The following is a 55262-nucleotide window of genomic DNA, read 5'->3' as shown; positions in this document are numbered from 1 at the left end:
TGCCTTCCGCCATTTTTTCACCCTTTAGGGGCTCTTCGCGGGTGAACCCGCTCCTACACAGGAAACGCAATCGTCGTAGGCGCGGGTTTACCCGCGAAGAGGCCCTCAAGGGCGCTGATCAAGCCCGCTCGCCACACAAATCCAGGACAAACCAGCGGTCTGCTGCGTCAGCATCCAACCCTGCGCCCAGTAGCGCCACCATCTTGCCCAGGGCTGCTTCACGGGTCATGCCACCGCCACTGACCAGCCCGGCTCCGCGCAAGCGGTTGCCCGCTGCATAGGTGTCGAACACCACCGAGCCTTCCGGGCACTGGCTGATAGCCGCCAGCATCACGCCGCGCTGGCGCGCTGTGCTCAGCACATTCAGCAGCGCCTGGTCATCAGATGGCCCGGTCCCGCTGCCGTAGCACTCCAGCAGCAAACCCTGCACACCGCTGTCTATCAAGGCCTGCAAATGCCCGGCCTGAAGCCCCGGGAATACTGGCACAACCGCCAGGTTGACCGGCTTGCGCGGCTGCTTGTAGCCCAGTTCGGCAGGGATCGTATCGGCCCGCTCAGCGTCACGGTGGCGTGGCAGCGCAGCAAAGGCATCGAACGCTTCGCTGCGTAGCTTCGACGCCCGACAGCCATGCAGCAGCTGCCCGTGGAAGTACAGTTGCACGCCATCTTCCAGGCCGTGTTCAAACTGGCGCAATGCGCCGCACAGGTTGTCCCAGGCATCGCTGTCCGGGACACCTGCCGGCAGCATCGAGCCGGTCAGCACTACTGGTGCTGGCAGGTCCAACAACAGGAACGACAACGCAGCAGCGCTGTAGGCCATGCTGTCGGTACCGTGCAGCACCAACACGCCATCGTGGCCCGCGACATCCACCGCCGCGACGATGGCATCGCGCATCGCCAGCCAGTTGTGCTGTTGCATATTGGCGCTGTCGAGCAGCGGGTTCAGCTCGTGCAGTGTCCATTGCACCTGGGGTGCATTGGCCATCTGGGCAAAGTGTTCACGCATCCGTGCTTCAAAACCACCGGCCGGTGCCAGGCCTTCCGGGGTTTCGAGCATGCCGATGGTGCCACCGGTATAGAGAACGAGAAGATTCTTTACTGCGCGCATGGAAAGCATCCGTAGCGGTGAGCGGACAAAGAAAAGCCGCCCGCGGAAGGGGCGGCTGGGCAGGGGAGGATATCAGCGCTGCGTCTGAACTTGGCCGACTGCTTTGTCAGTGGCTGTTTCCACCTGCGGATTGGCAGGCCAGGCATTGCGGTCCAGGTCCAGGTCGGCAAACTTGGACGAGTCGAACACAGGCTGCTTTACACCGGCCTTGCGCTGGTCGTCGTAGTCGCGCATGACCCGCAGGCCGACCTTGAACAGCAGGGCCAGGGCCACCAGGTTGACGAAGGCCAGGCAGGTCATGGTGATGTCGGCGAAGGCGAACACGGTCGACAGGTCTTGCATCGAACCCCACACGACCAGTGCCAGCACCAGGCCACGGAACACCATCAACACTACGCGGTTACGGCTGAGGAATTGCAGGCTGTTCTCGCCGAGGTAGTAGTTGTAGAGGATGCAGGTGAAGACGAACAGCGACAGCGCCACGCTGACGAACACGCGCCCCCAGTCACCGACTACGGCGGCCAGCGAGTTCTGGGTCAGGACGATGCCGTCACCTTCGAAGCCCGGGGTGTAGAAGCCCGACAGCAAGATCAGCAAGGCGGTGCAGGTGCAGATCACGAAGGTGTCGAGGAACACGCTGAAGGCCTGGACCACGCCCTGTGCGCCCGGGTGTTTCACCGCGGCCACGGCGGCGACGTTCGGCGCGCTGCCCAGGCCTGCTTCGTTGGCGAACACGCCACGTTTCACGCCCATGACGATGGCGCTGCCGAGCAGGCCGGCAAACGCCGGGTCGAGGCCGAAGGCGCTCTTGAAGATGGTTTCCAGCATGGCTGGCACGTGTTCGATCTGGGTGCCGATCACGTACAGGGTCACGCCGATGTAGGCCAAGGTCTTGACGGGTACCAGCAGGTCCGACACCGCCGCGATGCGCTTGATGCCGCCGATGAAGGTGATGGCCAGCAGTACGGCCAGCACAATACCGGTGTGGCTTGGGTCGAAGGCAAAGGCATTCTGCAGCGAGTGGGTGACGGTGTACGACTGCAGGCCGATGAAGGCGAAGCCGTAGGTGACCAGCAGCAAGATCGAGAACACGATGGCCATGCTCTTGCGCTTCAGCCCGTGCTGGATGTAGTAGGCCGGGCCGCCACGGTACAGGCCGTCGCCATCAGCGCGCTTGTACACCTGGGCCAGGGTGCATTCGAAGAAGCTGCTGGACATGCCCACCAGTGCGGTGACCCACATCCAGAACACGGCACCTGGGCCGCCCAGGGTCACTGCGATACCGACACCGGCGATGTTGCCGGCGCCCACGCGGCCGGCCAGGCTCAGCATCAGGGCCTGGAAGGAGCTCAGCTGGCCTGCCTGGCCACGCAGCGATTCCTTGAACACGCTGAACATATGGGTGAAGTGGCGGAACTGGACGAACCGGGAGCGGATGGTGAAGTAGCTACCCAGCCCGACGATCAGCACGATGAGGAGTTTCCCCGAAAGGAAATCGTTGATTACTTCGAGCATTGGAAAATGACCTCGATTCTTATTCTTCGTGTGGAAAGACCAGCGGACGGCAGGCGCACCGCTATTCGTTGGGGCGCATGGTTGGCTATGACAAGAGTGGTTACAATTTCGCGGATTGCTCTGACTTGATGCTACTTGATGCTACAATGGCGTCATTCGCGTCACCTGGATTCCGCATATGAGCGATCACTTCGCTACAAACCTCAAACTTGCCTGCAGTCACTACCGCTCTATTTCCGAAGTTTGCCGCCAGCTGTCGATCAACCGCGCGCAGTTCAACAAGTACCTGAGCGGGCAAAGCCGTCCGACGGCTTTCAACCTGAAGCGTATCGGCGACTTCTTCGGTGTCGAGGATTACGAACTGAACCTGCCCGCCGAGCAGTTCGCCCGGCTGATCGGTGCGCGGATATCGCCCCAGGCCCAGCAACCCAGTGACCCGATCAGCGAGTTGTTCCGCCCGTTGCACGAACATGGCGGCAACCTTTCGCGCTATTGCGGTTACTACTTCGAGTACTCCAACTGCATGTCGGTGCCGGGCACGACCCTCGTGTCGCTGGTGCACCTGTGGGAAGAACGCGGCCGTTTTCTGTTCGAGCGCCAGGAACGGCAGGAGCGCTCCAGCGCCACAGATCAGCATGCCGAGGTACGCTGCCGCTACCTGGGGGCGGCGTTCCAGCTGCAGGACCGGATGTTCCTCATCGACTACGAGTCGCTGACGTTCAACGAAATGAGCCAGACCATCCTCATCCCCAGCTTCAAAAGCCGCATTACCCGGCTGAATGGCTTGAAGGCCGGCGTATCCAGCGGCGACCGGCGCAACCCAGCCTGTACCCGGGTGGTGTGGGAATACCTGGGCGAGGAGATCAATCGCATCAATGCGTATCGGCAGGTGAAACTGTACCGGCCGGATGATCCGCGCATAGATGACGATGTGCGTGAGCGATTGAGCGTGGCGCCCTTGCGCAATGGTCTGTTCGAGATCGAGTAATGCTAAATGCCTTAAGCATTGTCGAGGATGAACGTTGCGACCGTGTCGGCAACCTGGTCCGCTATTGCCGGAGTACTGCGCAAATGTGCCGCGATGCCATGGTCGCAGTCGGTAAGAAACAGGCATTGCAAACGCGACGCTGGAACTGCTCGCATCAAGGCGAGGTTAACTTCTTCCGGAATCGGGCTATAGCGTTCAGTGCCGGCTAGCCACAGGTTGCCAGCACTGGTGCCGGGGCCTTTGCCGAATCTCTGGGAGTTGAGCCCGTCGTACTCGCCGATCACCATCAATACTCTTCCACGAAACTGGTTGAGGAAGGTGTAGCTATCGCTCTCCAGAAAACCGAAAGGCTTGTTGATGGCGGCAGTGAATGCCGGGCCGAACGGCGCCTGGTGGGCATCGTCTGGATAAACTGCAGGGCAGATCAATACGATGCTGTCCACTTGTGGCAACTGTGCTGCAAGCTTGAGCGTAATGGCCGCGCCTAGGCTGTGGCCGATGAGCGTTCGGCATCGAGGCGCGATATGCGCGTGGAAACGCTGTGCTTCATCAAGGTTCGTCGCCAGTGACGGCGCCATTGCGCCTGGCTCGCTGGCGAGGCTATGACCTGACAGATTGCCAGTGAGTGAACCAATGCCTGCGGCTTGCAGGCGATAAAGCAGGGGGTTGAGCCGGGTAAAGTCGGAACGCGCGCCCCCCAAAACGAATGCGGGGGCTGCGCGCTCGATATCAGGTACCAGCAATCGCGCCTGTTGCTGGTAGTTTCCAAAGACTTCATTGATGAACAGCTCTTTGCCCGGGGCGGGCTCGTCAAACTGCCACTTCTCGCGCTGTGGGGAAGCCTTTTGAATGTGCATGGTGCTCTCTAGAAGAACTGGTTGAGCCATTCGCCGAGCGGGTTGCCGGTATCGAGCAGCAGTTTGAGTGCCATGATGCAGCAGACGCTGACCAGCAGCGGTTTTATGAGGCGAGAGCCGAAGCGAACTGCGCAGCGAGCCCCCAATTGTGCGCCCAGAAAGGCGGCGAGCGCCATTGCCAGCGCCAGCGGCCAGATGATCGCCCCGCTGAGAGAAAAAACTGACAACGCGCCCAGGTTACAGGCTGCGTTCAAAAGCTTGCTGGTGCATACGGCTTGAATGAGGTGCTGGCCCAAGAGGACCACGCAAGCCAGCATGAAGAACGAGCCGACTCCAGGGCCGAAGATGCCGTCATAAAAGCCAATGATGGGTGCAGCCGTCACGCAGAATAGGCTGGTCGATACCTTTGCCTTGCGCGCTTGTTCATTCGGCTTTGGACTGAAGGCAAAGTAGGCGGCGATCAGGATCAGCAGTGGTGTGACGCACGCCTGCAAAACGCTTTTGGGGACAAAGTTATCGACAAGGCCCCCAGCGCCCCACCGATAAACGCCATGACAGCCATGGGACTGCCTCGTCTCCAGTCGATCATGCCTTTGCGGGCGAAGGCGCACGTAGCCGAAACCGTAGCCGAAGCTGCCTGGAACTTGTTAGTGGCGATAGCTGCCAAGGGTTCTACACCGGCAATAAACAACACCGGGAGCGTGATAAGGCCACCGCCCCCGGCAATAGCATCAAAAAAGCCGGCCATCAGTGCAACCAGTGCGAGTAGCAGAACAAACGTCAAGTCGATTTCGATCATGGAGTATTTTCCTGTGCTCAACCACGTACCAGCAGCGGGTCTTCAGCGAGCACCTTTCTCGAGTTGATCGGCGAATATACGAGCCTGAAGTGCTACTCCTTTAGCCTCCGGTCCACCCAAATCAGCAAGGGTTTGGCTTGCAAAGGCTATGGCCTGGCTTTGCTTTGGGTAGAAATCCAGGTAGGCAGCTTCCGAATGAGGCATTGAACGTTCCTTGTCGTTTTTGTGTGAAACTCCCTGGCTGGCAAGTGGGGAGTCGACTATTCAATGCAGTTATGCCGTGACGTGGTAGTCAGCCCATTCCTCGTATGTCGTAGGAAATTTCTGTCTGTGGCGGTATTGAGCGGTGAAACTGTGGAATCACGCCCTGTGGCATCGAACGGGTCCGGTGTTGGACTTCCCGGGCAGGAAACCGCAAAATGACTCTTTTTTCTCATCAACCTCTCCGGATCTGCTGACTCTATGCGTATGCGCCTAATGCTGTTGGGTGGTGGCAATGCCCTCGGGCAAGCGCTGATTCGTCTTGGGGCCGAGGAGGACATCGCTTTCCTGGCACCGCGCCCGCCCGAGAACGGCTGGGCGCCCTCAAGCCTCACTCAGCTGCTCGATGACCATCGCCCCGACGCGCTGGTCAACCTGGCCTATTACTTCGACTGGTTCCAGGCCGAGTCGGTCAGCGAGCAGCGCCTGGCTCAACAGGAGCGGGCGGTGGAGCGGTTGGCAGAGCTGTGCCAGCACCATCAGATCACCTTGGTGCAGCCCTCCAGCTACCGTGTGTTCGATGGTTCGCGGGCCACGGCCTATAGCGAAAAGGACGAGCCAGTGCCGCTGGGCTTGCGTGGCCAGGCCCTATGGCGCATCGAGCAGAGCGTGCGTGCGGCCTGCCCGCAGCATGTGTTGCTGCGCTTTGGCTGGTTGCTGGACGAGAGCATCGATGGCGCATTGGGCCGCTTCCTGACCCGTGCCGAGCAACCACAGGAGCTGCTGCTGGCCGATGATCGACGTGGCAACCCGACGCCGGTCGATGATGCTGCCCGAGTGATCCTGTCGGTGCTCAAGCAACTGGATTGCAATGCGCCGCTGTGGGGCACCTACCATTACGCCGGCAATGAGGCGACCACGCCGCTGGCGCTGGGCCAGGCGATCCTCGCCGAGGCCGGCCAATACCGCCAGCTGGCCGTTCAGGCCCCCACGCCGCAGGCCCATGCCGCGCGCCCGGATGCCAGCGAAGAGCCACAGCACGCGGTACTGGCCTGCAAGAAAATCCTTCATACCTTCGGTATCAAGCCGCGTGCCTGGCGCGCTGGCTTGCCACCTCTACTGGACCGGTTCTACCGCCATGGCTGACGCCCCCATCCTGATCACCGGCGGTGCCGGCTTCATTGGCTCCCACCTGTGCGATGCGTTGTTGGACAAAGGCTACGCCGTACGCATTCTCGACGACTTCTCCACCGGCCGGCGAAGCAATCTGCAGGTCGATCACCCACGGCTGGAACTGATCGAAGGTGATGTTGCCGATGCAGGGCTGGTCACTCAGGCTGCGGCTGGCTGCCGTGCTGTGGTGCATCTGGCGGCGGTAGCGTCGGTTCAGGCCTCGGTCGAAGACCCGGTGCGTACCCACCAGAGTAACTTCATCGGTACCCTCAACGTTTGCGAAGCCATGCGCGTGCATGGCGTGCGCCGGGTGCTCTTCGCCTCCAGCGCAGCGGTGTACGGCAACAATGGTGAAGGGGAATCGATTTCCGAAGACACGCCCAAGGCGCCGTTGACCCCTTATGCCGTGGACAAGCTGGCCAGTGAGCAGTACCTGGACTTCTACCGTCGCCAGCATGGTCTGGAGCCGGTGGTGTTTCGCTTCTTCAACATCTTCGGGCCACGGCAGGACCCTTCCTCACCGTATTCCGGGGTGATCAGCATCTTCTGCGAGCGTGCTGTGCAGGGCTTGCCGATTACAGTGTTCGGTGACGGCGAACAGACCCGGGACTTCCTTTATGTGGGCGACCTGGTGCAGGTGATGGTGCAGGCACTGGAGCAGCCGCAAATCGAGGAGGGGGCGGTGAACATCGGGCTGAACCAGGCGACCTCACTGAACCAGTTGCTGGCCGCGCTGGAGAAGGTTGTGGGGAGCTTGCCAGCGATCAGCTATGTGGCGGCGCGATCGGGTGATATCCGCCATTCGCGAGCAGATAACCAGCGGCTGTTGGCGCGGTTCGAGTTTGCGCAGGTGACGCCGATGGTTGAAGGCCTGACAAAGCTTCTCGGTAAAGGCTGAGCCCCGCGGGGCTGCTCAGCAGCCCTGACATCACCCATGCCGCACCCTTCTGCGCTGGCAATCTTCGGGATGTAAGACCCGCCCATCCTGGCCACGGACCTGCAATATTTCAAGCGCCTGCCCCGTCACGCCGTCCACCAGTTCCGAACGCGCTTCTCCCGCCTCGAACAGAAACCGCTCCCCCCACTGCCTCAAACCAACCACCACTGGAAACACCGACCGCCCTTTATCGGTCAGCACATATTCTTTATAGGCACTGCCATCCGACGCCGGCTGTGTCATCAGCAACCCACTTTCCACCAACAGCTTTAGCCGCGAGGTGAGGATGTTCTTCGCCAACCCCAGGTTCTTCTGAAATTCACTGAAACGCCGTAGGCCGTCGAAGGCATCACGCAGGATCATCAGCGCCCAACGGTCACCCAGTACCTCCAGAGCCCGGGCTACGGGGCACTGCGCATTGTTTTCATCGAGCATGGGGCAAGCCTGTCTTGATTATCTGGTTGCAGATTAAAACCACATTTGCTAAATAGCCAGCGTGTGGTTTCAAATTGAAACCAGATTCCAGAGGTTTGCCCGATGACACCTTCGCTGACACGCTGGATAACCCTGTTGCTTGCCACCACCAGCGCAATGGCGGTGGCGACGGTGTACTTCGCTCAACCGCTGCTTGAGTCGATGGCTGCTGAGTTGGGAGTGGCGCAGCAGCAGATTGGCTGGGTAGTCGGCGCGACCCAGGCGGGCTACGCCCTGGGGCTGCTACTGATTGTGCCGCTCGGGGACTTGGTCGACCGTAAACGCTTGTTGCTTGGCCAGTTGCTGTTCGCGGCGCTTGCGCTGGTCGGCGTTGGCATGGCGCCGAACTGGGCAATATTGCTGCTGGCTCTGGCGATCACCGGGTTGATGGCAGTCATGGTGCAGGTGATGGTGGCTCATGCTGCGAGCCTGGCCTCACCTGGCCAGCAAGGGCAGGCGGTAGGCACCGTCACCAGTGGTGTGGTGCTGGGTATTCTGCTGGCACGGCTGGCTTCGGGCGGGCTGGCCGACCTGGCCGGTTGGCGGAGTGTGTACCTGGCTTCCGCAGGGCTGTTGATGTTGCTGGCGCTGGTGCTGTGGCGCAGTCTGCCCGGCGGGCAGCCGATGGGGATCCGGCCGAGTTACCGGGCGCTGATCGTGGCCCAGTTCAGCTTGTATCGGCACGACCGGTTGCTGCGCCAGCGCGGTGTGTTCGGTGTGTTGATCTTCGCCGCATTCAGCGTGCTGTGGAGTGCCATGGTCATGCCACTCAGCGCTGCGCCGCTGACACTGAGCCATACCGAGATCGGCCTGTTTGGCCTGGCAGGTGTGGCGGGCACGCTGGCGGCTTCGCATGCTGGTCGTCTGGCTGACCTTGGGCGCGGTGAGTGTACGACCGGAGTGTCGTTGGCCCTGCTGACGCTATCGTGGCTGCCAACAGCGTTCGTCGAACATTCTTTGCTGGCCTTCGTGCTGGGTGTGCTGATGCTGGACTTTGCCGTGCAGGCAGTGCATGTCACCAACCAGAGCCTGTTGCTGGCCGGACGTGGTGCGATGGCTAGCCGTTTGATCGGCGCCTACATGTGTTGCTATTCGCTGGGCAGCGGTTTGGGGGCGGTGTTGGCGAGCTGGGTGTTTGCACACTGGGGCTGGGTTGCGGTGTGTGGGCTTGGCATGGGCATCAGTGCCGCCGCACTGTGCTACTGGCTATGGCTGCAACGCGCGAGGGCGGCCGAGGCCGCCCTGCAATGTTCAGGTCAGAACTTGTAGCCAAGACCGACCATGTATACCCACGGGTCGACGTCGACGTCGACCTTGGTCTTGCTGTAGCCAAGGGCGGTCGGGCCGTTGACGCTGGCCTTGGTGTCGATGTCGACGTACCAGACCGAGGCGTTTACCAGCAGGTTGTCGGTCAGCATGTAGTCCATGCCCAGTTGGCCGGCGATACCTACCGAATCCTGCAGCTTGAGGTTGCTGAAGCCTTGTTCCTTGCGTGCGCTGCTCAAGTCTTCGTCAAAGAACAGGGTGTAGTTGATACCGACGCCAGCGTACGGCTGGAAGCGCGAATTTGGCTCCATTGGGTAGTACTGCAGCGACAGCGTTGGCGGCAGTTGCTTGATGTCCGCCAGCTTGCCGTCCAGCCCGCCGCCCAGACCTTTTACGCCGACGGTGTGCTTGAACGGGGTAGCTGCCAGCAGCTCCAGGCCGATGTGGTCGGTGAGCATGTAGGCAAAGGTCAGGCCCAACTGGGTATCGCTGTCCAGGGTCGCCTTGGTGCCCGACACCTTGTTGCCGTCGAACTTGAGGTCGCCGCTGCTCTCGTTCGGGGCGGTGGTGATGGCGCCTGCGCGCAGGATCATGTCCCCCGCCTGATAGGCGTGGGCGGCAGGGGCGGCGAGCGCAAGGGCCACAAGCGAGGCACCCAGCAAGGACTTGTTCATGGAAGCTCCCAAAGGACGTTATTAATCGAGTAGTCCAATGGTACGGAGCTGGTTAAACGGAAAGTTTGACCCAGCTCAACGAAGCGTCTTCACGAATTCGAAACAGTTCTCATCTCAGCTCATAAGCGTAGATTTTCTCGGCTTCCATCTGGTAGCCGGCGTCGGCCAGCTCGCTGCTGGAAGCTTTGACCTGCATCTTTCCCTCTATCCAGTAGGGCTGGTAGAGGTCTTCGACGCGCACGCCCATCTCGCTGAAAATATGCACGATCTGGTTCGGCGGTGGCGGCGGCACGTGGATGCACGCGCCATAGTAAGGGACCAGCAGGAATTCGGTGGTGCGGCCTTCTTCGCTGACCTCCAGTGGCACGATGTAGCCGGGAAGTTTGACCTGTTGGCCGTCGAGGCTTTTTACCACTGGCGCGTCGGGCGCCTGCTGGCGCGCGGGAGGTGCGGACTCGGCAGACAGCGCGTTGCTGAGCTGTGACATGTCGTGCAGCGGCGCCAGTTGTGGCGGGATGACCGGGGCACCTTCAGGGATCAGTGCGGGCCAGTCCAGCTCCTTGGGTTCGGCGGCCCATAGAGGCATCGCTACCAGCAACAGCAAGGCCAGCAGCATGTGCATTGCCGGCCTCTTCGCGGGCATGCCCGCTCCCACAGGTACTGCACAAGCTCCAAAGCCTGCGGGGCTCCCTGTGGGAGCGGGCGTGCCCGCGAAGCAGGCGGTGAGGTGTTTGATCATTACGCGCACTCAGAGGTGTATGGACAGGCCGTCAGCCAGCGATTGCCGGTAAGCCCGCCACGCCGGCACGCTGCCCATCAGCAACGCGGCCCCCAGGATGATAGCCAGCAAGGTCCATTCATGGGTACTCGGCAGAGCCAGTGGCAAGTACAAACCATAGTTGGCCTGCACATATCCCTGTGCCAGGGCGATACCCGCATATAGCAAGCCAAGCCCGGCCACGATCCCGACCGAGGCCAGTGACAGTGCTTCCAGTACCAGCAACCCCGCAATATGCCAAGGCCGGGCCCCGACCGAACGCAAGATCGCCATTTCCCGGCGGCGTTCGTTGAGGCTGGTGAGAATCGCCGTGAGCATGCCGATCAAACCGGTCAGCACCACGAATAGCGACACCACGAACAATGCCTGTTCCGCAGTGCCCATCAGGCTCCACAGTTCCTGCAGGGCGACCCCAGGTAGGATCGCCAGCAACGGCTCGCTGCGGTACTCGTTGATCTCTCGCTGCAAACTGAAGGTTGCGATCTTGCTGTTCAGGCCAAGCATGAACGCAGTGATGGCGGCAGGTTGCAGGTCCATGGTACGGGCCTGTTCGGCGCTGATGCGCCCGGCGCCACGGGCGGGTACGCCGTTGTGCCAGTCGATATGGATCGCCTCCATTCCGCCCAGGCTGATATGCAGGGTGCGGTCGACGGGGGTGCCGGTGCGCTTGAGTACGCCGACCACGGTAAACGGCTTGTCGTCGTGCTTGACCAGACTGATTGCGGCCACGCCGTGGGCCAGCACCAGCTTGTCACCCAGCTTGTAGTGCAATGCCTCGGCCACTTCAGCGCCGAGCACTACCTCGAACGGGTCGTTGGCAAACTCACGCCCCTGGCTCAGTTGCAGATGCTGGCGGCGGCCGTACTGATAATGGCTGAAGTAATCCGTGGTGGTGCCCATCACTCTGTAGCCGCGGTGCGAGTCGCCCAGCGAGATCGGGATTGCCCACTTCACCCGTGGGTCCTGTGCATAGTGCTGGAAGCTGTCCCAGCGGATGTTATTGGTCGCGTTGCCAATGCGGAACACCGAATACAGCAGCAGGTTCACCGAGCCGGAGCGTGCACCGACTATCAGGTCGGTGCCGCTGATGGTGCTGGCGAAGCTGGCACGGGCTTCGGTACGGACCCGCTCAACAGCCAGCAGCAGGCACACCGACAGGGCAATGGCAAAGGCGGTCAGAAACGCAGTGAATCGGCGGTTGGCCAGGCTGGCCAAGGCAAGGCGGAGCAGGTACATCAGGCCTCCCGGGGCTTGGCGGCGCGGTTCAGTTCGGCAAGCGACAGGTGGCGGTCGAACAGCGGCGCCAGGCTCTGGTCGTGGCTGACGAACAGCAGGCTGGCACCGGCGGCGCGGCACTCATCGAACAGCAGGCGGATGAATGCTTCGCGCGTGTCCGCATCCAGTGCCGAGGTCGGTTCGTCGGCGATCACCAGTTCAGGCTGGCCGATCAGTGCACGGGCGGCGGCGACCCGCTGCTGCTGGCCGATCGACAGGCTGTCGGCGCGGCGGGCGAGCATGGCAGGGTCGCCCAGGCCCAGGTGGGTCAGCAGCGTGCTGGCCGCCTGGTCAACACTGCCATGGCGCTGCTCGGCGCGTGCCTTGCGGCTGCGCGAGAAGCGGCAGGGCAGTTCGACGTTTTCACGTACCGAGAGGAACGGCAGCAGGTTGAACTGCTGGAAGATATACCCTGTGTGATCGACCCGAAAGCGGTCGCGGGCGCCCTGGCTCAGGCTGCCGAGGTCCTGACCGAGCAACTGGATGCGGCCCTGGACCGGCACGTTCACCCCGCCCAGCAGGCCCAGCAAGGTCGTCTTGCCACTGCCGCTGGGGCCCTTGAGGAACAGTGCTTCACCAGCGTCCAGGCGCAATGCCGGAATATCCAGCAGCGGCGGGTGACCTGGCCAGGCGAACACCAGGTCATGCAGATCGATCAACGGCTGGTTCATTCAGAAGGCGACCGCTGCCTTGGTTGGCGTGGTTTCCACGCCTTTCTGGCCATTGGGGCCGATCAGTTGCACGTTGATTTTCTGGGTGGCGGGGAAGGCCTTGAACAGCGGCGCCAGGTCCAGCTGTGTGAGTTTGTCGGGGTTGGCGCAAGTCAGCTGATAGTGGGCGCCGATGTCGCTGTGCTGATGGTCGTGTTCATGTTCGTGCTCGTCACCATCGTCGTCGGCCTTCGCTGCGTCACCGAACAGAGGGCTTTCCAGCGCCTGCTGCTCTTCCTTGCAGTCCGCGGCAGCAGAAAGGCCGAACAGCTTCAGGGGTTGTTCAAGCTGCTGGCGCACAGCGGCGACTTTGGCCTTGTCGGCATCGCTGCTGGCGGCATGCTCGAAGCCGACCAGGTTCATTGCCGGGCTGTCCAGCTCCAGTTCCAGGGTATTGCCATCGAGTACTGCGTTGAGCTTGGCTACGCCATGCTCGTGGGCGCCGAGGGAGCCGTGGGCGTGGTCATGATCATGGTCATCGTGAGCATGGGCCACGGCCAGTGGCAGCAAAGCGAAGGGCAGGGCGAGCAGCAGGCGACGCATGGACGACTCCGGAGCGGGCTGAAAGATCGGGTTATGTTATAACAAGATTTCGGCGCGCCGCCAGCCTGCGTGGCGCATCTTTCATGTTGCGGTAGCATGGCTGCATTGACGTGGGTTCAAGGAATGCATCATGAGAATTCGTGGACAGATTGGTGACTGGCCGGTGGACCTGACCATCGAGCTTACGCCTGAAGAGTGGGCGCAACTGGGGCGACAGACCGAGGTGCCGGTGGTAGCCCAGGCTGCGGCGACCGCTGCGGTGGCCGGGCCGCGCCAAAATGACGCTCAGTGGGCTGCGGCGCGTGATGTGTTGCGTCTGGCAGGACAGATGAGCGGGCCGGAATTGCTGGACCGCCTGGAAGGGCTGGCAGGGAGTACGGCGGCGGGCAAGCGGCTGCTGGTGCGCTTGCGGCACAGCAGTGAGGTCAAGGTGGAGAGTGGCGTGGATGCGCCCGTTTATCACTGGGTAGGGTGAGCGCTGTCTTGCTTGAAAATTGAAACGCCTGCGCGGTCACCCGTAGGAGCGGGTTTACCCGCGAACACCGGCAGAGCCGGTGCCATCCACTGTGTTGGTTCCTTCGCGGGCATGCCCGCTCCAACAGGTCCAGCGCAGGCTTCAAGGTCACTCAGAACATCGCCGCCGACAGCTTGCGACGATAAACACCAACCAGCGGGTGATCGCCACCCAGCAACTCGAACACCTGCAACAGCGCCTTCTGCGGCAGCCCGTTCTCGTAGCCACGGTTACGCTGGAACAGCTTCAGCAGACCTTCCAGCGCCGCCTCGTACTGCTGGCGAGCCAGTTGCTGAATGCTCAGCTGATAAGCCGCCTCGTCGTCTTGCGGGTTCTGCGCCAGACGGCTTTTAAGGTCAGCCACTTCCGGCAGGCTGGCAGCCTGGCGCAGGAAGGTCAGCTGGGCCTTGGCACCGGCCAGCGCAGCTTTGTGTTCGTCAGTCTTGACTGCATCCAGCACCACTTGCGCTTCGCCCAGCTCGCCACGCTCGGCCAGGCAGCGGGCATACAGGATCAGCGCCTCGGCATTGCTGTTGTCCTCACCCAGCAGCGCCTGTAGCAGCGTTTCGGTTTCGGCAAAACGGCTTTCGGCAAACAGTGCCTTTGCCTGCTCCAGTGGCGCGGCGGTGGGCGCGGCGGGCATTTGTACATGCGGCTCGAGCATGGCGCGGATCGCCGATTCCGGTTGTGCCCCGGCAAAACCGTCCACCGGCTGGCCGTCCTTGAACAGCACCACTGTCGGCAGGCTACGGATGCCGAACTGGGCAACCACCTGTTGCTCCACGTCGCAGTTGATCTTGGCCAGCAGCAGTTCGCCCTGGTAACCCTCGGCAATCTTTGCCAGCAAAGGCATCAGCGCCTTGCACGGCGCGCACCACTCGGCCCAGAAGTCCACCAGCACCGGCTTGTGGAAGGAGTTCTCGATCACCAGTTGCTGGAAGTTGGTATCGGTGGCGTCGAAAATGTAAGGCGTGTCTTGGGTCATCGCGACTCTCGCAAACTCGTGTATGGCTCCACTATAAGGTGTCGCGGCTGGCGTGGTACAGGCTGACCCGGCGGAATTCGTGTGGCTCGGCCAGGTCCGGCAGGGTCAGTGCTTCGAGCACGCCCAATTGCTGGTACAACGGGTGGCTAAAGTCGCGTACCCGCGAGTCGGCCACCAAGGCCTGCCGACCGCGGCTCAGGAAGGCATCCAGCAGCGGCAGGTTGGCGCGGTCGTACAGCACATCGGCAACCAGGATCAGGTCGAAACGGTCTTCCTCGGCAAAAAAATCGCTGCTGTAGCTTAGTGTCACCCCGTTCAGTGCTGCATTCGCACGGCAGGCAGCGAGGGCCAGCGGGTCGAGGTCGCAGGCCACCACTTCCCGTGCACCGGCGCGTGCAGCAGCAATGCCGGCGATACCAGAGCCGGCGCCAAAGTCCAGCACGCGCTTGCCTGCCACCCATTCCGGGCGTTCGGCCAGGTAGCGGGCCATTGCCAGCCCACTGGCCCAGCAGAAGCTCCAATAGGGAGGTTCTTCAAGAATGCGCTGGGTTTCTTCGCTGCTGAAGGCGCGATCCATGTTCTGATCGTCGATCAGCCATAGCTTCAGGTCACAGTCGGGCAGTTCGCTGACGATCAGGCGTGCTTCGCCGATCAGGCCGCTGAGGGCCTGTTGCAGGGCCAGCGGCATCACTTAAGGCGCCTTTTCGAAACGCAGCGGGCCGGTGGCCTGGGTTTGTGCCTGGGTAATGCGCACCGGGGGCAGGTGCATGATCAGCTGGCCGGAGTTGCTGGCGCGGCCACGCAGTTCGACCCGGGCACCGGGCGGGAAGGCTTCGGGGTTGAAACGCAGGTGGTAGGGCAGCGCCTGGCCGGTACCGGTCAGGTTGCTGCTGGCCAGCAGGCGCTGCGGGCGGTCGCGTTCGTCGATCACCAGCAAGGCCAGTTCCACCTCGGCACCCGCCGGGATTTCCAGCAAGGTGCCGCTCAGCTCGCGCTGGTAGGCCGGCAACGGGCCCGGTACTTCGGCCTTGGCCGAGGGGGCTGGCGCGGGCGCCGGGTTGTCGGTCTTTGGCCTGTCGCTGCCGCAGGCGGCAAGCAAAGCGGCGCAGCACAGCACGACGAGCGCTCGGTAGTGCATGGGGGAGTCCTTCACGGGCATATTTCCCATGGATGTTAACCCCTTTGGCTTGTCTTGCCAGTGCAATGCGCTACCATGGCCCTCCCTTTTTTTGTTGCCTGCCACCATGCACTGTCCCTTTTGCGGTGCCAACGACACCAAGGTCATCGACTCTCGCCTCGTCGCCGAGGGCGAGCAGGTGCGCCGCCGCCGTGAATGCGTGGCCTGCGGCGAGCGCTTCACCACCTTCGAAACCGCCGAGCTGGTGCTGCCCCGGCTGATCAAGCAGGACGGCACGCGCCAGCCCTTCGACGAAGAAAAGCTGCGCGCTGGCATGCAACGGGCCCTGGAAAAGCGTCCGGTCAGCGTCGAGCGCCTGGAAGCTGCGCTGGCGCACATCAAGAGCCGGCTGCGTGCCACGGGCGAGCGCGAAGTCAAATCGCTGGTGGTCGGTGAAATGGTCATGGCCGAGTTGCGCAAACTCGATGAAGTGGCCTATATCCGCTTTGCCTCGGTGTACCGGCGCTTCCAGGACCTCGACGAGTTCCGCGAAGAAATCGACCGCCTGGCCCGTGAGCCAGCTAAAGAGTGAACATGCCCAGCCAAGCCGCCATCCTTGACGCCCACTACATGGCCCGTGCGCTGGAGCTGGCGCGTAAAGGCCTGTACACCACCCACCCGAACCCGCGCGTAGGCTGCGTGATCGTGCGTGATGGCGAAGTGGTTGGCGAAGGCTGGCACGTGCGCGCCGGCGAGCCCCATGCCGAAGTGCATGCCCTGCGTCAGGCCGGTGAACTTGCCCGGGGTGCTTGTGCCTATGTCACCCTGGAACCATGCAGCCACCATGGCCGTACGCCGCCGTGTGCCGAAGCGCTGGTCAAGGCCGGTGTGGCGCGTGTAGTCGCAGCCATGCAGGACCCTAACCCGCAAGTGGCGGGACAGGGCCTGCGGCGCCTGGCCGAAGCCGGAATCGAAGTGGCCAGCGGGGTGCTCGAAGCCGAGGCCCGCGCCCTCAACCCAGGCTTCCTCAAGCGTATGGAGCACGGCCTGCCGTTCGTTCGCGCCAAGCTGGCCATGAGCCTGGACGGCCGCACCGCCATGGCCAGTGGTGAAAGCCAGTGGATCACCGGCCCGGCCGCCCGCTCAGCCGTGCAGCGCTTGCGCGCCCGCTCCAGCGTGGTGCTGACCAGCGCCGCCAGCGTGCTGGCAGACAACGCACGCATGACCGTGCGTGGTGCCGAGCTGGGCCTGGATGCCGAAACTACTGCCCTGGCTCTTAGCCGCACACCCTTGCGGGTGCTGGTCGATGGCCGTCTGCGCCTGCCCCTGGCGGCGCCGTTCTTCCAGGCCGGCCCGGCTCTGGTGGTGACTGCTGTCGCAGATGACCCGCGCTATGCCGCTGCCGGCCACGAATTGCTCAGCTTGCCGGGCGACAATGGCCAGGTCGACCTGGGGGCGCTGCTTCACGCCCTGGCCGCCCGCGGCGTCAACGAAATCCTGCTGGAAGCCGGTGCCGGCCTGGTCGGTGCCTTCGCACGGCAAGGCCTGGTCGACGAATACCAGCTGTTCGTCGCTGGCACCTTCCTCGGCTCCCAGGCCCGGCCGCTACTGGACTGGCCGATGGACAAGATGAGCGAAGCACCACGGCTGAAAATTACCGAAATGCGCGCAGTGGGCGATGACTGGCGGGTCACGGCCATCCCCCTGCCAGCGCCCGGCGTATAATGCCGGGCTTGCCCCGCGCAAACCGTTTTTGAGGAAGACCCCATGTTCACCGGCATCATCGAATCCATTGGCACCATCCGCAGCCTGACCCCCAAGGGTGGTGACGTGCGCGTCTACGTAGAAACCGGCAAGCTCGACCTGGGGGACGTCAAGCTCGGCGACAGCATCGCCGTCAACGGTGTATGCCTCACGGCCGTAGAACTGCCGGGCGACGGCTTCTGGGCCGATGTCAGCGTCGAAACCCTCAAGCGCACCGCCTTCATCGACCTCAAGAGCGGCAGCAAGGTCAACCTGGAAAAAGCCCTGACCCCCACTACCCGCCTGGGCGGGCACCTGGTCAGCGGCCACGTCGACGGGGTTGGCGAAATCATTTCGCGCAGCGATAACGCCCGCGCCATCCAGTTCCGCGTGCGTGCACCGAAGGAACTGGCCAAGTACATCGCCCACAAGGGTTCGATCACCGTCGACGGCACCAGCCTGACGGTCAATGAGGTCAATGGCGCCGAATTCGAGCTGACCATTGTCCCGCACACTCTGTCCGAAACCATCATGGCCGATTACCGTGCAGGGCGTCGGGTAAACCTTGAGGTCGACCTGCTGGCCCGTTACCTGGAGCGCTTGCTGCTGGGTGACAAGGCCGCCGAACCGAGCAAGGGCAGTGGCATTACCGAAAGCTTCCTGGCCGCCAATGGCTTCTTGAAATCCTGATTGAGAAGGGGGTGCCGCGTGGCGCTCAACAGCATCGAAGAACTGGTCGAAGACATCCGCCAGGGCAAAATGGTCATCCTGATGGATGACGAAGATCGCGAGAACGAAGGCGACATCATCATGGCGGCCGAATGCTGCCAGCCGGAGCACATCAACTTCATGGCCAAGCACGCCCGTGGCCTGATCTGCATGCCGATGACCCGCGAGCGTTGCGAAACGCTGAAGCTGCCGTTGATGGCGCCGCGCAACGGCTCGGGCTTCGGCACCAAGTTCACCGTGTCGATCGAGGCCGCCGAGGGCGTCACCACCGGTATTTCCGCCGCCGACCGCGCACGCACTGTGCAGGCTGCTGCTGCCAAGGACGCCAAGGCCGAAGACATTGTCAGCCCTGGTCACATCTTCCCGCTGATGGCCCAGCCAGGCGGTACGCTGGCGCGTGCCGGCCACACCGAAGCCGCCTGTGACCTGGCGCGCATGGCCGGTTTCGAGCCAAGCGGCGTGATCTGCGAAGTGATGAACGACGACGGCACCATGTCGCGCCGCGCCGAACTGGAAGTGTTCGCCGCCGAGCACGGCCTGAAGATCGGCACCATTGCCGACCTGATCCACTACCGCATGATCCACGAGCGCACCGTGCAGCGTGTTTCCGAGCAATCGGTGGAGAGCGAGCTGGGTGAGTTCAACCTGGTCACCTACCGTGATGCGGTCGAAGGCGACGTGCACATGGCCTTGACCCTGGGCAAGATCTGCGCGGAAGAACCGACCCTGGTGCGCGTGCACAACATGGACCCGCTGCGCGACCTGCTGCTGGTCAAGCAGCCAGGCCGCTGGAGCCTGCGCGCGGCCATGGCCGCAGTGGCCGAGGCCGGCAGTGGTGTGGTGTTGCTGCTGGGGCACCCGCTGGACGGCGACGTGCTGCTGGCGCACATCCGCGAAAGCGCGGGCGATGCGCCGGCCAAGGCACCGACCACCTACAGCACTGTGGGTGCCGGTTCGCAGATCCTGCGTGACCTCGGTGTGCGCAAGATGCGCCTGATGAGTTCGCCGATGAAGTTCAACGCGATATCCGGATTCGATCTGGAAGTTGTAGAATACGTGCCCTCCGAGTGACTTGAGGCGGCATTGACGCCCTCTGCTCGAGTCCAGACCCCTGTCGAGGCCGCTTGTATGCGGCCTCGCTCTTGAAGATGAGAATATCGGAATGACCCTGAAGACCATCGAAGGTACCTTCATCGCCCCCAAAGGTCGCTATGCTTTGGTGGTTGGCCGCTTCAACAGCTTCGTTGTCGAAAGCCTGGTAAGCGGTGCCGTTGATGCCCTGGTACGCCACGGTGTCAGCGAAAGCGACATCACCATCATCCGTGCCCCGGGTGCATTCGAGATCCCGCTGGTGGCACAGAAGGTCGCCCAGCAAGGCGCCTACGACGCGATCATCGCCCTGGGCGCCGTGATCCGTGGCGGTACCCCGCACTTCGAATACGTGGCGGGCGAGTGCACCAAGGGCCTGGCCCAGGTGTCCATGGAGTTCGGTGTTCCGGTGGCCTTCGGCGTACTGACCGTCGACTCCATCGAGCAAGCCATCGAGCGTTCTGGCACCAAAGCCGGTAACAAAGGTGCTGAAGCTGCCCTGTCCGCACTGGAAATGGTCAGCCTGCTGGCGCAGTTGGAGGCCAAGTGATTAGCGACGAAAGCGATCGTTTCAACCCGCGCGATCCAAAACCTGCGGATGCCGGCAAGCCCTCCAAGAGCGCCAAGCGCCGCGAAGCCCGCAAGCTCGCGACCCAGGCCCTCTACCAGTGGCACATGGCCCAGCATTCGCTGAACGAGATCGAAGCGCAATTCCGGGTGGATAACGATTTCACCGATGTCGACGGTGCCTATTTCCGCGAGATCCTGCATGGGGTCCCGGCAATCAAGGGCGAAATCGACAAAGCGCTGGTGCCTTGCATGACCATCGCACTGGAAGAGCTCGACCCAGTCGAGCTGGCTGTGCTGCGCCTGTCCACCTGGGAGCTGATCAAACGCGTCGACGTGCCTTACCGCGTCGTGATCAACGAAGGTGTGGAACTGGCCAAGGTCTTCGGCGCCACTGACGGCCACAAGTTCGTCAACGGCGTACTGGACAAGCTCGCACCTGCGCTGCGTGAAGCAGAAGTCAAGGCGAACAAGCGCTGATCCTGGCGCTGCCTGGCCATGGGTGAGTTCGAGCTGATCAACCATTACTTCGCCGCAGCGCCCTGTGCGCAGGGCGGCGAGGGCGTGGCGCTGGGTATCGGCGACGACTGCGCCCTGCTGGACCTTCCCCCCGGTGAGCAACTGGCGGTGTCGACCGACACCCTGGTCGCCGGGGTGCACTTTCCTGCTGTTTGCGATCCGTTGCTGCTTGGCCAGCGTTCGTTGGCTGTGGCGGCCAGTGACCTGGCAGCCATGGGCGCGACTGCAATCGGCTTCACCCTCGCACTGACCCTGCCTGACGTTGGCCCTGACTGGCTGGCGGCCTATGCCGACGGCCTTGGTCGCATGGCCCACCGTTGCCGCATGAGCCTGATCGGTGGTGACACCACGCGCGGCCCGTTGAGCATCACCGTGACCGTGTTCGGCCGCGTGCCGGCTGGCCAGGCCTTGCGCCGCAGCGGTGCAAGGCCGGGTGATCTGTTGTGTGTCGGTGGTTCGCTGGGCAAGGCCGCCGGTGCCTTGCCGCTGGTGCTGGGTGAGCGCGAGGCGCCTGCCGCGCAGGCCGAGCCGCTGCTGGCTCATTACTGGTCACCGATGCCGCAGCTCACCCTCGGGGCTCTGCTGCGTGGCAAGGCCACTGCGGCCCTGGACATTTCCGATGGCCTGCTCGCTGACTGCGGGCATATCGCCAAGGCCTCCGGCGTGGCGCTGGAGGTGAACCTGGCGCAGGTGCCAGTGTCTCCTGCCTTAGAGGCATTCCTCGGGCGCGAAGCGGCGTTGCAGGCAGCACTCACCGGTGGCGACGACTATGTACTGGCCTTCACCTTGCCGCCCGAAGCGCTGGCGCCCCTGGCTGGCCTCGGTTGCATCGAGGTACATATCATTGGTCGTGTGCTCGAAGGGCAGGGTGTGACCTTGCGCGACTCACAGGGCCAGGACATAACCCCCGTCCAGCGGGGCTATCAACACTTTAGGGAGAGACCGTGACCGATCACCCCAACCAGGTGCCTGCGGAGTTCGTTCCGCCTTCGGTCTGGCGCAATCCGTGGCACTTCATCGCCTTTGGCTTCGGTTCCGGCACTCTGCCCAAGGCCCCGGGTACCTGGGGCTCGCTGGTCGCCATACCGTTCATCCCCTTGTGGCAGCTGCTGCCCGACTGGGGCTACTGGTTGTTACTCGGCGTGAGCATGCTGTTTGGCTTCTGGTTGTGCGGCAAAGTTGCCAATGATTTGCGCGTACACGACCATGAAGGCATTGTCTGGGACGAGATTGTCGGCATGTGGATCACCCTCTGGCTGGTGCCGGAGGGCTGGCAGTGGCTGTTGGCAGGGTTCCTGATGTTCCGCTTCTTCGACATCCTCAAACCGTGGCCGATTCGCTGGATCGACCGCCATGTGCACGGGGGCGTCGGCATCATGCTCGACGATATCCTGGCCGGTGTGTTTGCCTGGCTGGGCATGCAGGTTCTGGTGTGGGCGGTTGCCTGAAACAGGGAGTGCGTGAATGGCCTTAAGGACTGTACTGCTGGCAATGCTGCTGAGTATTGCCCCGTGGGTGACGGCTGCCGAGGGCATGCCGAAACAGATCCATCTGGTTAGCGAGGAGTGGCTCGACTACACCAACGCCGACGGTACCGGGGTGGCCTGGGATGTGCTGCGCAAAGTGTTCGAGCCGGCCGGAGTCAAGGTGGTTACCCAGAGCGCGCCCTACAGCCGGGCGGTTGGCCTGGTCAAGCGCGGCGAGGCTGATGCCTGGGTTGGCTCGTACAAGGAAGAGAACGACGACAACCTGTACCCGCGCTGGCACTTCGACATGGACCATATCTATGCCCTGGGGCTGGCCAGCAAACCTGTGCCTACCCTAGAGACCATCGGCAAGTACCGGTTGGCCTGGGTGCGTGGTTACGATTACGGCAGCTACTTGCCCAATGTGCGCGAATTCCGCGAAATCCAGCGTCGCGAGGGCATTCTGCCGATGCTCGAACATGACCGGGTGGACTACTACATCGACGCACTGACCGAGGTCGACTACGTGCTCGGGCAAACCTCTCACCCGGAGCGTTTCCGCCGTACCCATGTGGCCGAGTTGCCGTTGTACCTGGCCTTTGCCCGTAACGACCAGGCCAAGGCTCTGTGCGAGCTGTTCGACAAGCGCATGAAGGAGCTGATACGTAGCGGCGAACTGAAGCCGATTTTCGAGCACTGGAAACAGCCCTATCCGTTCAGCGCGGACAGTCACCCACACTGAAGCCGAATACACCAAGGTATATCGCGGCCCTCTTGGGCTGCGGGCTTGGGGTTGAGCGATGGCTTTTAATAAGTATCGAACTTTTCGATCTTAAGCCACTGTATACAGCCAGCCCACATTCCCCAACCTGCTGATACAATCGGCCCACGAGAAATTTCCTACTTACTCCAGGAGCACAACGTGCCCGTCGTCTTTGTTGCCGCCTCAAAACTCCCGACGCCCTTCGCGACCTTCACCATGCATGGCTTTCTCGACGAAGCCACAGGCCGTGAGCATGTGGTGCTCAGCCTGGGTGATATCGCGGACGGCCAGCCGGTACTGGGGCGCCTGCATTCCGAGTGCCTGACCGGCGATGCACTGTTCAGCCAGCGCTGTGACTGCGGCTCGCAGTTGGAAGCCGCGCTGCAGGCCATCGCCCGCGAAGGCCGTGGGGTGTTGTTGTACCTGCGTCAGGAAGGCCGTGGCATCGGCCTGCTGAACAAGATCCGCGCCTACGAGCTGCAGGATGGCGGCGCCGACACCGTCGAAGCCAACGAGCGCCTGGGCTTCGCTGCCGACCAGCGTGACTACGCCATATGCCTGCCGATGCTCGAGCACCTGGGCGTCAAGTCGCTGCGCCTGATGACCAACAATCCGCGCAAGGTCAAAGCCCTGACCGACATGAACATCGTGGTTGCCGAGCGTGTGCCGCTGCACACCGGGCATAACCCGCACAACCGCTACTACCTGGCGACCAAGGCCGGCAAGTTGGGCCACATGCTGGGCAACGAACACCAGGGCGAGGTGCCCCAGGCGTGACCCGCGCCGAGGTCAAGCGGCGCCTGGCGCTGGCCTGGTGGCAGTACCTGGCGGTGGGCCTGATGCCGCTGCCAGTCATGGCTTGGGCCTTTGGGGGCGGTGATGAACTGATCCCGGTGTTGGCCATGCCACTGTTCATCGCCGGTGCGGCCACCATGTTCCTCAGCCTGCCGCGTTTCGGTGCCTACAAGCGCGCACTTATTGCCACCTCAAAGGTGCTCGGTACGGGCGAAGAAGCCACTGCCTGGATCGAACTGGCGCGGGTGCGGCGCATGGCCATGCTATATGCCTGCTTCCCGGCTTGGGTCGCCGCATTGTCGGTGCTGGTCGGCCTGGAGGCAGTGCCGCAGATCCTCCTCGCAGTGTCTACCGTTGTAGTGCTGTACCTCTATCGCATTCCGCGCCAGCTGGGTTGATGCGACTGCTACCTGGCCTGCTGGCGTTGTTCGCCTGCACCGTACTGGCTGCAGAACCGCTACGTGTCGTCAGTCTGGCCCCCTCGATGAGCGAGATCATGCTTGAGCTGCAGGCCGACGACCTGCTGGTGGGCGTGCTCGATGGCGGCGAACGGCCGGCTGCACTGCGCCACTTGCCTTCGGTCGGGCGCCAAGGGCAACTGGACATGGAGCGCCTGCTCAGCCTGCGCCCCGACCTGTTGCTGCTGTGGCCAGGCAGTGTGCCGCCGGCCCAGCGCGACCAACTCAAGCGCCTGGGTATCGCCACCTTCAGCGCCGAACCCCATGACATCAGCCAGCTGATCGAGCAGATCGAGGCCATTGCCGAGCGTGTCGGGCGTGCCAAGCAGGGTCATTCATACGCGCGAGCCCTGCGTGAGCGGCTGCAGCAGCTGCGCCAGCAGTATCGGCGTGACGAACCCTTGCAGGTGTTTTATCAAGTCTGGGATCGGCCGTTGTACACGCTCGGTGGCCGCCAGGTGGTGACCGACGCCCTGGCCGTGTGCGGGGCGCGCAATGTGTTCGCCGACCTTGGCCAGCCGGCGCCACAGGTGAATGTAGAGTCCGTGCTGCTGCGTAATCCGCAGGTCATCCTGGCCGCTGATGAGGCGCAACTGGCCAGCTGGAAGGCCTGGCCGCAGATTCGGGCGGTGGCTGATGGGCGTCTGCTGGTGGTGCCGGACAAAGGGCTGGAGCGCCCCAGCGGGCAGATGATCGAAGCCACCGCCCGCTTGTGTGCGTTGCTGGACGCTAAAGCGCCGGTGTCCAGGTGATGCTCAAGAGCACAGTGCGGCCCTCTTCGCGGTAAGGGTGATACGCACCCTCATAGCTGTAAAGGGCGCGGCTGTAGCTGCGGTCCAGCAGGTTATCGAGCTTGGCTTCGAGTTTCAGTTCGTCGCTAGCCGCCCAACTGCTGCGCAAACCCAGCAGACCATAGCCACCGATGCGGTTGCGGTTGGCCTCATCGTCATAACTGCTGCTGACCGCCTGCCAGCTGGCACCCACGCTGAAACGCCCGAACTCTCGGTCCAGGTCCAGGCTCAAGGTGCGGCGGGCGCGGCGGGCGAGAGTGTGGCCAGTGTCGCGGTCGCGTGGGTCGATCAGCGCCAGGCCAAGCTGGCTGTGCCAGGCGCCCCACTGCTGCGCCAGCGCCATTTCCACACCATTGATTCGTGCCGCGGCGACGTTACGGGGTATCGAGTCCTGGCCAAAGATGATCGCGTCGCGCAGGTCGGTGCGGTACAGCGAAGTCTCCAGCCGACTCTCTGCAGTCAGCTGGCTGCGCCATTGCAGCTCGTAGCTTCTGGAGTGCTCTGGGTCCAGGTTCGGGTTGCTGAACTGTGGGTAATACAGGTCGTTGAACGTTGGCGCGCGGAAGCCTTCGCTGTAGGACAGCAGCACATCGTTGTTCGCGTTCAGCGGTACGGTCAGGCTGCCGCTCCAGGTGGTCTGGCCACCAAACTGCTGGTTGCGGTCATGGCGCACCCCCAGCTCAGTGGAAAACTGCTCGCCCCGGTAGCGGTGCTGGGCGAACACGGCACGGTTCCAGCGGCTGTCCTCAGTGAAGTCGGTAGTGCCGTGTACGCGGTCTTCGTACCAGTCGCCACCGATCAGTACGGTGTTGCGTTCGCCGAGGGCCAGGTCGTTCTGCCAGGTAGCCTGATCGCGATAGGTGTTGAACACGAAGCGCTCAGCGCTGAGCTTGTCGCGTTTGTCGTCCCGGTTCTCGCTATGTGCCAGTTCAAGGCGTGAGTGCCAGTTTTCGGTGACCTGAACGTCAACGTAGCTGCCCAGGCTGCTGACGCTGAAGTCGGTGTAGGGTTGTTGACCGAAGCTCTCGAAGGTGACGGGGTCGAAGCCGCCGAACGGGTTGTCGTACTCGCTGCGACCACGGCTGTCGAGCAGGTTCAAGCCGGCCTCGAAGCGCTCACTGAAGGTGTGGCTCAGGCTTAGGTTCAACGCCTTGTTGCGGTAGGCGTCGTGGTCACCATCGCTGGCGAAGGATGGCCCGGTCGAGTCGATACCGGCAGTTTCATCCAGGCTGGCGCCAAGGTTGAAGCGGGTCGAGTCGTTGCCGCCAGAAAGCCCCAGGCTGCGTTGGAATGTCTGGTTGCTGCCGGCGGCCATGCGCAGGCGTGGCTGCAGGCCGGGGCCATTGCTGCGTCGGGTGAAGATCTGGATCACCCCGCCAATGGCATCGCTTCCGTATACCGCTGAGCGCGAGCCGCGCAGGACTTCGATGCGCTCGATCTGGTCGATGTCCAGAAACTGCAGGCCGCTGTCGCCCGAAGTGGCATTGGCGATGCGCACGCCATCGACCAGCACCAGGCTTTGCGCGGCTTTGGTGCCTCGGATAAAGATGCCCGGCAGGCTGCCACGGCCACCGGTAGGTGCCACTTGCACGCCCGGCACGCGGGAGAGCAAGTCGGTGACGCTGGAGGGTTGCAGGCGGTCGATGTCGGTGCGGGTGAAAACCGTGTTGGCTGCACTGGTGGCGGTACGCGATTCGACCTGGCGGCTGGCGCTGATCAGCACGTCGGGGAGTTTGAGGGCGTCGTCGCGCTCAGCGGCCAGAAGGAATGTAGGGGCACAGAGAATCGTGGTACAGGCTAATTTTTTCATGGGCAGTTCCAAAGGGTTTCCACAGCACTGTGCTGTCCCCGTAGGAGCGGGTTTACCCGCGAAAGGGCCGGGCCTGCTGGCCATTTCTCACCAGTCGTTCACCGTTGCCGCCGCTACCGTATTCGCGGGTAAACCCGCTCCTACAGTGGGCACACGTCGGTGATCGGGCGCAGGCCGTCGTAGGAGCGGGTTCACCCGCGAAAGGGCCGGGCCTGCTGGCCAATTTTCACCAGTCGCTCACCGTTGCCGCCGCTACCTTATTCGCGGGTAAACCCGCTCCTACAGTGGGCACACGTCGGTGATCGGGCGCAGGCCGTCGTAGGAGCGGGTTCACCCGCGAAAGGGCCCTAGAGCCCGAGCCTGGCCATGCGGGCCTTCACCGAAGCCTCGATCCCGGCCGCATCCAGCCCGCACTCAGCCAGCATTTGCGCAGGCTTGGCATGCTCGACATAGATATCCGGCAGCCCCAGGTGCAGAAGCGGCTTGAGCACTGCCTGGCTGGCAAGGAACTCACCCACCGCAGCGCCCGCGCCACCCATGATGGCGTTCTCTTCGATGGTTACCAGCAGCTCATGGCTGCCTGCCAGCTCTAGCACCAGCGCCTCGTCCAGCGGCTTGACGAAGCGCATGTCGACCACCGTGGCGTTGATCTGTTCGGCCACTTGCATGGCCTCGGCCAGTTGTACGCCGAACACCAGCAGGGCCACTTTTTCGCCCTGGCGGCGGACCACGCCCTTGCCGATCTCCAGTGGTTGCAGGTCTCCGCTGATCGGCGCATTCGGGCCGGTACCACGCGGGTACCGTACAGCGGCCGGGCCGTTGTACAGGTGGCCGGTGCTGAGCATCTTGCGCAGTTCGTTCTCGTCGCTGGGGGTCATCACCAGCATGCCCGGGATGCAGCGCAGGTACGACAGGTCGTAGCTGCCGGCGTGGGTCGGGCCGTCCTCGCCGACCAGGCCGGCGCGATCGATGGCGAACAGCACGTCGAGGTTCTGCACCGCCACGTCGTGGATCAGCTGGTCGTAGGCACGCTGCAGGAAGGTGGAGTAGATCGCCACCACCGGCTTGCTGCCCTCGCAGGCCATGCCGGCCGCCAAGGTCACGGCATGCTGCTCTGCGATCGCAACGTCAAAGTAGCGCTCAGGGTAGCGCTCGCTGAAGTCGACCAGGTCCGAGCCTTCCTTCATTGCCGGGGTAATGCCCACCAGGCGGTTGTCGGCGGCGGCCATGTCGCACAGCCACTGGCCGAACACCGCGGAGTATTTCGGGCCGCTGGCTTTCTTCGGCGCGGCGGGCTTGTCGGCCGGCTCCAGCTTGGTGATGGCGTGGTAGCCGATCGGGTCAATCTCGGCAGGGGCGAAGCCTTTGCCCTTCTTGGTCACCACATGCAGGAACTGCGGGCCTTTCAGGTCACGCATGTTGCGCAGGGTGGCGATCATGGTGGGCAGGTCGTGGCCGTCGATCGGGCCGATGTAGTTCCAGCCCAGCTCTTCGAACAGCGTGCCTGGCACCAGCATGCCCTTGGCGTATTCCTCGGTGCGACGGGCAATTTCCCAGGCGCCTGGCAACCGCGACAGCACTTTCTTGCTGCCTTCGCGCATGCTCGCGTAGGTGCGGCTGGAGAGGATCTTGGCCAGGTAGTTGGACAGGCCGCCGACATTGCGCGAAATCGACATGTCGTTGTCGTTGAGGATCACCAGCATGTCGGCATTGACTTCCTGGGCGTGGTTCAACGCCTCGAATGCCATGCCGGCGGTCAGCGCGCCATCACCGATCACCGCGATCGACTTGCGTGCGCTGTTCTGCAAGCGGGCAGCAATGGCCATGCCCAGCGCGGCGCTGATCGAGGTGCTGGAGTGGCCAACGCCAAAGGTGTCGTACTCGCTTTCGCTGCGGCGCGGGAAGGCCGCGATACCGTCCTTCTGGCGCAGGCTGAGCATGCGGTTACGGCGCCCGGTGAGGATCTTGTGCGGGTAGGCCTGGTGCCCCACGTCCCACACCAACCGGTCGTCCGGGGTGTCGAACACGTAGTGCAGGGCGATGGTCAGCTCGATGACGCCCAGACCGGCACCAAAATGCCCACCGGTCTGCCCAACGGTGTAGAGCAATTCCTGGCGCAGTTCGTCGGCCAGCGTTTCCAGGTCGGCTTCGGCCAACCGGCGCAGGCCGGCAGGCGTGTCAGCGCGGTCGAGCAACGGCGTGACCGGGCGTTCGCGGGGGATCTCTTGAAACGTCGTGGGCATCAGGCGAGTCGTTATAGGTGTGTGAAGACGCGGCAGTTTACCCCATTGTGGGAAAAGTGCCCATTCGACCACAGGTTACGCGGCCCCCTGTAGGATCGGGTTTACCCGCGAATGCGTCGGCAAATTCAAGATCGCATTCGCGGGTAAACCCGATCCTACAGGGATAGGTGAAGCTGTTTAGTTACGGCGTTCGACAATATAACGCGCCAAGGCCCGCAGCGGCTCGGCCTTTTCGCCGAACCCTTGCAGTGCGGCCAGCGCCTGGTCGCGCAGTTCGATTGCATAGGCTTTGGCGGCTTCCAGGCCCAGCAGGGCCGGGTAGGTCGGTTTGTCACGCGCTATGTCTGCACCTTGGCGTTTGCCCAAGGTAGCAGTGTCGCTTTCCACGTCGAGGATGTCGTCCTGCACCTGGAATGCCAGGCCAATGGCCTGTGCATAAGTTTGCAGGGCATCCAGCTGCACCGGTTCGGCACGGGCACTTGCCAGGGCGCCGAGGCGTACGCTGGCTTCGATCAGCGCGCCGGTCTTGTGCCGGTGCATGAACTCCAGCGCCTGCTGGTCCAGCTTCTGGCCCACCGAACCGAGATCGATGGCCTGGCCGCCAACCATGCCGGCCGGGCCGGCAGCTTTGGCCAGCACCTGAACCATGGCCAGGCGAATGCTGTCGATCTGAGGGCTCAGGCAAGGGTCGAGCAGGGCACTGAAAGCCAGGCTCTGCAAACCGTCGCCAGCAAGGATGGCGCACGCTTCGTCAAACGCCTTGTGGGTGGTCGGCTGGCCGCGACGCAGGTCGTCGTCGTCCATGGCCGGGAGGTCGTCATGCACCAGCGAGTAAGCATGGATCAGCTCGACCGCGCAGGCTGCACCGTTGGCCTGTTCGGCCGGGGCGCCCAAGGCTTCGCAGGCCGCGTAGGCCAGCAACGGGCGCACGCGTTTGCCGCCGTTCATCACGCTGTAGCGCATGGCGGCGTAAAGGCGTTCCAGCTCTTTGCTCGGGGCGATGAACAGCGGTTCGAGGGCTGCGTCGACGCGCGCCTGGCAACTGGCCTGGTAGGTGCCAATCATGCTTCCGGCTCCGCGTCGAAGGGTTGGGCAGCCAGTTCGCCGTCGCGCTCCAGCAGAATTTGCACCTTCTGTTCGGCCTGGGCCAGGGCGCCCTGGCAGTCACGGGTCAGGGCGATGCCTTGTTCAAAGGCGGCCAGCGACTCTTCCAGCGACAACTCGCCGTTCTCCAGGCGCTCGACCAGTGCTTGCAGGTCTGCGAGGGATTGCTCGAAATCGAGGGAGGCTTTTTTGCGGGCCATGGCGACTGTCTCGGTGGCATTCAGAACGGCGCGACACTAGCAGAGCGGGGCGGGGGGAGCAAACTTCCGGCAGCTGCATCGGCTGATGCAGACCGATGGAGGAGCGGCCCTGTGTCGCGAAAGGGCCGCTCGCACAAGGACCGCAAAGCGTCCCGGTTCGGTGGATCAGGCCGGCTCTGCCTCCCGTTCCAGCATTGCCTCACGGTACCGCGCCAGCTCCTCGATGGTCAGCACCGGCAAATTGTACTGCCGTGCATATACCGCCACCTGCTCACCACGGGCCATGCTGCCATCGGGATTCATCAGCTCGCACAAGACCGCTGCCGGGCGCAGGCCGGCCAGGCGCGCCAGGTCCACCGAACCTTCGGTATGCCCACGGCGTGTCAGCACCCCGCCATTGCGGGCGCGCAGCGGAAAAACATGCCCCGGGCTGACGATATGGCGCTGTTCGGCGCTGGAACGCAGTGCTGCGTCAATGGTGGTGATGCGGTCCTGGGCGCTAACCCCGGTGGTGATACCTTCGGCCGCCTCGATGGTGACGGTGAAACCGGTGCCGTGGCGGGCCTGGTTGTTCTGCACCATGGGTGCCAGCTGCAGTTCGTCGACGGTGGCTTCGTCCAGGCACAGGCAGACGATGCCGCTGCAATCGCGAATCATCATGGCCATGGTCTGCAGCGTAATGTTCTCGGCGGCGGCAATGATGTCCGCTTCGTCCTCGCGGTCGTCATCGTCGAGCAACAGTACTGGGCGCCCGGCCTGGAAGGCGGCGATGGCGGCGGAAACATTGGGGAATTGCGCGTGGTGCTGGGTGAACATGAAACGCTCCTCGTGAATGATCGATGAACGTCTCGGGGCGAACAAAATGCGCGCGCAAGGGCGCCCGGATGGCCCCTGCATGACGCCTTCTTTCATCCGGACTATGACCGTCGGCTCTGGAGTTGCACCAGATCTGCTGACCCCCGACATGGTCGGGGCGCTCGCGGGCTCATCTTTCGATTTACCGCCGGTGGGGACTTACACCCCGCCCTGAAGACCGACCCAGCATACAGCACAGTGCCACCCCAGTGGCAACCCGCGGTTCTACTACCTTCGGCGAGACTTGCAGCAGTAACCATCTACCCCTTTGCACTTGCCGCAGCGCTTACCTTCGTGACGGTCACATTGGCAAACCAAGGAAACGAACCGTCATGTCCTCTCTCTATCCTTTTACCGATACCGATCTCCATCTCGCATTCAGAAAGGTCGTCGACACTTTGTTCGACAAGAAGCGCGACTACGTCGACGGCGTGCTCAAGCCCAAAATGCTCATCATTGCTGGTGCACAAGGCTCGGGTAAGACGTACTTGCTGGAAAAAACGCTGCTGAAGAGCGGGCGCTACGACAATTATGTTCGCCTTTACGAAACCCATTTTCGTGAACTGCACCCTCATTATCGGGCGATGGAAGACAAAGGCGTGCTGCATGTCTATGAGCATACCGAGCCGTTCATCTGGCGCCTGGGGGCAATGATTTGCACGTATGCGATGGAAAACAAATACAACATCATCATGGAGACCGCGCTCGACAGCCCTCATTTCGCTGATTTTCCACCTGATGCCGCCCTGAAGGGCTATCAGAGCGAGGTCCATCTGATTGCGTGTCAGAAAGAATTCAGCCACTGGTCGACCCTGGACCGTGTGGTCAACAGTGTTGGCAATCATGAGCTCGAGCGTGTGGTCAGCCTGACGCAGATCGAAGAGGCGCAAATCAATGGCAGGTCCATCATCGATGCTTTCGAAAACGCCTGTATCGAGGTACCGGGTTCCGAAATCGTGATCTATCGACGTGGCCTGGAGACGGACAGGAATAGCCTGCCGGTCTGTCACAGCACCTGTCCTGAAAAAGGGCGCCTCGTGCCCCAGCAGACCTACCAGGGCAGGGAATTCTTCCGCGGGGCAGACCTGAAGATCGACTTCAAGGTCCAGCGCAGTCCCCAGGCCGATTTCCCCTGTTCCTATATTCAGTATGCGCAGGTGGTGCATGCCGGCCTGCTGGGTTCGAAACACCGTCGGACGATGGCCGAACTCAATTGCAAAACCCTCGGCCAGGCTCAGAAGCTGATGTCGCAGCTGCCTGTGGATGTCTACCGCGAGCTGTGCCTGTACGTGCTCAAGTACGCGCAACCTTGAGTCGGACAGGGGCAGGGCTGATCACTGGCCAGACATGCCTTCGATCACCCTGCGCAGGGAGGCGCCCAGCATGGGCCCATGCCCCAGACCCTCGAAGCGCTCAAAGCGCACGTCGAGGCCCTTGATCGCGGCCAGATCTGCCGCCAGTTGGCGCGCAGGCAACTCGTCGTTCTCGTGCGGCGAACCATGCGGGCTGGCGGGCTCCTGCCCGCCGCGCATCAGCAACAGATGCGGGCGCGCCTCGCCAAGGCGTGAGGGAAGCCCTTGCGCCTCGCGGACAATCACACCATCGCGCCACCACAGTGACGGGCTGGCAGCAGCGTAAAGGCTGAATGCGCCGGGGCGGGTAAACAGTGCGTGAAGCACGGCCAGGCCACCATAGGAGTGCCCCCACAGCGTCTGTCGTTGCGGGTCGATCGGCGCCACAGCCGACACCATCGTGCGCATGCGCCCGGTCAGAAGCTTCAGGAACGCATCGACCCCGCCGCTGGGCTGGCCGGTCAGCGGATCACGCTGCTGCACCTGCTCCGGCAGCGCCGGGGTGTAGTCCAGCGTGCGGCCGGCCCTGTCGATGCGCAGTTCGGTCCGGTAACCCACCGCCACCAGCAGGGGCGCCTGGCCCACGGCGAGCCTGTCCAGTTGCTGCTGATCCAGCGTCCCCAGCGCAGCATTCCCATCGAGCATCCACAGCACCGGGTACCCCGATGCTGGCGCTGGACGATTCGGCTTGCCAACCCACAGGCGGTAGTGACGCAGGCCATCGGCCGAGTCCAGATCAAGCTGGGTGAAGTGATAGGCCAGGTCCTGGCGCTGTAACACCGACGTGTCCATCTTCTGGTCATGCTCGGGCTGGGCCAGGACAAGAGGGGCCGCCAGGGCAAGTGCCAAGGCCAGCATCAGGTTCTTCTTGCTCATCAGGCGTCTCGTCAGGGCTTTGCATGGAGCGCAAGGCTTGAGCGCCCAGATGATAACCAGTCCCTATCAAGCGTAAAGCGCATTAACTTTCTAAACAGTCTCAGGCCGCAGGCAAGGTCATGTGCAGGCACAGGCCCGGGTGCCCATTGCTGGCCCACAACCGGCCGCCTTGCAGTTCGATGGCGCGACGGGCGATAGCAAGGCCCAGGCCGAAGCCTGCGCCACTCTCGGCCAGGCGCTGGTAGGGCTTGAAAATGCGCTCAAGGTCGGTATCCGGTACGCCTGGCCCTTGGTCGCTCAGGCGCAGGTGCCAGCATGCGCCCTCACGCCAGCCATCAAGGCTGACCCGGCCTTCGGTCGACGAGTGGCGAATGGCATTGCGCAACAGGTTTTCCAGGGCCTGGGCCAGGCTGTCCAGATGGGCCTGCACCAGGCAGTCGGTGCCAAGTGAGCACGGCAGGCGCGCACGGTCCCAGCCGCTTTCGAAACAGACGTCCTCGCACAAGGCTTCCCACACGGAAAGCACCAATACCGGCTCGGTCGACAGGCTGGGTTGTTCGGTGTCCATCCACGCCAGGTCGAGGGTGTTTTCCAGCAGCTTCTGCATGTCGGCCACCTCACGGTCCAGGCGCTCGCGCAGCTGCGGCGGTGGCAAGTCGCTGTCATGGGCGATGCGCAGCCGCGCCAGCGGCGTGCGCAATTCGTGAGACAGCGTGCGCAACAGCAGGCGCTGTTGCTCAAGGCTCTGGCGCAGGCGCCCGGCCATGTGCTCGAAGGCCTGAGCCAGCTCACCCAGCTCATCACGCCGCTCCTGCAGGGGCAGGGCGGGGCTGTCCAGATCATCGGCCCGCAGGGCGTCGGCGCGGTCGCGCAGGCGGTTCAGCGGCACGACAAGATGCCGGTATAGCGCAAGGCCTAGCAGCAGGGCCAGCAGTGCGGGGGCAACGCCATGCGTGACCACATGGGTCCAGGGTGTCAGGCCTGTCGGTAGCAGCCGTTCGGGCAGTTGCAGCACCAGGCGGCCATGCTCGGGGTGTTGCGGAAATTCGATGCTGACGTAGGGCAGTTCATCCTGCAGGCGCCGGCTCATCGGCCAGTCGAGCTTGCGCATGAATGTCAGGTGGCTGGCTTCCTCGGCGCTCAGCGGCGTGGTGCCAAGGCTCTGAAGGTGTGGACCTATCACGGCCACCCAGGTGTCCTCGGCCCGTGCCACATGCTTGCGCCAGGCCTCGGTGCCGGCTGCGCCGTCCTGCTCCCACGCCTGTTCGGCCTGTTGAGCATAACGCGCCAGGTAGTCCTGGTCAGCCTGGGACAGAAAATAGGTACTGCGTTCCACCGAAAGGCCCCAGGTCCAGATGAGCCAGATCAGCAACAGGCAGAAGCTGACTTGCAGCAAGGCCAGTTTCCACAGCAACGGGTGGCGACGCATCAGGCCTGCTCCGTGTCGACCAGGATGTACCCTTGGCCACGCACGGCCTGGATCTGCAGGTGCTGGGCATTGATGTCGGCCAGTTTGCGGCGCAGGTTGCACACATGCACATCCAGGCCTCGGTCCAGTCGGGTATAGGCCCTGTGCAGCACGGTCTGGTACAGGAAGGGCTTGCTCAACGCTTCGTCGGGGTGGGCCAGCAGCGTGACCAGCAAGCGGAATTCGGAAGCGGTAAGGCCAGCGGCGTTGCCGTTGTGGATAACGTCCTGGCGGTCGTGGTCCAGCATCACCTCCCCCACGTCGGCACGCAGCGCCGTACCACGATCGAATGCCACGCGACGCAGCAAGGCATCCACCCGTGCGTCCAGCTCCGCCAGGCTGAAGGGCTTGGGCAGGTAGTCGTCTGCACCACGGGTGAAGCCGCTGATGCGGTCCTGCTCGGCCCCTAGTGCCGACATCAGCATGACCGGCACTGCCTGCTGGCGGCGCAGGGCGTCGAGCAGGCTGAGGCCGTCGATGCCTGGCAGCATGATGTCCAGCAGCACCAGTTCGAACTGAGATTGCTGTATGGCATTCAGGGCCTGGGTGCCGCTGGCGCAGGCGTGCACCAGGAAACCGCGGTTGCGGAAATGGCGGTCCAGGTCCTGAAGCAGGCGTGGGTCGTCTTCGGCAAGGAGAAGTGAGGTGGGCACGGCGAGCCTTGATGAGAACTTTTATCAGTTGCGAATCATCCCACTGGCTGCAGGGAAAGGGCAACGCCTTGATGTGTTAAGAAGGTTAATCCTGCTGCACCCTGGTTTTCGCTCCGGTATCGTTCGCAAAAAGCAACTTGTTTCGTTTGCGATTCAATATCATTTGGGCGAAGGGTGTGTCATGACCGGTTTCAAAAGTGTGGGCAGCTTGCAACGGGTTCGGGGATGGCTGGCGCTGGGGTTGCTGGCACCGTTTTCTTTATCGGCAGTGGCCGAAACGGTAGCGGCCCAGGCGGCGGCTGAAGACAACTCGCTTGATCTGCCTGCATTGACCATCGAAGGCAACCGCCTGTACGACATGCTGCCTTCGGAGGAAACCAGCGGTTACAGCGTCGATGCCGCTACCGTGGGCACCAAGACGCCGGCAGCGCTCAAGGACATCCCGCAGTCGATCACCGTCTACACCCAGGACTACGTCAAGGATCGCCAGTTCGTACATCTGGATGACCTGGCCAAGTACACCGCCGGCCTGCGCACCCTGACCAACGACAGCGGCCGTTCGTCGATCTACGCCCGTGGCTACGAGTACAGCGAATTCAACATCGATGGCCTGCCGGCCCCCATGGCCAGCATCTTTGGCACCGTACCGTCGCTGGCCGCGTTCGACCGTGTCGAAATCATGCGCGGCCCGGCCGGGTTGTTCAGCAGCACCAGCGAACTGGGCGGTATCGTCAACATGGTACGCAAGCGCCCGACCGCCGAGTTTCAGGGCCACATCGAAGGCAGCTACGGCACCTGGGACACCAACCATGAAGAAATCGACCTGAGCGGCCCGCTGGACGCCGCCGGTCGCGTGCGCGGGCGCTTCATTGCATCCCGTGACGACACCAATGGCGAAGTGGACTACAACGCCAACACCAGCAACAGCTATTACGGTGCGCTGGATATCGACCTGGACGACGCCACTACGCTGTCGTTCGGCCTGATGCACGAAGTGAAGAACATCACCCCGCACAACGGCTACCCGGCCACGTTGTCCGGCGAGGTGCCCGACTTCAGCCATTCGCGTTTCCTGGGCGCCGACTGGAACTACTTCGACGGCAAGACCACCGACCTGGTCGCCGAGCTGACCCACCGCTTCGACAATGGTGGTTACGGCCGTGTCGCGGCCCGTGGCTCGCACCGCGACACCAACTACCTGTACGCCTTCACTGCAACCAATGCCACCACAGGCGCCAACTCCGAGCGCGCCAGCGCCCGTGATTTCACTCAAGACACCTACTCGCTGGACGCCAGTTACAGCCAGCCGTTCGAAACCTTCGGCCAGGTCAGCGAGTTCGTGGTGGGCAGCGACTACAAGAACTACGACACCGAGTATCTCAACGGCACCACCAACCTGGGCGCCATCAACGTCAACACCTACTCGCCTAAACAGTTCGCCAAACCGTCGCCCAACTACAGTACCGAGACCGGCATGCAGGAAGAGGAATACGGCCTTTATTCCAAGGTCACCTTCCGCCCGATCGAGCGACTTGCGCTGATTGCCGGTGGCCGTTTCAGTTGGTACCGCGGTGATTTCTACACCACCACCCTGAGCAGCGGTGCTACGACCAATGACAGCAAGCGTGTGGACGGCCACTTCACCCCGTACGGGGGCCTGGTCTATGACTTGACCGAGAACCACGCGCTGTACGCTAGCTACTCGCAGGTTTTCAAGCCTCAATCCGACACCGACAGCAGTGGCCGGGTGTTGAAACCGCGTGAAGGCGAGCAGTACGAGTTCGGCCTCAAGAGCAGCTACTTTGGCGGCGATTTGAATACGCGCTTCTCGGTGTTCCGCCTGACCGACAAGAACCGCGCTACCACCCTGTACGATGCCGATGGTGTGGCCACTACCGATTCCGTTGCATCCGGCAAGACCCGCGTGAAGGGCGCGGAAGTGGAAGTGAGCGGCAAGCTGACGCCGAATTGGGAACTGCTGGCCGGTTACACCTGGATGGAGACCGAAACCGTCAAGGGTGACGCCGAAACCACGTTCTTCATCATGCCGCGCAACCAGGCTTCGCTTTGGAGCAAGTACACCATCAGCCAAGGGCCGCTGACCGGCCTGGCGATTGGTGGCGGAATTTCCGCGATGAGCAACTTCTACTCCGAAAACGGCGGCGTGCGTATCGACGCGCCGGGCTACGCGACGGTGGACGCGATGCTGTCGTACCCGGTGACTTCGAAGCTGACCGCCACCTTCAACGTCAATAACCTGTTCGACCGGGATTACCTGTCGCGGGTGGGCTCGACCTCCACGTTCAACTTCTACGGGCCGTCGCGCAGCATGATGGTTGGAGCGCGGTATGACTTCTGACGGGGTCTGTTGCCGCTAGGTGCACCGCGACACAAGGCCGTGCCTGCAAAGGGCGCGGCCTTGATGCTGAATCATGAGAAATCTAGAAGTGTATCTGCACTATCGGGTATCAGTGCAATAAAGTTGTGAGAGTAAGTGTTAATCAGGCGCTTGGTTTTAATTCAAGAAGTCTCCGAGTGCCATTGATGCTTTATTTCTTGCCATTGGGTGTCTGACAACCACTTGTCTGCTACCGGAAAGAAAATATTCTCCTCGGCATCCATATGGTCATAATATTTCTTGATGAAGTCTTCGATCGTGTCGGCAATTACTCTGGCCTCTTGCGTTGACTGCTCCAACATCTTGAGCTGCCCTGCAATTCGCGTGAAGGCTTTATGATCTTGCTCAATGGCCATGACCCGTTGGTGAATCGGTGCGTCGGTTGTCAGCAAGGCCAGCCGAATAAGATCTTCATTTTCATGGTGGTGCCGCTCTGCATCACCATGCAAGGCTTCCAGTTGCTTAAACAACAGCTTGCAGTCATCGGCACCCGCAGAGCCGTGTCTTATCCTCTCCAGTAATTCTTTGATCTGAGTAATTTTGGTAGCCACCTCATGATGATAGGCGTGCAGCTCTTTCAATAAGGCGTTCATGCTAAGTCCTCATCACTACATCAAACCGTTACAGATTAAATATAAGTAATAAGCAATCTCCAAGGATGGCCGCACGTGTCAGCGCACATCTGATCGTTTTATTATAGTCTGGCGCGAAACGCTCACCTTCAGAAAAAAACCTCCATTGGAAGATTTCGAAATATCAACTTGATTTCTATATGCGCGACGAGAAGAAGCCGACACCCCAGAATCGCTTGCGGGCTGAACGTGAACAGCGGGGGGGGGGGGCTGAGCACAACGGGAGGTGTCAACCTTATGCAGGACGGGGCATTGCCAAATTAAAAAGCCGGCTTGTGGCCGGCTTCTCGGGGACGCTTCCGACTAATTTATGGTAAGCCGCAATCGCCTTAACTGTGTGGCCATCAAGGGCCTGAAAGAGATGGCAGATGCCCGTGTGGGATATCGCCGAGCCCTCTGGAACGCGGCTCGCGCCGGTCGGGGCTTAATGTGCGGCGTAGCATACAAGGGCGGGCGCAGGATGCCCAGCAAAAAATTGCCCAGAGTGCTTCAACTGGGCCGCTGCTGGCGGAAATGTGACCAGTGGAACACCCAGCCAAGAATTTCCAGGCCCTGCGCCTGACGCTGAGCAGCGGTGTAGCGTTCGACCGTGTAGTTGCGCCGGTCATGGCTGTGCAGGTACAGGGTGTCGTGCGGGCCAAGACTGAGGTTGTTTACCCTGAGCATGCCGTTTTGCAGCAGGGCATAGGTTTCGCCCTCGACCACCTGGGTCATGCCCAGGTCGATGGCCAGGGTAGCTTGCAGCGGAATCAGCGGGAGCATGTTGCTGGCCGGCATTGCCAGGCAGATTGCGTTGCCGGCTTGCACACCCAAGCCCTTCAGGGCTTTTGCCGGCAAGCGCAGGTGCTTGCTGCCCACCGGCGACAGCAAGCCGTTGCGCACTTCGTAGTAGGGCACCTTCAATACCCGGCCACGATGTTCCGACAGCGGGGTAAGCGGGTTGGCGGGCGCTGGCCGTGGACGGCCGTTGCGCAGGAGTGGATTGGGGTGTTTGGGGCCTTCACCGGTGCGCAGCCAACGCCGGTGCACACAGAACAGATCGGCCAGTTCGTCCAGTCGGGCCAAAGGCACACCGCGTTTGAACCAGTTGTTGACGTGCTGTGCTGTGACGCTGCGCTGGGCGGCGAAATCGGAAGGGGTCAGGCCACATTCGTGGAGCAGGGCTCTGAGGCGGTCGCCGGAAGTGTTCATGGCGGCGAGTGTAGCGGCGGGTTGCCAGTAAGGAAATGAACCGGGTGTTGACGGGATTTGTACGAAAAGAGGCTGTTTGTAGGATGCTGGTGTAGGACTGTGTAGGATTTGTTCCCAGCAGTGAGCGCGTTCCATTCAGGCATGAAAAACCCCGCCAAAGCGGGGTTTCCCTGCAGTCGAAATCAGCCCTTGTAGGCAGCGACCGATTTGGTGATCGCGGCACGGGCGGCGTCGGCGCCTTCCCAGCCTTCGATCTTGACCCACTTGCCCTTCTCGAGATCTTTGTAGTTGGCAAAGAAGTGCTCGATCTGCTGGATCAGCAGGGCTGGCAGGTCGGTGTATTCCTTGACGTCAACGTACAGCTGCGACAGCTTGTCGTGAGGAACAGCGATGACCTTGGCGTCGCCGCCACCGTCGTCGGTCATGTTCAGCACGCCAACCGGACGGGCGCGGATAACCGAGCCTGGGGCCACTGGGTAAGGGGTAACCACCAGCACGTCCAGCGGGTCACCGTCGTCAGCCAGGGTGTTCGGGATGAAGCCATAGTTGGCTGGGTAGAACATTGGGGTAGCCATGAAACGGTCGACGAACAGCGTGTCGCTGTCCTTGTCGATTTCGTATTTGATCGGCGCGTGGTTGGCCGGGATCTCGATGGCGACGTAGATGTCGTTCGGCAGGTCTTTGCCCGCCGGAATCTTGCTGTAGCTCATTGGGCAGTGCCCCCGTGTTTGACCAAAAAGTGGCGGCGATTATAGGCACATTCTGCCGGGGCACGCCACGCTTGGCCTGATGTGCGGGCCCGTCAGGCGTGGCTTTCGCGGTACTCGGGGTGTTCCGCCTGCAGCCGGCACAGGCGCGCCAGCGGGTCTTGCCGGTAGAACAGCGACAACTGGTGGTAGACCTTTGGATAAGCCTGATGAAGCAGGTCAGGGGCACTAAAGAAGTACTCGCTGGTAACGGCAAAGAACTCTGCCGGGTTTTCCGCAGCATAGGGGTCGATGGCAGTTTCGGCGTCGGGGTTGGCGTCCAGTTGCTGGTTGAGGTCGTCGTACGCCTGCTGCATGGCGCTCGCCCACTCATCAACGGGCATGCCGCTGTGCAGCGGTGGCAGGCCGTTGGCATCGCCGTTGAGCATGTCGAGCTTGTGCGCCAGCTCATGGATGACCAGGTTGTAAGCCTCCCAGCCACCACTGGCCTGCACGCCGTTCCAGGCCAGGATGATCGGCCCCTGTTGCCAGGCTTCGCCGCTGTGTTCGCCGTCCCACACATGCTCCACGCCACTGGCATCGCGGTGGCGCTGGGGGCTCTTGAAGTCGTCGGGGTACAGGATGATTTCGTGGAAGCCTTGGTACCAGTTCAGCTCACCCAGGTGAAGCAGCGGTAACTGTGCCTGGGCGGCCAGCATTAGGCGCTGCTCGTCGTCCAGCTCGACACCGGGCAGGCAGGTGAGGTGCTTGTCGAGCAGGAACAGGATGCAGGCTTCGCGCAGCCAGCGGTCTTCAGCGTCGCTGATGCCGTCCAGCATTGGCAGCCGCTCGCGTACGGCCTGCCATTGCTGTGGCGTGATCGGGTAACGCGCCAGAGTACGCTTGCGCCGCCAGGCGCTGAATGACCACATGCCGTTCGTTCTTTACCTGTTCAGTGAGCCTTGGCCGTACGGCCCAGGCGCCCACGCAGCAAGCCGAGAATCATCGGCACCAGCGACAGGATGATGATGCCCACCACCATCAGCGACAGGTGCTGCTTGATGAATGGCACGTTGCCGAAGAAGTAGCCCAAGGTGACCAGGCCGCCGACCCAAAGCAGCGAACCGGCAACGCTGAAGCCGAGGAAGCGTGGGTAGTGCATGTGGGCAATGCCCGCGACGAACGGTGCGAAGGTGCGCAAGATGGGCAGGAAGCGCGCCATGGTCACGGTCTTGCCGCCATGGCGTTCATAGAAATCGTGGGTACGTTGCAGGTAGTCGCGGCGGAAGATCTTGGAGTTGGGGTTGTTGAACAAGCGCTCGCCGGCTGTTCGGCCTATCACGTAATTGGTGCTGTCGCCCAGGATTGCAGCGGCCATCAGCAGGCCGGCCAGCAGTACCGGGTCCATGCCGCCACCCGCCGCAACGGCGCCGGCGATGAACAGCAACGAGTCGCCCGGCAGGAATGGCATCACTACCAGGCCGGTTTCGCAGAAGATCACGGTGAACAGGATGGCGTAGATCCAGGGACCGTAATTGGTGACCAGCAGATCGAGGTAGGCATCGAGATGCAGGATAAGGTCCAGCGGGTTGAAATCCATGTACAGCACCTGTGTTCTTGGGCGTAGGCTTGGTTACCGGGGGGAGGGTAAATTTTCACACATGACAGGTGAGCCATTATACGGCTAAGTCAGGAACATGCCCGGAGAGTTTGTAGCGGGGGGTTACGGTAGAGGGGGTATTCCTTTACCAACCGCTTCGCGGGCACGCCCGCTCCCACAAGGATAACGACCTTGCTTGTGGAAGCGGGCGTGCCCGCGAAGCGGTCGGTGCCGGTCAATCCTGGCTGATTGGCAGGATGTAGCTCTTGAACTCGGTATCCTCACGAAACCCGATGGATTCGTAGGTCTTGTGCGCCACTTCATTGTTCGCGCTGGTCGACACGCGCATGCGCACAGCATTGGTCTCTTTGGCCATTTTCTTCGCCTCGCGGATCAAATGGTCGGCGACCAGCATGCGCCGGGAGTCCTCGGCCACATAGATATCGTTGAGAATCCATACCCGCTTCAACGACAGCGACGAGTAGCTCGGGTACAGCTGGCAAAAGCCCAGCAGTTTGCTGTCGTCATCATCCGGAAGTGCCAGGTAAATCACCGATTCGTCCCGCTTCAGGCGCTTTTCCAGAAAGCTGCGCGAGCTGTCGGGGTAGGGCAGTTGCCCGTAGAACTCACGGTATTTGACGAACAACGGGGTGAGCAGGTCGAGGTGTTCCAGGGTTGCTTTGATGATGCGCATGTGCGGCCCTCAGAGTCCATTTGGGAAACAGCGGAATGCCAGCAGCGTTCAAGGGCATGCTGCCCAATGCACGGTACGAGTGCAATCCGCCTTCCGTGACAGATTTTTTACCCTTTGCCGAGCAGGAAGTTACCTTTCTGGTTGGCGCTGTCTTCATTCTCCAGGCTATGGACCTCGGCTTCGTCCTTTAGATTCACCCCGGAAAGCTGGCGCCGGCAGGCTTCGCGCATCAAGTACAACAGGCGGTGCGCCGCCATGCCATAGCTCAGCCCCTCCAGGCGGATATTGGAAATGCAGTTGCGGTAGGCATCGGTCAGGCCGACCTTGGGTGCGTAAGTGAAATACAGGCCAAGGCTGTCGGGCGAGCTCAGCCCCGGGCGCTCGCCGATCAGCATCACCGTCATCCGGGCGCCCAGCAGCTCGCCGACCTCATCGGCCACTGCCACGCGGCCCTGCTGCACCAGCACCACCGGGGCGCAGGTCCAGCCGTCGGCGGCAGCCTGTTCGTCGAAGCGGGTCAGGAACGGCAGTGTGTGGCGATGCACGGCCAGTGCCGAGAGGCCGTCAGCCACCACGATGGCCAGGTCGACGCCCCCGGGGTTGGCCTGGGCGTGCTGGCGAAGGGTCGTAATCGAGTCTTCGTTCAGCCGCCGGCCAAGGTCCGGGCGCTGCAGGTAATGGTGGCGGTCGCTGGCAGCGCTGTGCAACACCAGGCTTTCGCGCCCGCGGTCACTCAGCTGGCTGGCCAGGCCGGCGTGGTCGAAAGCCAGGTGCACGGCATCTCGTGCCTGGGCATGGGCGAACTGGAAGTCCAGCTGCGCCCCGGTCGGCAGGCTGGTGCCGGTGCGACCCAGGGCGATGCGCGCCGGGGTCAGGTTGCGCAGGGCCAGCCAAGGGTTGTCGGGGGTAGGCGTGCGGTGGTCCATGGTCATCCCTATGCAAGCTGTGCCAAGGCCTGGCGGAAGGCCGGCGGCAGGTTGTCACCGAAGCGCACCCGGCCATCGGCCTGGGTGAAGATACCGGTGCGGGCCAGCCATGCCTCGAATTCCGGCCCGGGCTTCAGGCCCAGGGTCTGGCGCGCGTACAACGCGTCATGGAACGAGGTGGTCTGGTAGTTGAGCATGATGTCGTCGGAGCCGGGGATGCCCATGATGAAGTTGATGCCGGCCACCCCCAGCAGCGTCAGCAAGGTGTCCATGTCGTCCTGATCGGCTTCGGCATGGTTGGTGTAGCAGATATCGCAACCCATCGGCACGCCCAGCAGTTTGCCGCAGAAATGGTCTTCGAGGCCGGCGCGGATGATCTGCTTGCCGTTGTACAGGTATTCCGGGCCAATGAAACCGACCACGGTGTTGACCAGGAACGGCTTGAAGTGACGAGCCACGGCATAGGCGCGGGTTTCGCAGGTCTGCTGGTCGACGCCGTGGTGGGCGTTGGCCGAGAGCGCACTGCCCTGGCCGGTTTCGAAATACATCAGGTTCTGCCCGAGGGTGCCACGTTTCAGCGACAGCCCTGCTTCGTAGCCTTCCTGCAACACGTTCAGGTTGATGCCGAAGCCGGCGTTGGCCGCCTCAGTGCCGGCGATGGACTGGAACACCAGGTCCAGTGGCACGCCGCGGTTAATCGCTTCGATCGAGGTGGTGACGTGGGTCAGCACGCAGGACTGGGTGGGGATGTCGTAGCGCTGGATGATGGCGTCGAGCATTTCCAGCAGGGCGCAGATCGAAGCGATGCTGTCGGTGGCCGGGTTAATGCCGATCATGGCGTCGCCGTTGCCGTACAGCAAGCCGTCGAGAATGCTGGCGGCAATACCGGCCGGTTCGTCTGTCGGGTGGTTGGGTTGCAGCCGGGTCGACAGGCGCCCGCGCAGGCCCATGGTGCCGCGGAACCGGGTGACCACGCGGATTTTCTGCGCCACCAGCACCAGGTCCTGCACGCGCATGATCTTCGACACGGCAGCGGCCATTTCCGGGGTCAACCCGGGCGCCAGGGCGCGCAGGCTGTCTTCGTTGGCTTCCTCGCTCAGCAGCCAGTCACGCAGGCCACCCACGGTCAGGTGGCTGACCGGGGCGAAGGCCTGGGCATCGTGGGTGTCGATGATCAGGCGGGTAACTTCATCTGCTTCGTAAGGGATCAGTGCTTCATTGAGAAAGTGCGTTAGCGGAATGTTGGCCAACGCCATCTGCGCGGCGACGCGCTCGGCGTCGTTGCTGGCCGCCACGCCTGCCAGGCAGTCCCCGGAGCGTGCCGGGCTGGCCTTGGCCATCACTTCCTTGAGGCTGTCGAAGCGGTAGACCAGATGGCCGACCGTGTGTACGAAACTTGCCATACAGAATCTCCAGAGCCGCGGGTTGCCCCGCGGCGGGTGGCGGCGATCAGTGCAGGGCCTCTTCGGCCTTCTGGATCGCGGCGAATTCCTCTTCCGGTGTGCCCGCAACCAAGTGGTGGCGGCTGTAGAAAGCAAAGTAGGCAATTAATACCGCATAGATCACTGCAGCGCCAATGACTACCCGCGGGTCAACCAGGAATCCGGCGACCACGGCGATGCACGCCAGCACCAGCGCCAGGCCGGATGTGAAGATGCCACCCGGGGTGCGGTAGGGGCGCTCCATCTTTGGCCGGCGGATGCGCAGGGTGATGTGCGCAGCCATCATCAGCACGTAAGACAGGGTAGCGCCAAACACTGCCACCAGGATCAGCAAGTCACCCTGGCCCGTCAGCGACAGGGCAAACCCGATGATGCCGGGGATGACCAAGGCCAGTACCGGGGCCTTGCTCTTGTTGGTTTCCGACAGTTTGCGCGGCAGGTAACCGGCGCGGGACAGGGCGAAGATCTGCCGGGAATAGGCATAGATGATCGAGAAGAAGCTGGCGATCAGCCCGGCCAGACCGACCAGGTTGACGAAGCCTCCCATCCAGGTGGAGCCGCCGTAGGCCTTCGACAGGGCTTCGACCAGCGGGTTACCGGAGGCCTTCAGCGCCTCGGAGCCTGCGCCGCCTGGGCCGACCACCAGGATCAGCAAGGCGAAGGCCAGCAGTACCAGCATGGCGCCGATCAGGCCGCGTGGCAGGTCACGCTTGGGGTTCTTGGTTTCTTCTGCGGCCAGCGGCACGCCTTCGACGGCAAGGAAGAACCAGATGGCGTAAGGGATGGCTGCCCACACGCCGACATAGCCGAACGGCAGGAAGCTGCTGGCGCCGACGGCGTCCGTTTTGGCGATGTCGAACAGGTTGGCTGCATCAAAATGGGGCACCATGCCTATCAGGAATACGGCCAGGGCAATGGCGGCGATGGCGGTGATGATGAACATCAGCTTCAGTGCCTCACCCACGCCGAAAATGTGGATGCTGATGAACACGATGTAGAACGCCAGGTAGATCATCCAGCCGCCGATACCGAACAGCGATTGGCAGTAGGCGCCGATGAACACCGCGATGGCGGCTGGGGCGATGGCGTATTCGATGAGGATCGCCGTGCCGGTCAAAAAGCCGCCCCACGGTCCGAACGCGCTGCGGGCAAAGCCGTAGCCGCCGCCAGCGGTGGGGATCATCGACGACAGTTCGGCCAGCGAGAAGCACATGCACAGGTACATCGTTGCCATCAGCAAGGTGGCCAGGAACATGCCGCCCCAGCCGCCCTGCGCCAGGCCGAAGTTCCAGCCGGCGTAATCGCCGGAAATGACGTACGCCACGCCCAGGCCGACCAGCAGTACCCAGCCGGCGGCGCCTTTTTTCAGTTCACGTTGCTGGAAATAGTCAGAGCCGACTTTCTCGAAGTCGACGGAGGAGCCTGCCGGCGATCCGGCGGAATGTTCGCTTGGCATAGATTCACCTGTTTTTTTTCTTGGTGGCCGGAAGGGTTCCGGGCCGATGGTGATGGGTGCTGCAGGAAGCGAGCCAGAGCGGTTGGTGCACGGTTACCGCCCTGGGTTTTGTGTAAAGCAAGTCCGGCCTCTTCGCGGGCTTGCCCGCTCCCACAGGTACCTCACCGGCTCTGGAACCAACGGTGAACCTGTAGGAGCGGGTTTACCCGCGAAGAAGGCGACGCGGTCTAGAAGAAGCCCAACGGATTGATGTCGTAGCTCACCAGCAGGTTCTTGGTCTGCTGATAGTGATCCAGCATCATCTTGTGCGTCTCACGCCCAACCCCTGACTTCTTGTACCCGCCGAACGCGGCATGCGCCGGGTACAGGTGGTAGCAGTTGGTCCACACACGGCCAGCCTTGATGCCGCGGCCCATGCGGTAGGCACGGTTGATGTCGCGGGTCCACACGCCGGCGCCCAGGCCGAACTCGGTGTCGTTGGCAATTGCCAGCGCTTCGGCTTCGTCCTTGAAGGTGGTGACGCTGACCACCGGGCCGAAGATTTCTTCCTGGAACACGCGCATCTTGTTGTTGCCCTTGAGCAGGGTCGGCTGGATGTAGTAACCGGTAGCCAGCGAACCTTCCAGCTTCTCGACCTTGCCGCCGGTGAGCAGCTCGGCGCCTTCTTCCTGGGCAATCTGCAGGTACGAGAGGATCTTTTCGAACTGCTGCTGCGAGGCCTGGGCGCCGACCATGGTGTCGGTGTCCAACGGGTCGCCGCGCTTGATCTGCAGCACCTTCTTCATCACCACTTCCATGAACTGCGGATAGATCGACTCTTGCACCAGGGCACGCGACGGGCAGGTGCACACTTCACCCTGGTTGAAGAACGCCAGCACCATGCCTTCTGCCGCCTTCTCGATGAAGCTTGGTTCGGCCTGCATGATGTCTTCGAAGTACACGTTCGGCGACTTGCCACCCAGTTCGACGGTGGACGGGATGATGTTCTCGGCGGCGCATTTCATGATGTGCGAGCCCACCGGGGTAGAGCCGGTGAAGGCGATCTTGGCGATGCGTTTGCTGGTGGCCAGGGCTTCACCGGCTTCGCGGCCATAGCCTTGCACTACGTTGAGCACGCCAGGTGGCAACAGGTCGCCAATGACTTCGAGCAGTACGGTGATACCCAGCGGCGTCTGTTCGGCAGGCTTGAGCACCACGCAGTTACCAGCTGCCAGTGCCGGGGCAAGCTTCCAGGCAGCCATCAGGATCGGGAAGTTCCAGGGGATGATCTGCCCGACCACGCCCAGTGGCTCGTGGATGTGGTAGGCCACGGTGCCTTCATTGATTTCGGCAGCGCCGCCTTCCTGGGCGCGGATGCAGCCAGCGAAATAGCGGAAGTGGTCGACCGCCAGCGGAATGTCGGCGTTGAGGGTTTCGCGGATCGGCTTGCCGTTGTCCCAGGTTTCGGTAATGGCCAGCAGTTCGAGGTTCTGCTCGATGCGGTCGGCGATCTTCAGCAGCACGTTGGAACGATCCTGCACTGAAGTGCGGCCCCAGGCGTCGGCCGCAGCATGGGCGGCATCCAGGGCTTTGTCGATGTCTTCGGCAGTAGAGCGGGGGAACTCAGCGATCAGCTTGCCATTCACCGGGGAGGTATTTTCGAAGTACTGCCCCTTTACCGGAGTAACGAACTCACCACCGATGTAGTTGCCGTAGCGGCTCTTGAAGGAAACCTTCGCGCCTTCGGTACCGGGATGTGCATAACGCATGGTGTGTCTCCTTGGTATTGTGCTTTTTAGGGAGTTGAAAAGCATAGAGCAAGGGTTGGGCCAGTGTTGGCGGTGCCAGGCAAATCAATGACTTGGGTCATTTTTACGGGCCTGTTCAAGGACCGCTGTGCCGGCGCCGGTACGCCTGGGGTGACATTTTGTGCCGTTTGCGACACATCACAGGGCGTGTGCATTGCAAAGCCTAACCGGGTGGAGGATGCTGGGCTGACGCTCTATCTGCGGAGAATTACAACAATGCAGAGCAATCACTTCACTCGCCATGCCCGGCAGGTCCATAGCGTTGCCCATGGCGGGGCCGGGGAGGGCGGCAGTGATCCGTCCATCGCCCGTTCCTGGCTGCGCTGCCTGGAGGATTACCACCTCGACCCGGCGGTGATCGAAGCGCCGGTGGTGCTTGAGCATGGGCGCCTGCTGGAAAGCCGCGAGCGCCTGCACCAGGTGCTGCAAATTGCCGACCATGAAATGAACAGCCTGCACCAGCAGCTTTCCGGCGCAGGCCACGCGGTGCTGCTGACCGACGCCCGCGGGGTGATCCTCAATTGCGTCAGTGCCCCCGCCGAGCGGCGCAGCTTCGAGCGTGCCGGGTTGTGGTTGGGCGCCGACTGGAGCGAGGCGCGCGAGGGCACCAATGGCATCGGCACCTGCCTGGTCGAGCGCCAGGCGCTGACCATCCATCAGAACGAGCACTTCCGTGGCCGTCACACCGGGCTGACCTGCTCGGCCAGCCCGGTGTTCGACCCGCATGGCGACCTGCTGGCGGTGCTCGACGTGTCCTCTGCGCGCCCCGACGTATCGCGGCAAAGCCAGTTCCACACCATGGCGTTGGTCAACCTGTCGGCGAAGATGATCGAAAGCTGCTATTTCCTGCGCCATTTCGAGCAGCAATGGTTATTGCGTTTTCACCTGCAAGCCGAGTCGGTCGGCCTGTTCAGCGAAGGCTTGCTGGCGTTCGACGGCGATGGGCGCATTTGCGCTGCCAACCAAAGCGCACTGAACCTGCTGGGTACGGTACGGGGTGGCGTGCTGGGCAAACCGTTGGAGTGCTTTTTCGCGTGCAGCCATGACGAAATGTTCAGCCGTGCCACGCCCGGCGGCAGTGCTGTCTGGCCGCTGCGCACCCTGGACGGTCGCCAGGTGTTCGCCAGCCTGCGGGGGCAGGCCCGGGCGCCGGTGTGGTCGGTGCCGGCCGCCCAGCCGCGGCCCGCAGCGGAAGTGGAGCCGCTGGTCTGTCTGCTTGACCCTGCGTTGCAAAATGATTTCCGCCGCAGCGTGCGGGTGTTCGAGCGCGATGTGCCATTGCTGCTGCGCGGCGAGACCGGCTGTGGCAAGGAAGCCTTCGCCCAGGCTGTGCATCAGGCCAGTGAGCGGCGCGGCAAGCCGTTCGTCGCCATCAACTGCGCGTCTATCCCGGAAAGCCTGATCGAGAGTGAGCTGTTCGGGTACCGCGGCGGCAGTTTTACCGGCGCGCGCAAGGAGGGCATGCGCGGCAAGCTGTTGCAGGCCGACGGCGGCACCTTGCTGCTGGACGAGATCGGCGATATGCCGCTTGCCCTGCAAACCCGACTGCTGCGGGTGCTGGAGGAGCGCCAGGTGGTGCCGATCGGGGGAGAGCCACAGGCGGTGGACGTGCGCATCGTCAGCGCTACGCACCGTGACCTGCTGGAACGGGTTGAACAGGGCAGTTTCCGCGAGGACCTGTATTACCGCCTCAATGGCCTGGAGGTGGCACTGCCGGCGGTACGCGAACGCAGTGACAAGGCGCAGTTGCTGGACTTTCTGCTGCGTCAGGAGACGCAGGGGCAATGGATAGACATCGAGCCCCGGGCGCGGCAGGCGCTGCTCGCATTTAACTGGCCGGGGAACGTGCGGCAGATGCGCAATGTGCTGCGTACTTTGGTGGCGCTTTGCGAAGATGCCCGCATTACCTTTGCAGACCTCCCCGCAGTCATCCGCACCAGCCCACCTCTCGCGGGGGTAGGCGAGCCCGCGAAGATGTCCAACCAGGAAATGGAGGGCGAGGGCGTTGCCCTCGTTCGCGGGCAAGCCCGCTCCCACAGGTCCGGCGGTGCCGCAGAGATTGAGGGTGACTCTGCAGGGACCGAGGTTCTGCTCGACGCGGAGCGGCAAGCGCTGAAGGAGGTCCTGGAGGCAAAACACTGGCATCTCACCCGCGTCGCCGAGCACTTGGGCATCAGCCGCAATACCTTGTATCGAAAACTGCGCAAACACGGCATTACCAGGGGCGACTGAGCGAAACAGCGGGTGCGATTTGTCGCGCCCTGGGCTACCCTGCCTCGATGTTTTGCGAGGTCGACCATGCATATTCACATTCTCGGTATTTGCGGCACTTTCATGGGTTCGCTGGCGGTACTGGCCAAGGAACTTGGCCACCGCGTCACCGGCTCCGACGCCAACGTCTATCCCCCGATGAGCACCCAGCTCGAAGCCCAGGGTATCGAACTGACCCAAGGCTATGACCCGGCCCAGCTGGATCCGGCGCCAGACCTGGTGGTCATCGGCAACGCCATGTCGCGCGGCAACCCAGCGGTTGAATACGTGCTGAACAAGGGCCTGCCCTACGTCTCCGGCCCGCAGTGGCTGGCCGACCACGTGCTGCAAGGCCGCTGGGTGCTGGCCGTTGCCGGTACTCACGGCAAGACCACCACCAGCAGCATGCTGGCCTGGGTGCTGGAGCACGCCGGCATGAGCCCGGGCTTCCTGATTGGCGGCGTGCCGCAGAACTTCTCGGTGTCGGCCCGCTTGGGCGACACGCCGTTCTTTGTGGTGGAAGCCGACGAGTACGACAGCGCCTTCTTCGACAAGCGCTCGAAGTTCGTCCACTATCACCCGCGTACCGCGATCCTCAACAACCTTGAGTTCGATCACGCGGACATCTTCCCGGACCTGGCCTCGATCGAGCGGCAGTTCCACCACCTGGTGCGGACTATCCCCAGCGAAGGCCTGGTCATCCACCCGACCACCGAGCAAGCGCTGGAGCGTGTGATCGGCATGGGCTGCTGGACCCCTGTGCAAACCACCGGTGAGGGCGGCCAGTGGCAAGCCCGCCTGCTCAGCCCAGATGGCTCGCGCTTTGAAGTACTGTTCGAGGGCGAAGTGCAGGGTGTGGTGGACTGGGCGCTGACCGGCCAGCACAACGTCGCCAATGCCTTGGCTACCCTGGCAGCAGCGCGTCATGTAGGCGTGGTACCGGCCATGGGCATCGACGGCCTGAGTGCGTTCAAGAGCGTCAAGCGGCGCATGGAGAAGGTTGCCGAAGTACAAGGTGTGACCATCTACGATGACTTCGCCCACCATCCGACCGCCATTGCCACCACGCTCGACGGCCTGCGCAAGCGGGTGGGGGAGGCGCCTGTGATCGCGGTGATCGAGCCACGCTCCAACTCGATGAAGCTCGGCGCCCATCGTGACGGCCTGCCAGAAAGCGTCAACGACGCTGACCAGGTGATCTGGTATGCGCCGGCCAACCTCGGCTGGGACCTGGCCGCCACCGCTGCGCAGTGCAAGGTGCCGAGCGTGGTGGCCGATAGCCTCGAAGCGATCATCGAGCGGGTCAAAGGTCAGGCTCGCCCAGGCACCCAGGTGGTGATCATGAGCAACGGCGGCTTCGGCGGCCTGCACGGCAAGCTGGCCGAGGCGCTGAAGTGAACGGGCCGGAACGCATCACCCTGGCCATGACGGGCGCCTCGGGTGCCCAGTATGGCCTTCGCCTGCTCGATTGCCTGGTACGCGAAGACCGCGAGGTGCACTTCCTGATTTCCAAGGCCGCACAGTTGGTGATGGCCACCGAGACGGATGTTGTGTTGCCGGCCAAGCCCCAGGCGATGCAGGCCTTCCTGACCGAATACACCGGCGCGGCCGACGGGCAGATCCGTGTGTATGGCAAGGAAGACTGGATGTCGCCGGTAGCCTCGGGTTCTGGCGCCCCGGCGGCAATGGTGGTGGTCCCCTGTTCCACTGGCACCTTGTCGGCCATTGCCACTGGCGCCTGCAACAACCTGATCGAGCGTGCTGCCGACGTTACCCTCAAGGAGCGTCGCCAGCTGATCCTGGTGCCACGCGAAGCGCCATTCTCCACCATCCACCTGGAAAACATGCTCAAGCTGTCGCAAATGGGCGCGGTGATCCTGCCGGCGGCACCGGGGTTCTATCACCAGCCGCAGACCATCGACGACCTGGTCGACTTTGTCGTGGCGCGTATCCTCAACCTGCTGAACATCCCCCAGGACATGTTGCCGCGTTGGGGCGAGCACCACTTCGGGGTGGATGATTGAAGCGAGCACTGGCGGGGTTGCTGGCGCTGGTGATGCTGGGGGGCTGCGCCACGGTGCGCACGCTGGATGCCAACAAGCCCGGCGCACCGGTGGTGTATGCCGGTACCCGGCTGGATTTGTATGTGATCAATGGCGGGTGTTGCCCGCGGGATCATTACGGGGCTGACGCTCCGGCGTATCCGCGTCTGGATCTGCCGGGGAGCATGTTGCTTGATACCCTGCTGCTGCCGTTGTCTTTGCTGACAGCGGCCGGCATAGGCTTCCAGGCTAGCGGCGGCCTGTGATGGCCTCTTCGCCGGCACGCCCATTCCTATTGGTGAGTAGTCACTGGAAGTTTATGGAGACCCTGTGGGAGCGGGCGTGCCCGCGAAGAGGCCAGCACAAGCGAAGCCTAGATCCTGCCCAGCTTGCGCAACTCATCCGACTCCACAACCCGCACGCCGTCTTCTTCTTCCAGCGCCAGCCGCCACAGCGCCCGCGCCAGGGTACAAGCCTCGATTCCCCGGTATTTCCCGGGTATGAACCGAGAAAACGGCGCAACTAGCTGTTCAGTCAGCCGTGGCTCCAGCCGCTCGCCCAGTAGGAACGAGGGCCGCACGATAGTCAGCTGTGGCCAGTCCTGAGCCTTGAGCGCTTCTTCCATCTCGCCCTTGACCCGGTTATAGAAAATTGACGACTTAGGATCGGCGCCCACTGCACTGATCACCAGCAGATGCCGTGCGCCCATTTCCCGGGCACGCTTGCTGAAGGCGACCACCATGTCCAGATCCACTGCGCGGAAAGCCGATTCGGAACCCGCCTGCTTCAGCGTGGTGCCCAGGCAGCAGTAGGCGATGTCGACCCGCCCGGCCAGTTGCGGAAGGAATACCGCCGGGTCGCCCACCGGGTTTTCCAGGTGCGGGTGCTCGGCCAATGGCCGGCGTGTAGGCGCCAGGACACGGGTGATGGTGGGCTCGTTGAGCAGGCGGTCTAGCAGGTGTTCACCGGTCAGACCGGTGGCTCCGGCAAGCAGGACATGCTGAGGCGTCAAGTACATGATGTCTCTCCCTTGTTACACTCAAGTCTAGTGAGTGCCGGGCATTTTTGCCTGCTTGCTCACGTTGGCCTGTGTGGTGTTACGCAACGCTTCTTCGGCTTGCTGCTGACGCAGCTGGTGCCAGTGCTCAAGCACGGCCGGCGGTGCCCACAGCTGCGGCTCGGAGGCCTCGAAGCCTTCCCTTTGTTCTCTTTCGGCAACGCTGGCACGTGCCAGTTCAAACGCCTGTTTCAGGTCGTCGGTCTGGTTCAGCGCTTCAGCGAACAGGGCATCGCCAAAGTAGGTGAAGTCGGCTTCCTCCGAGCAACCGAAGGAGACGCGGTCGGCCCGGGCAGCGGTCATGATGAGCGTGCGCTCGTCTTTGAGCGGAGCGATATAGCCCCCTGAATAGCAGGCGGAGATGACGATGACCTTGTCGCGATCCTTCAGCGGCGCCAAGGCAGTGGCCAGCTCGTCAGCGGCCAGGTCGGCCAGTTGCAGACGGGGCTGGTCGAGCACCAGCTGGTGGTCCTGGCTGCCATGGCTGGTGAGGTAGATGAACACCAGGTCTTCGGGGCCGCTGCGCTCTGCCAGGGTGGCGGCAGCGCGGGAGAGGTTTTCGCGGGTGGCCATGGGACGCGTGGCCATGTGGTCGCGGTGGTTGACCAGGGTCACTTGGCCACGGGCGCCAAAGCGCACCTTGAGCATGCGGCTGACGTAGTCGGCTTCGCGCAGGAATACGCTTTGCTGGCCATCGCCGGCCACTACCAGGCTATACAGCTGGATCGGTGGCGCCGAGCGAGGTACCCGAGCCAGCGCCTCGTCCAGCAGCCGGCCCTGGTTGAGCAACGCTAGGTCCAGTGGGTCTGGCAGCAGCTTGCCGTTCTGGTCGCGCACGCGCACGCCGTTGGCCCATGTTCCGCTTTCGACCTTGCCACTGGGCAGAATCAGCCGCCCATGGCCATGGTAGGCATCGTTGAGGAAACCGCCGATGTACTTGCTGCCGTCGGCCAGTTGCAGGCTGCCCTGGCCCGACAGACGCCAGTCGGCGAACTCGCCCTTGTAGTGGCTGCCATCGCTGCCCAGCAACTCCCCTTCGCCGATCAGCGAGCCGTCCTTGAATTCACCGATCCACACGTCGCCATCGGCATTTTCGTAGCGGCCTCGGCCTTCCAGGCGGTTGTCCTTGAATTCGCCGATGTACTGCTCGCCATCAACGCTGTCGTAGGTGCCAGCGCCTTGTAGCTGGCCGTTGACGAAGTGGCCGCTGAACTGGTTGCCGCTGGCATCGCTGCGCACCCCGGCGCCGTTGGGCTTGCCCTTGGCGAACAGGCCTTGGTAGCGACTGCCGTCGGCCAGTTCCAGTTGGCCTGCACCGTCGTACAGGTCGTCCTTGAACTGGCCGCGGTATGTCTGGTCGGCTTGCTTGAGGGTGCCCTCGCCGTCGCGGCGGCCGTGGCGGAAGGTGCCGCTATAGTGGCTGCCTGGGGTGATCAGGTCACCCAGGCCCTGAAACAGCCCCTCGGCGAACTGGCCGCGGTAGACCTCGCCGTTCTGGCCATGCCATTCGCCCTGGCCGTGCCACTGGCCGTCCTTGAAGCTGCCGGCGTACCAGCTGCCGTTGGGGTAGTCGATCCGGCCCTCACCCTGCAGCAGGCCATCGACCACCTGCCCCCGGTAACGCCCACCGTCAGGCAGCCGTGCGTCGGGCGGGAGCAGCGATTCGCCATCGCCACAGGCGGCGAGCAGCAGGACCAGGGTAATGG

56 protein-coding genes, 1 tRNA gene, 1 pseudogene and 1 riboswitch (2 of these 59 cut by a window edge) are annotated in these 55262 nt (G+C 62.7%); of the genes and pseudogenes, 24 read left to right on the top strand and 34 right to left on the bottom strand.

The features are described from left to right. Positions 1–12, top strand: a tRNA-Sec gene (locus ACF8O8_RS04920) (it extends 84 nt beyond the left edge of the window). A gap of 106 nt (positions 13–118) precedes the next feature. Here ACF8O8_RS04920 and ACF8O8_RS04915 read toward each other — a convergent pair. Both ACF8O8_RS04915 and ACF8O8_RS04910 read right to left on the bottom strand, forming a co-directional pair. Next, the gene (locus ACF8O8_RS04915; protein WP_079732569.1) at positions 119–1117 is read right to left on the bottom strand and encodes an asparaginase; all 999 of its coding nucleotides are present in this window, start codon (positions 1115–1117) and stop codon (positions 119–121) included. 63 nt (positions 1118–1180) lie between these two features. Beyond that, positions 1181–2623, bottom strand: coding sequence for a sodium:alanine symporter family protein (locus ACF8O8_RS04910; RefSeq protein WP_010951788.1), 1443 nt, complete (start codon positions 2621–2623; stop codon positions 1181–1183). A gap of 178 nt (positions 2624–2801) precedes the next feature. Here ACF8O8_RS04910 and ACF8O8_RS04905 point away from each other — a divergent pair, with 178 nt between their 5' ends. Further along, positions 2802–3611, top strand: a complete 810-nt coding sequence (locus tag ACF8O8_RS04905) for a helix-turn-helix domain-containing protein (RefSeq protein WP_392494336.1) — start codon at positions 2802–2804, stop codon at positions 3609–3611. An 11-nt stretch (positions 3612–3622) separates the two neighbouring features. On the opposite strand, the gene ACF8O8_RS04900 is transcribed toward ACF8O8_RS04905, so the two are convergent. The 3 genes and pseudogenes from ACF8O8_RS04900 to ACF8O8_RS04890 all read right to left on the bottom strand — a co-directional run bounded on the left by ACF8O8_RS04900 (position 3623) and on the right by ACF8O8_RS04890 (position 5471). Beyond that, a complete protein-coding gene (locus ACF8O8_RS04900) occupies positions 3623–4468 on the bottom strand; it encodes an alpha/beta hydrolase (RefSeq protein ID WP_392509325.1) in 846 nt (281 codons plus the stop codon). 8 nt (positions 4469–4476) lie between these two features. After that, positions 4477–5216: pseudogene (locus tag ACF8O8_RS04895) on the bottom strand (TSUP family transporter). 93 nt (positions 5217–5309) lie between these two features. Beyond that, positions 5310–5471, bottom strand: a complete 162-nt coding sequence (locus ACF8O8_RS04890; RefSeq protein WP_154070664.1) for a hypothetical protein — start codon at positions 5469–5471, stop codon at positions 5310–5312. A 258-nt stretch (positions 5472–5729) separates the two neighbouring features. Between ACF8O8_RS04890 and ACF8O8_RS04885 the strand changes: the two genes are divergently transcribed. Further along, entirely contained in the window at positions 5730–6614 is an 885-nt protein-coding gene (locus tag ACF8O8_RS04885; RefSeq protein ID WP_003255419.1) for a sugar nucleotide-binding protein, read from the top strand. Further along, a complete protein-coding gene (locus ACF8O8_RS04880; protein ID WP_392509324.1) occupies positions 6607–7539 on the top strand; it encodes an NAD-dependent epimerase/dehydratase family protein in 933 nt (310 codons plus the stop codon). Before ACF8O8_RS04885 ends, ACF8O8_RS04880 begins: the two co-directional genes overlap by 8 nt. A 30-nt stretch (positions 7540–7569) precedes the next feature. Here ACF8O8_RS04880 and ACF8O8_RS04875 read toward each other — a convergent pair whose 3' ends face one another. Beyond that, a complete protein-coding gene (locus ACF8O8_RS04875) occupies positions 7570–8013 on the bottom strand; it encodes a helix-turn-helix domain-containing protein (RefSeq protein ID WP_010951791.1) in 444 nt (147 codons plus the stop codon). A gap of 102 nt (positions 8014–8115) precedes the next feature. Between ACF8O8_RS04875 and ACF8O8_RS04870 the strand changes: the two genes are divergently transcribed. Beyond that, positions 8116–9321 (top strand): MFS transporter, encoded by a 1206-nt coding sequence (locus ACF8O8_RS04870; protein ID WP_392509323.1) that lies wholly within the window; start codon positions 8116–8118, stop codon positions 9319–9321. Here the strand turns inward: ACF8O8_RS04870 and ACF8O8_RS04865 are convergent. The 5 genes from ACF8O8_RS04865 to ACF8O8_RS04845 form a co-directional block, all read right to left on the bottom strand. Beyond that, on the bottom strand, positions 9309–9992 hold the full coding sequence (locus tag ACF8O8_RS04865) for an OmpW family protein (protein WP_010951793.1): 684 nt from the start codon (positions 9990–9992) through the stop codon (positions 9309–9311). The genes ACF8O8_RS04870 and ACF8O8_RS04865 overlap by 13 nt on opposite strands. Positions 9993–10101: 109 nt before the next feature. Then, positions 10102–10614, bottom strand: coding sequence for a DUF3299 domain-containing protein (locus tag ACF8O8_RS04860; RefSeq protein WP_020191397.1), 513 nt, complete (start codon positions 10612–10614; stop codon positions 10102–10104). 126 nt (positions 10615–10740) lie between these two features. Beyond that, complete coding sequence (locus tag ACF8O8_RS04855; protein WP_010951795.1) at positions 10741–12006, bottom strand: FtsX-like permease family protein; 1266 nt, start codon at positions 12004–12006, stop codon at positions 10741–10743. Next, positions 12006–12716 carry an ABC transporter ATP-binding protein gene (locus ACF8O8_RS04850; RefSeq protein ID WP_010951796.1) on the bottom strand — a complete coding sequence of 237 codons (711 nt, stop codon included), beginning with the start codon at positions 12714–12716 and terminating at the stop codon, positions 12006–12008. The genes ACF8O8_RS04855 and ACF8O8_RS04850 overlap by 1 nt, the downstream gene beginning before the upstream one ends. Beyond that, positions 12717–13298, bottom strand: a complete 582-nt coding sequence (locus tag ACF8O8_RS04845) for a DUF2796 domain-containing protein (protein WP_392509322.1) — start codon at positions 13296–13298, stop codon at positions 12717–12719. Between the two features lie 130 nt (positions 13299–13428). Between ACF8O8_RS04845 and ACF8O8_RS04840 the strand changes: the two genes are divergently transcribed. Next, positions 13429–13773: a hypothetical protein gene (locus ACF8O8_RS04840; protein WP_010951798.1), complete on the top strand. Its 345-nt coding sequence runs from the start codon at positions 13429–13431 to the stop codon at positions 13771–13773. Positions 13774–13924: 151 nt separating this feature from the next. On the opposite strand, the gene trxA is transcribed toward ACF8O8_RS04840, so the two are convergent. From trxA to ACF8O8_RS04825, 3 genes are read right to left on the bottom strand one after another with little or no spacing between them, the layout of a single operon-like run. Further along, positions 13925–14797, bottom strand: coding sequence for a thioredoxin (trxA, locus tag ACF8O8_RS04835; RefSeq protein ID WP_010951799.1), 873 nt, complete (start codon positions 14795–14797; stop codon positions 13925–13927). Between the two features lie 31 nt (positions 14798–14828). Further along, the gene (locus ACF8O8_RS04830; protein ID WP_392509321.1) at positions 14829–15485 is read right to left on the bottom strand and encodes a class I SAM-dependent methyltransferase; all 657 of its coding nucleotides are present in this window, start codon (positions 15483–15485) and stop codon (positions 14829–14831) included. Positions 15486–15488: 3 nt separating this feature from the next. After that, on the bottom strand, positions 15489–15935 hold the full coding sequence (locus ACF8O8_RS04825; protein WP_020191400.1) for a YbaY family lipoprotein: 447 nt from the start codon (positions 15933–15935) through the stop codon (positions 15489–15491). A gap of 106 nt (positions 15936–16041) precedes the next feature. Here ACF8O8_RS04825 and nrdR point away from each other — a divergent pair, with 106 nt between their 5' ends. The 12 genes from nrdR (at position 16042) to ACF8O8_RS04765 (ending at position 24795) form a co-directional block, all read left to right on the top strand. Continuing rightward, complete coding sequence (nrdR, locus tag ACF8O8_RS04820) at positions 16042–16506, top strand: transcriptional regulator NrdR (protein WP_003255402.1); 465 nt, start codon at positions 16042–16044, stop codon at positions 16504–16506. 2 nt (positions 16507–16508) lie between these two features. Continuing rightward, complete coding sequence (gene ribD, locus ACF8O8_RS04815) at positions 16509–17639, top strand: bifunctional diaminohydroxyphosphoribosylaminopyrimidine deaminase/5-amino-6-(5-phosphoribosylamino)uracil reductase RibD (protein WP_049588007.1); 1131 nt, start codon at positions 16509–16511, stop codon at positions 17637–17639. A 42-nt stretch (positions 17640–17681) separates the two neighbouring features. After that, positions 17682–18347 carry a riboflavin synthase gene (locus ACF8O8_RS04810; protein WP_003255399.1) on the top strand — a complete coding sequence of 222 codons (666 nt, stop codon included), beginning with the start codon at positions 17682–17684 and terminating at the stop codon, positions 18345–18347. Between the two features lie 18 nt (positions 18348–18365). Next, entirely contained in the window at positions 18366–19457 is a 1092-nt protein-coding gene (ribBA, locus tag ACF8O8_RS04805) for a bifunctional 3,4-dihydroxy-2-butanone-4-phosphate synthase/GTP cyclohydrolase II (RefSeq protein ID WP_003255398.1), read from the top strand. A 91-nt stretch (positions 19458–19548) separates the two neighbouring features. Further along, the gene (gene ribE, locus ACF8O8_RS04800) at positions 19549–20025 is read left to right on the top strand and encodes a 6,7-dimethyl-8-ribityllumazine synthase (RefSeq protein ID WP_003255395.1); all 477 of its coding nucleotides are present in this window, start codon (positions 19549–19551) and stop codon (positions 20023–20025) included. Further along, positions 20022–20522 (top strand): transcription antitermination factor NusB, encoded by a 501-nt coding sequence (gene nusB, locus ACF8O8_RS04795; RefSeq protein ID WP_003255393.1) that lies wholly within the window; start codon positions 20022–20024, stop codon positions 20520–20522. The genes ribE and nusB overlap by 4 nt, the downstream gene beginning before the upstream one ends. Before the next feature lie 18 nt (positions 20523–20540). Beyond that, complete coding sequence (gene thiL / locus ACF8O8_RS04790) at positions 20541–21509, top strand: thiamine-phosphate kinase (protein ID WP_010951802.1); 969 nt, start codon at positions 20541–20543, stop codon at positions 21507–21509. Further along, complete coding sequence (locus ACF8O8_RS04785; protein ID WP_010951803.1) at positions 21506–22009, top strand: phosphatidylglycerophosphatase A; 504 nt, start codon at positions 21506–21508, stop codon at positions 22007–22009. The genes thiL and ACF8O8_RS04785 overlap by 4 nt, the downstream gene beginning before the upstream one ends. Positions 22010–22025: 16 nt before the next feature. Then, on the top strand, positions 22026–22769 hold the full coding sequence (locus ACF8O8_RS04780) for an ABC transporter substrate-binding protein (protein ID WP_010951804.1): 744 nt from the start codon (positions 22026–22028) through the stop codon (positions 22767–22769). 180 nt (positions 22770–22949) lie between these two features. Continuing rightward, positions 22950–23567: a GTP cyclohydrolase II gene (ribA, locus tag ACF8O8_RS04775; RefSeq protein WP_003255389.1), complete on the top strand. Its 618-nt coding sequence runs from the start codon at positions 22950–22952 to the stop codon at positions 23565–23567. Next, positions 23564–23983: an MFS transporter gene (locus ACF8O8_RS04770; RefSeq protein WP_392509320.1), complete on the top strand. Its 420-nt coding sequence runs from the start codon at positions 23564–23566 to the stop codon at positions 23981–23983. The genes ribA and ACF8O8_RS04770 overlap by 4 nt, the downstream gene beginning before the upstream one ends. After that, positions 23983–24795, top strand: a complete 813-nt coding sequence (locus ACF8O8_RS04765; RefSeq protein ID WP_010951806.1) for a cobalamin-binding protein — start codon at positions 23983–23985, stop codon at positions 24793–24795. The genes ACF8O8_RS04770 and ACF8O8_RS04765 overlap by 1 nt, the downstream gene beginning before the upstream one ends. Here ACF8O8_RS04765 and ACF8O8_RS04760 read toward each other — a convergent pair. The 5 genes from ACF8O8_RS04760 to ribB form a co-directional block, all read right to left on the bottom strand. Further along, positions 24773–26644 (bottom strand): TonB-dependent receptor domain-containing protein, encoded by a 1872-nt coding sequence (locus tag ACF8O8_RS04760; RefSeq protein ID WP_392509319.1) that lies wholly within the window; start codon positions 26642–26644, stop codon positions 24773–24775. The two genes, ACF8O8_RS04765 and ACF8O8_RS04760, sit on opposite strands and share 23 nt — an antisense overlap. Positions 26645–26991: 347 nt before the next feature. Continuing rightward, entirely contained in the window at positions 26992–28887 is a 1896-nt protein-coding gene (dxs, locus tag ACF8O8_RS04755; protein WP_010951809.1) for a 1-deoxy-D-xylulose-5-phosphate synthase, read from the bottom strand. A 177-nt stretch (positions 28888–29064) separates the two neighbouring features. Continuing rightward, entirely contained in the window at positions 29065–29952 is an 888-nt protein-coding gene (ispA, locus tag ACF8O8_RS04750; protein WP_010951810.1) for a (2E,6E)-farnesyl diphosphate synthase, read from the bottom strand. Further along, the gene (locus tag ACF8O8_RS04745) at positions 29949–30191 is read right to left on the bottom strand and encodes an exodeoxyribonuclease VII small subunit (RefSeq protein ID WP_003255380.1); all 243 of its coding nucleotides are present in this window, start codon (positions 30189–30191) and stop codon (positions 29949–29951) included. Before ACF8O8_RS04745 ends, ispA begins: the two co-directional genes overlap by 4 nt. A gap of 165 nt (positions 30192–30356) precedes the next feature. Further along, positions 30357–31007, bottom strand: coding sequence for a 3,4-dihydroxy-2-butanone-4-phosphate synthase (ribB, locus tag ACF8O8_RS04740; protein ID WP_010951811.1), 651 nt, complete (start codon positions 31005–31007; stop codon positions 30357–30359). A gap of 80 nt (positions 31008–31087) precedes the next feature. Continuing rightward, a riboswitch (FMN riboswitch) is annotated at positions 31088–31229 on the bottom strand. Positions 31230–31378: 149 nt separating this feature from the next. On the opposite strand from ribB, the gene ACF8O8_RS04735 reads away from it, so the two are divergent. Next, positions 31379–32359, top strand: a complete 981-nt coding sequence (locus ACF8O8_RS04735; RefSeq protein WP_049587186.1) for a zeta toxin family protein — start codon at positions 31379–31381, stop codon at positions 32357–32359. A gap of 21 nt (positions 32360–32380) precedes the next feature. Here ACF8O8_RS04735 and ACF8O8_RS04730 read toward each other — a convergent pair whose 3' ends face one another. The 3 genes from ACF8O8_RS04730 to ACF8O8_RS04720 all read right to left on the bottom strand — a co-directional run bounded on the left by ACF8O8_RS04730 (position 32381) and on the right by ACF8O8_RS04720 (position 35395). Next, positions 32381–33274: an alpha/beta hydrolase gene (locus ACF8O8_RS04730; RefSeq protein ID WP_010951813.1), complete on the bottom strand. Its 894-nt coding sequence runs from the start codon at positions 33272–33274 to the stop codon at positions 32381–32383. A 100-nt stretch (positions 33275–33374) separates the two neighbouring features. Continuing rightward, positions 33375–34703 carry a histidine kinase sensor domain-containing protein gene (locus tag ACF8O8_RS04725; RefSeq protein ID WP_392509318.1) on the bottom strand — a complete coding sequence of 443 codons (1329 nt, stop codon included), beginning with the start codon at positions 34701–34703 and terminating at the stop codon, positions 33375–33377. After that, complete coding sequence (locus ACF8O8_RS04720) at positions 34703–35395, bottom strand: response regulator transcription factor (RefSeq protein WP_010951815.1); 693 nt, start codon at positions 35393–35395, stop codon at positions 34703–34705. Before ACF8O8_RS04720 ends, ACF8O8_RS04725 begins: the two co-directional genes overlap by 1 nt. A gap of 181 nt (positions 35396–35576) precedes the next feature. On the opposite strand from ACF8O8_RS04720, the gene ACF8O8_RS04715 reads away from it, so the two are divergent. Next, a complete protein-coding gene (locus ACF8O8_RS04715; RefSeq protein WP_392509317.1) occupies positions 35577–37754 on the top strand; it encodes a TonB-dependent siderophore receptor in 2178 nt (725 codons plus the stop codon). Between the two features lie 161 nt (positions 37755–37915). Here the strand turns inward: ACF8O8_RS04715 and ACF8O8_RS04710 are convergent, their stop codons facing one another. The 10 genes from ACF8O8_RS04710 to ACF8O8_RS04665 form a co-directional block, all read right to left on the bottom strand. After that, positions 37916–38386 carry a hemerythrin domain-containing protein gene (locus ACF8O8_RS04710; RefSeq protein WP_392509316.1) on the bottom strand — a complete coding sequence of 157 codons (471 nt, stop codon included), beginning with the start codon at positions 38384–38386 and terminating at the stop codon, positions 37916–37918. A gap of 528 nt (positions 38387–38914) precedes the next feature. After that, the gene (locus ACF8O8_RS04705) at positions 38915–39616 is read right to left on the bottom strand and encodes an XRE family transcriptional regulator (RefSeq protein ID WP_049587189.1); all 702 of its coding nucleotides are present in this window, start codon (positions 39614–39616) and stop codon (positions 38915–38917) included. Between the two features lie 182 nt (positions 39617–39798). After that, entirely contained in the window at positions 39799–40326 is a 528-nt protein-coding gene (ppa, locus tag ACF8O8_RS04700; RefSeq protein WP_003255365.1) for an inorganic diphosphatase, read from the bottom strand. A gap of 92 nt (positions 40327–40418) precedes the next feature. After that, positions 40419–41234 carry a zinc-dependent peptidase gene (locus ACF8O8_RS04695; protein WP_010951819.1) on the bottom strand — a complete coding sequence of 272 codons (816 nt, stop codon included), beginning with the start codon at positions 41232–41234 and terminating at the stop codon, positions 40419–40421. Positions 41235–41254: 20 nt separating this feature from the next. After that, complete coding sequence (locus ACF8O8_RS04690) at positions 41255–41902, bottom strand: DedA family protein (protein ID WP_003255361.1); 648 nt, start codon at positions 41900–41902, stop codon at positions 41255–41257. A gap of 235 nt (positions 41903–42137) precedes the next feature. Then, positions 42138–42596: a GNAT family N-acetyltransferase gene (locus ACF8O8_RS04685; RefSeq protein ID WP_012051075.1), complete on the bottom strand. Its 459-nt coding sequence runs from the start codon at positions 42594–42596 to the stop codon at positions 42138–42140. A 107-nt stretch (positions 42597–42703) separates the two neighbouring features. Further along, the gene (gene eutC, locus ACF8O8_RS04680) at positions 42704–43522 is read right to left on the bottom strand and encodes an ethanolamine ammonia-lyase subunit EutC (RefSeq protein WP_392509315.1); all 819 of its coding nucleotides are present in this window, start codon (positions 43520–43522) and stop codon (positions 42704–42706) included. 8 nt (positions 43523–43530) lie between these two features. After that, positions 43531–44925, bottom strand: coding sequence for an ethanolamine ammonia-lyase subunit EutB (locus ACF8O8_RS04675; RefSeq protein WP_010951821.1), 1395 nt, complete (start codon positions 44923–44925; stop codon positions 43531–43533). 46 nt (positions 44926–44971) lie between these two features. Further along, positions 44972–46420, bottom strand: a complete 1449-nt coding sequence (gene eat / locus ACF8O8_RS04670; RefSeq protein WP_003255355.1) for an ethanolamine permease — start codon at positions 46418–46420, stop codon at positions 44972–44974. Positions 46421–46647: 227 nt separating this feature from the next. Next, positions 46648–48168 (bottom strand): aldehyde dehydrogenase family protein, encoded by a 1521-nt coding sequence (locus ACF8O8_RS04665; RefSeq protein WP_010951822.1) that lies wholly within the window; start codon positions 48166–48168, stop codon positions 46648–46650. A 255-nt stretch (positions 48169–48423) separates the two neighbouring features. On the opposite strand from ACF8O8_RS04665, the gene ACF8O8_RS04660 reads away from it, so the two are divergent. The 4 genes from ACF8O8_RS04660 to ACF8O8_RS04645 all read left to right on the top strand — a co-directional run bounded on the left by ACF8O8_RS04660 (position 48424) and on the right by ACF8O8_RS04645 (position 52765). Further along, the gene (locus tag ACF8O8_RS04660; protein ID WP_392509314.1) at positions 48424–50439 is read left to right on the top strand and encodes a sigma-54-dependent Fis family transcriptional regulator; all 2016 of its coding nucleotides are present in this window, start codon (positions 48424–48426) and stop codon (positions 50437–50439) included. A gap of 66 nt (positions 50440–50505) precedes the next feature. Continuing rightward, on the top strand, positions 50506–51855 hold the full coding sequence (gene mpl, locus ACF8O8_RS04655; protein WP_350298338.1) for a UDP-N-acetylmuramate:L-alanyl-gamma-D-glutamyl-meso-diaminopimelate ligase: 1350 nt from the start codon (positions 50506–50508) through the stop codon (positions 51853–51855). After that, positions 51852–52481 carry a flavin prenyltransferase UbiX gene (ubiX, locus tag ACF8O8_RS04650; RefSeq protein ID WP_003255348.1) on the top strand — a complete coding sequence of 210 codons (630 nt, stop codon included), beginning with the start codon at positions 51852–51854 and terminating at the stop codon, positions 52479–52481. The genes mpl and ubiX overlap by 4 nt, the downstream gene beginning before the upstream one ends. Further along, on the top strand, positions 52478–52765 hold the full coding sequence (locus tag ACF8O8_RS04645; protein WP_003255347.1) for a YceK/YidQ family lipoprotein: 288 nt from the start codon (positions 52478–52480) through the stop codon (positions 52763–52765). Before ubiX ends, ACF8O8_RS04645 begins: the two co-directional genes overlap by 4 nt. Before the next feature lie 107 nt (positions 52766–52872). On the opposite strand, the gene ACF8O8_RS04640 is transcribed toward ACF8O8_RS04645, so the two are convergent. Both ACF8O8_RS04640 and ACF8O8_RS04635 read right to left on the bottom strand, forming a co-directional pair. Continuing rightward, a complete protein-coding gene (locus ACF8O8_RS04640; protein WP_104960714.1) occupies positions 52873–53517 on the bottom strand; it encodes an oxidoreductase in 645 nt (214 codons plus the stop codon). A 27-nt stretch (positions 53518–53544) separates the two neighbouring features. Further along, a protein-coding gene (locus tag ACF8O8_RS04635; RefSeq protein ID WP_392509313.1) for a C13 family peptidase crosses the window boundary here: on the bottom strand, positions 53545–55262 show its 3' portion. The gene runs 16 nt beyond the window's last position; the window shows 1718 of its 1734 coding nt (coding positions 17–1734); the start codon falls outside the window, past its right edge; its stop codon occupies positions 53545–53547.

It is taken from the genome of Pseudomonas sp. TYF_14, from assembly GCF_043105275.1.
Taxonomy (GTDB): Bacteria; Pseudomonadota; Gammaproteobacteria; order Pseudomonadales; family Pseudomonadaceae; genus Aquipseudomonas; species Aquipseudomonas alloputida.
The sequence above is the reverse complement of the archived record's forward strand: the minus strand, read 5'-3'. Positions and strand labels throughout refer to the sequence as shown.

Coding starts and splice junctions, on each gene's coding strand:
- ACF8O8_RS04665 (WP_010951822.1), bottom strand. CDS start 48,168: ATGCGTTATGCACATCCCGGTACCGAAGGCGCGAAGGTTTCCTTCAAG.
- ACF8O8_RS04865 (WP_010951793.1), bottom strand. CDS start 9,992: ATGAACAAGTCCTTGCTGGGTGCCTCGCTTGTGGCCCTTGCGCTCGCC.
- ACF8O8_RS04745 (WP_003255380.1), bottom strand. CDS start 30,191: ATGGCCCGCAAAAAAGCCTCCCTCGATTTCGAGCAATCCCTCGCAGAC.
- ACF8O8_RS04685 (WP_012051075.1), bottom strand. CDS start 42,596: ATGCGCATCATCAAAGCAACCCTGGAACACCTCGACCTGCTCACCCCG.
- ACF8O8_RS04810 (WP_003255399.1), top strand. CDS start 17,682: ATGTTCACCGGCATCATCGAATCCATTGGCACCATCCGCAGCCTGACC.
- ACF8O8_RS04915 (WP_079732569.1), bottom strand. CDS start 1,117: ATGCTTTCCATGCGCGCAGTAAAGAATCTTCTCGTTCTCTATACCGGT.
- ACF8O8_RS04880 (WP_392509324.1), top strand. CDS start 6,607: ATGGCTGACGCCCCCATCCTGATCACCGGCGGTGCCGGCTTCATTGGC.
- ACF8O8_RS04825 (WP_020191400.1), bottom strand. CDS start 15,935: ATGCACTACCGAGCGCTCGTCGTGCTGTGCTGCGCCGCTTTGCTTGCC.
- ACF8O8_RS04760 (WP_392509319.1), bottom strand. CDS start 26,644: ATGAAAAAATTAGCCTGTACCACGATTCTCTGTGCCCCTACATTCCTT.
- eat (WP_003255355.1), bottom strand. CDS start 46,420: ATGCCAAGCGAACATTCCGCCGGATCGCCGGCAGGCTCCTCCGTCGAC.
- ACF8O8_RS04860 (WP_020191397.1), bottom strand. CDS start 10,614: ATGCACATGCTGCTGGCCTTGCTGTTGCTGGTAGCGATGCCTCTATGG.
- ACF8O8_RS04840 (WP_010951798.1), top strand. CDS start 13,429: ATGAGAATTCGTGGACAGATTGGTGACTGGCCGGTGGACCTGACCATC.
- ACF8O8_RS04695 (WP_010951819.1), bottom strand. CDS start 41,234: ATGTGGTCATTCAGCGCCTGGCGGCGCAAGCGTACTCTGGCGCGTTAC.
- trxA (WP_010951799.1), bottom strand. CDS start 14,797: ATGACCCAAGACACGCCTTACATTTTCGACGCCACCGATACCAACTTC.
- ribD (WP_049588007.1), top strand. CDS start 16,509: ATGCCCAGCCAAGCCGCCATCCTTGACGCCCACTACATGGCCCGTGCG.
- eutC (WP_392509315.1), bottom strand. CDS start 43,522: ATGGACCACCGCACGCCTACCCCCGACAACCCTTGGCTGGCCCTGCGC.
- ACF8O8_RS04900 (WP_392509325.1), bottom strand. CDS start 4,468: ATGCACATTCAAAAGGCTTCCCCACAGCGCGAGAAGTGGCAGTTTGAC.
- ribB (WP_010951811.1), bottom strand. CDS start 31,007: ATGTTCACCCAGCACCACGCGCAATTCCCCAATGTTTCCGCCGCCATC.
- ACF8O8_RS04705 (WP_049587189.1), bottom strand. CDS start 39,616: ATGAACACTTCCGGCGACCGCCTCAGAGCCCTGCTCCACGAATGTGGC.
- ACF8O8_RS04640 (WP_104960714.1), bottom strand. CDS start 53,517: ATGTACTTGACGCCTCAGCATGTCCTGCTTGCCGGAGCCACCGGTCTG.
- ACF8O8_RS04725 (WP_392509318.1), bottom strand. CDS start 34,703: ATGCGTCGCCACCCGTTGCTGTGGAAACTGGCCTTGCTGCAAGTCAGC.
- ACF8O8_RS04715 (WP_392509317.1), top strand. CDS start 35,577: ATGACCGGTTTCAAAAGTGTGGGCAGCTTGCAACGGGTTCGGGGATGG.
- ACF8O8_RS04845 (WP_392509322.1), bottom strand. CDS start 13,298: ATGCGTCGCCTGCTGCTCGCCCTGCCCTTCGCTTTGCTGCCACTGGCC.
- ACF8O8_RS04710 (WP_392509316.1), bottom strand. CDS start 38,386: ATGAACGCCTTATTGAAAGAGCTGCACGCCTATCATCATGAGGTGGCT.
- ACF8O8_RS04885 (WP_003255419.1), top strand. CDS start 5,730: ATGCGTATGCGCCTAATGCTGTTGGGTGGTGGCAATGCCCTCGGGCAA.
- dxs (WP_010951809.1), bottom strand. CDS start 28,887: ATGCCCACGACGTTTCAAGAGATCCCCCGCGAACGCCCGGTCACGCCG.
- ACF8O8_RS04855 (WP_010951795.1), bottom strand. CDS start 12,006: ATGTACCTGCTCCGCCTTGCCTTGGCCAGCCTGGCCAACCGCCGATTC.
- ribE (WP_003255395.1), top strand. CDS start 19,549: ATGACCCTGAAGACCATCGAAGGTACCTTCATCGCCCCCAAAGGTCGC.
- ACF8O8_RS04690 (WP_003255361.1), bottom strand. CDS start 41,902: ATGGATTTCAACCCGCTGGACCTTATCCTGCATCTCGATGCCTACCTC.
- thiL (WP_010951802.1), top strand. CDS start 20,541: ATGGGTGAGTTCGAGCTGATCAACCATTACTTCGCCGCAGCGCCCTGT.
- ACF8O8_RS04875 (WP_010951791.1), bottom strand. CDS start 8,013: ATGCTCGATGAAAACAATGCGCAGTGCCCCGTAGCCCGGGCTCTGGAG.
- ACF8O8_RS04730 (WP_010951813.1), bottom strand. CDS start 33,274: ATGAGCAAGAAGAACCTGATGCTGGCCTTGGCACTTGCCCTGGCGGCC.
- mpl (WP_350298338.1), top strand. CDS start 50,506: ATGCATATTCACATTCTCGGTATTTGCGGCACTTTCATGGGTTCGCTG.
- ACF8O8_RS04890 (WP_154070664.1), bottom strand. CDS start 5,471: ATGCCTCATTCGGAAGCTGCCTACCTGGATTTCTACCCAAAGCAAAGC.
- nrdR (WP_003255402.1), top strand. CDS start 16,042: ATGCACTGTCCCTTTTGCGGTGCCAACGACACCAAGGTCATCGACTCT.
- ACF8O8_RS04830 (WP_392509321.1), bottom strand. CDS start 15,485: ATGCCGCTGGCCCTGCAACAGGCCCTCAGCGGCCTGATCGGCGAAGCA.
- ACF8O8_RS04905 (WP_392494336.1), top strand. CDS start 2,802: ATGAGCGATCACTTCGCTACAAACCTCAAACTTGCCTGCAGTCACTAC.
- ACF8O8_RS04765 (WP_010951806.1), top strand. CDS start 23,983: ATGCGACTGCTACCTGGCCTGCTGGCGTTGTTCGCCTGCACCGTACTG.
- ppa (WP_003255365.1), bottom strand. CDS start 40,326: ATGAGCTACAGCAAGATTCCGGCGGGCAAAGACCTGCCGAACGACATC.
- ACF8O8_RS04870 (WP_392509323.1), top strand. CDS start 8,116: ATGACACCTTCGCTGACACGCTGGATAACCCTGTTGCTTGCCACCACC.
- ACF8O8_RS04910 (WP_010951788.1), bottom strand. CDS start 2,623: ATGCTCGAAGTAATCAACGATTTCCTTTCGGGGAAACTCCTCATCGTG.
- ispA (WP_010951810.1), bottom strand. CDS start 29,952: ATGATTGGCACCTACCAGGCCAGTTGCCAGGCGCGCGTCGACGCAGCC.
- ACF8O8_RS04660 (WP_392509314.1), top strand. CDS start 48,424: ATGCAGAGCAATCACTTCACTCGCCATGCCCGGCAGGTCCATAGCGTT.
- ACF8O8_RS04735 (WP_049587186.1), top strand. CDS start 31,379: ATGTCCTCTCTCTATCCTTTTACCGATACCGATCTCCATCTCGCATTC.
- ACF8O8_RS04850 (WP_010951796.1), bottom strand. CDS start 12,716: ATGAACCAGCCGTTGATCGATCTGCATGACCTGGTGTTCGCCTGGCCA.
- ACF8O8_RS04675 (WP_010951821.1), bottom strand. CDS start 44,925: ATGGCAAGTTTCGTACACACGGTCGGCCATCTGGTCTACCGCTTCGAC.
- ACF8O8_RS04780 (WP_010951804.1), top strand. CDS start 22,026: ATGGCCTTAAGGACTGTACTGCTGGCAATGCTGCTGAGTATTGCCCCG.